This is a genomic window from Pseudobacteriovorax antillogorgiicola, assembly GCF_900177345.1.
Classification (GTDB): Bacteria; Bdellovibrionota_B; Oligoflexia; order Oligoflexales; family Oligoflexaceae; genus Pseudobacteriovorax; species Pseudobacteriovorax antillogorgiicola.
This window is the reverse complement of the sequence record NZ_FWZT01000019.1, coordinates 115,343-159,916: the sequence shown is the minus strand read 5'-3', so window position 1 is coordinate 159,916 and position 44,574 is coordinate 115,343. Positions and strand designations below refer to the sequence as shown.

Sequence of the window (44,574 nt, the reverse complement as noted above, 5' to 3'; positions counted from 1 at the left end):
AGGTTCGATACGAGGTGAAGATCGATAACTTTCTAGGAATGGTCTATCTTGCAACCATGTGCATTGGATTTAGGCATATATGAGATCCGCTCTAGTCAAGTTGAATTCTCGGCTAGGCAGCAGGCTTGGCTAAAAACTGCGATGAGATCGCACAAATCGTACAGTGACGAGTATTCTATAGGCGTTACGAAGTATCAAAGGTTTTGCTCCCCTTAATATCAGGAAAGTCTTCTAGAAGAATATTGGAATAACAGCAGTACTCTTCTCGAACTCACAGGATACATCGGATACAGGCTCATCTCTCAATAAATTGCTTTCTCGAATCACCAGCCGCACTTTGTATTTGCTAGAGTTTCTGCTACTGGTATCCACTTTCAAGCCCGCAAGCTGAGTGTAGATAAGATTCGACCATTCCTGGCTTAGAGTCCCATCGATAAAGAGCGATAGGTGAAATCGTTGTAAATCTAAATACGCAAAGTCCGAACTCGTCTGTAGATCTATATTCAACTCTAAGGAGCCATCATCATCCAAAAATTCTCCCTCACAAATCCCCGAACTAACCGTTGGCAATGTGATGTTTTGGAGGCTCATGACCTTGAAATCTTGATCGCTCGACTCCACGTATGCACCCTGAGTGGTCCCTAATTTACGGACAAAAAGCCTTTCGTTGGGCAACACTTTTACGCAACCTTTGGATGTTAGCAGGGAGTCTGATCGCTCCCAGATTTGGTCTTGCTCACGAAACACCAGCATGGAATCACTTTTACTTCTGCCGCCGTTCGCTTCCTCGAAGACTCCATAGTTTACGTCCTGCTCGGCTTCTTCACCGCACTCTATGGCCACTGTGTCGAAGTCGTTGGTAACCTCAGAGCCACACGATGTCATGAGAATGTACAATGCGAAGACTACGGATGTTTTCAAATAAGTAAAAGACATAAAGGACCTTTTCCAGCGGGTTCCAATCTTAAAATGTAGAGCCAAGGCTACTAAAAACTGCTGACTATTATCATACTCACCACCATAAAGTCAAGGTGGCATATTGGAAATGTAAAGAATATCCCGAACTTTCATCGAGTTTCAAGATAAAATTAAATATATCGGTGGATTACGAGGCCAGCAAGAAATAGTATTAGAATCTAGCTGTGAAATCGGCACTTCATAGCTTTCGAAGGAAAAAAGACCCCGACTAAGCCGGAGTCTTTCTTTGGTAATTACTTAGCTGTAACTGTTACGTTATCGACAGCCCAAAGCACAGGCTTGTCAATACTACTGCGGTAGCGGAAGCCAATTGTGATGCTCTTTCCCTTATAAGTGCTAAGGTCGATTTCACCTGAATTTGCGAAACCAGCAAACTTTTCAGGAATGTTGAAACCCTTTAGCTCAACCCAGTTAGCATTAGGCTTAGCTGGATCAAATTTATCGCTAACAAAAACGCCAATTTCATCATTGATGGTGTCTGGTCCGAAGCGACGTTCGTGATCGAAGCTTAATATGACGGCTTCGTTAGTGTATTTTGAAAGGTCAAGCTTCTTGCTGTAAAGCCAGGTTTCGTTTTCAACATTGGTGTTATAACCGTTTATCGATGCAGACGATGCACCATCTTTCTTGTAATTGCTCCAATCCTTAACACCTTTAGTGACTAAACTGGTGAAACCACCAAGGTCGCCACCTTCGAAATCAGCGAAAAGGATTGCCCCTTCTGGCTCTTTAGGTGATTCTGGTGTTTCTTTCTCAACATATGTACGCTCTGGAATCGTACCATCCACCTTGCTGTAGGTATAAGGCTCTTTGTCTTTCATTTCTTTTGTGGCTTTGTCAACCTGGCCCTTCAAGAACTTATCACCATCAACTTTAAAGTAAACTATCCACGCACCTTTAGTGGTGTCTACTTCTTGACTCTTACCTTTTGGATTATCAAAATCAAAGATAGTTTCAGACTCTTTCATTCCAGCAGCGCGGAAATAACCTTTGTCGTTGTAGCTAGAAATCTCGGTATCTTTATATACTCTTACGACTTTACTGGTCGATTCCTCACATTTTTCATCTTGGAAGATCTCTTTGGTCTCGCTAAAGTTCGGACCTTCCCACGAAATCCAGTATATAACATGACCGTTATTGTCAGGTGCTGGAACACAAGCCTGGCCCCAAAGTCCTTGAGCGCTGGTCACTGCCTGATCTACCAGAGCAGCCCCATTATCGTCGCCACCATTGTTACCATCAGTTCCTGGCTTCGGGGTCTGAGGAGCTGGTGTTTCAGTTTTCGGCGCAGGCGCTGGCTCGTCATCCGAAGATGAGTCACTACCGCAAGCTGCTGCTGTCAAGGCTAAAGTCAAGTATAACGATTTCTTTAAAAGCATTCTCGATCCTCCTTATTCATAGTGGAGGTTCTATTACATAATAATTTTATAATATCCATATAATTACTATATCCAAACACAATATTAATATTATCTTTACAAAAGAGCGCTACTTAATACACTTTGCTTAAAACACTGTATTTTCTTGCTCATTAGTTTAAACTCACGATTCTTTTGAATGAGTCACGGTGATTAATGCGTCATTGTGATATAATCAGGCTATGCCAAGCCAAGAGCAAAATATTATTGAGCAAATCCGAGAGCAGAATTACGCTCTTTCCTTCGACCGACGGAATCAAAGGGTAATCCTCCGCTTTCATGTGGATCTGTGTCTTAGCCACTGGCGTCCTATTCCAGAGATCGAGAAGAAGGTCAAAGCCAAGATCAAAGCCCTAAAACACGATCATAAGATTACCTACGCCACCACTCACTTTAAGAAGTTAAAAACTATCTGGAAGATGATTCGCCGAGAGGAATATTGGCCAGAAGACAATATCGTTCGCATTACGATGGCTCACTGTGGGCAAGACCTAGAGGAAATCCAGGTGGAAGTCTGTGAAGACTATGATTCCATTGCTAAGGTGATGATCGACTATAGCCCCAGATTGTATAGCTTGGGGTTCGCTCACTTTCGCTCCATCCTCTACGAGCGACTCAAGGCTAAGAAGATCAAGGATAAGCCAAGCGACGCATGCATTCGCTATATATTACTCAGCCTTCGCCAGAAAAAAGCCAGTGCTAGTTTTCTACTTTTCACAGCCATCCCCCAAGACCTCGATCACAATCATTATGTCGTTCGGAACTCGTATTATGGCTACTACTATCTCGTGATTGACGAGATCGATGATAATGAGCGCCTCCTGGCTCTGGTGATTGAAGAGATAAAGGAACGATTGCTACCCAAATTGCCCAGCCAAGCCATTCAAAACTTTACCGATGATTTTCACCATATTAAGCGCTACCTGCTCAACAAGAGCACAGCCTTTGGCTTAAATCTGCCGTTTGATTTTCTGCTAGCCTATCAATCCGACTCGAAAGACTCGCTCAAAGTGCTTTCGGCAAAAGAAGTCGGCGATAACGTGGTCAAAGCTCCTCATGAAAAGGTGATTGACTCTAAAGTTCCTACGGAGACAGAGCCTTTCTCCATTGACATAAGACTAGCAGCCGATGAGATGGTCGCGACAATCATATCAATTCGGGGGGCAAAGCCGACTCCGGATGAATTCTTAGAAGCGCTCGAAGAGCATGGCGTGACCCATGGCTACGAACCATATTTAGACGAAATCCTGTCGGATATGAACCAAGGCAATGGTGTCAATCAGCGTATTGTTGCCAAAGGCAAGCTTCCCGAGGGTGGTCACGATCCTTATCTTCACGTTCTCCATCAAGAGCTTGGCCAACGAGAGTACCGCCTCGGCGTCGACGAAGGTCAAAGAGTGGCCGAAATCCGATTCAAGGATGGGGTCGACGGATATACCGTTACTGGCCGCGATCTCCACGTCTTAGGTCATGTTAAGGATACGAATGTGGTGATTGGCGACGGCATTCGGCTAGGAGATGATGGTCGCCTCTACACCACTTATGGGGGGATGATTAAGGCTTCTAGCGACTCCATCTACTGTCAAAAAACGCTGATACACAAGGGCGACTACTCACCAAAATTTGGCACTTTCGAAGCGAAGAATCATGCAGTGATTGAGGGCGATGTAGAAAAAGGCTCCCACCTAAAGATCAAGGGCGATCTTACGATCAAAGGCGCTTTGTTTAGCGACCTAGTGAGTGTTCAGGGGAATCTAACTATTGAGGGTGGAATATTAGGCGACAGCCAGAACCCTATGTTTGTTGGTGGGAATATAAAGGCCAAGTACTTCGATCAGCTAAAAATAATTTGCCAGGGCACCATCGAACTCGATGAATATATTCTGCGGAGTCATGTGGTCTGTGCAGGACAACTCCTTTGCCAGGGAGTTGTTTCAAACAGCCGGGTATTCGTGAGTTCATCCATGAAAGCCTTGGACATCGGCGACGATAACAATAATCCTGCCAGCATTGCCATCGGCGTCAATTTTAAGGATATGCGCGGACTTACCATTCTGGAGTCGCGCCTCCACAATATCGAAGAACTCTGTAAACGGGAGCAAGAGCGATTAAAGCAAGCCCAGGAAACAAATCGCAAGTTAGAGGAAAAATCCAAGCGCAAGAAGATCAATCAAGGCATGTACACCACCATCGAAGACAAGCCTGTGGAAATCAAACCTATCGAGGCCTACCTGAGAAAAGCCGAGCAGGTTCTGGCCAAAATCAAGGCAATCTTAGCGGCCCGCAAGCGTCGACTCACATTTAACACCAACGCCATTTTAGTAGTAGATGGCTCTGTCTATCGTAATGTTAATATAGATATGGAAAAAAAATACTTCGCCCGCGAGATGGTCGCGGCTGTGTTTTTCTCCAACGCCGATGGTTCGGGCCAAACTCCGAAGTCACTAGCCGATATGGCAGAATTTAAAAGTAAGCACTCCGACATTATCATTCCTGGCGAAGAAGACAAAAAAGCTCCAAGCCAAAAGGAAGCATCCTAGGGCATGAGGATTTCGCAAACATGGCGTAACGCAGCCAACAATGATTTTTCGACTTCCATTCATATGCATCGCCACTGAATAGGCAACCAGAAAACGGGACTCAAAAAGCATTGGGGGCAAGGCTTGCCTGGTTTGCTAAACCGCAGCGTACATACGTACGTGAGGATTTCGCAAACATGGCGTAACGCAGCCAACAATGATTTTTCGACTTCCATTCATATTCATCACTACTGAATACGCAACCAGAAAACGGGACTCAAAAAGCATTGGGGGCAAGGCTTGCCTGGTTTGCTAAACCGCAGCGTACATACGTACGTGAGGATTTCGCAAACATGGCGTAACGCAGCCAACAATGATTTTTTGAGCCCCGTTCTTATTTGATGCTCACACTTTATAAGCAATATCTATTCTGATTTTTGAAAAAATCACCTAACATACATTTCTATTAGTCACACGTTGACGAGTCAATGTTCAATTATTTCAAGCGGAGCTGATATGAAATTATGGCTAAAGCCTTTTTTCAACATTTCACTAGCCTTTCTGACAGTCGCATCGGGAGCCTGCACCACTAGCAACGATGGCTATGAATCACCAGTGGATCTATCGTCAAAGCCCGAGGCTGTTAAACGGAAGTTTAAAACCCTTACCCTGAAAAACCAGCTCGACGTAATGTTGATCTCAGACCCGGATGTAAAGCAATCTGCCGCTGCACTCAATGTCGCAGTTGGCTTTGGCGAAGACCCCGATGGTCAAGCTGGTATGGCTCACTTCTTGGAACACATGCTCTTCCTTGGTACTAAGAAGTTTCCAGATGAAGGTGAATACAGTCGCTACATCGCCAGCCATCAAGGCTATAACAACGCATATACAACATTTGAAAATACTAACTACTTCTTTACCATCAACCACCGCGGCTTCGACGGTGCCCTCGATCGCTTCTCTCAATTCTTCATCGCTCCCTTATTCACTCCCAAGTTCGTAGAACGTGAAAAAAATGCGGTGAATAATGAATTTGAGAAGAATAAGCAAAATGACAGCTGGCGGGTCTATGAATTAGCCAAGCTGGACATCCGTAAAGATCATCCAGCATCCAAATTCGGCACTGGTAATAATGAAACCCTGAAGTCTATCACTCGTGATGACTTGATGGCCTGGCATAAAAAATACTACTCCGCAAATAATATGACTCTTGCACTCATCAGCAGCGCGAGCCTTGATGAAATGGAAGGCATGGCACGCAAGTACTTCAGCCTTGTCGAAAATCATAAAACGCCGGAGGTCAAGTACAGCGACAAAGTTTTGGATGAGTCCCGTAAGCTTTCCATATACCATGTCAAGCCAGTCAAGGACCACAAACAGCTGGCGATTAGCTTCAACCTCCCTCCACAGAGCCAAAACTATAAGAACAAAGCCCACGATCTGATGGCAAGCCTCATTGGTTCGGAGCATCCCGGCGGACTCGCACAAAAACTCAAGGCCAACGGTTGGGTTACCGATCTCTTTGGTGGTGCTTACGATCAATCCCACCAATTTGAGCTATCAGTCACTTTGCATCTAACGGACAAGGGTGCGCGCGACTATCAAAAAGTATTGGACGAAGTATTCGCCTACTTGAACTTCATCAAAGACCAAGGAATTCCTAAAGGGCTGTTCTACGAGAAGAAGGCCTTGGCAGAAACCTACTATGTCTACCCTCGCTTTGAGGAAGGTGGCAACTACGTCGCGCAGATGGCTGCTGCCATGCAGAAGTTCGGTAGCGATGACCTGCTCAAGAAGATGTACCTTTACGAAGAGTTTTCTCCTGCTGCATTCGAAGCACTCTTCCCTTTCCTCAAGCCAAAGTATGCGCAGATTTTCTTTAGCCAACAAGACTTCAAACCTGATAGCAAGGAGCCCATCTACGGTACCGAGTTCAAGGTAGAAAATCTCAGCAAGGATCGGGTTGCCAAGCTAGAGTCGATGAAATCAAGCAAGTTCACCTACCCCTCTGCAAACCCCTACATTCCTGAAAACCTAGAATTGATTTCCGATACTATGGCGAAGCCGGAGCAGGTTCTAAATAAGAACGGCGTCAATATCTGGTTTCAGGGAGACACAGCCATTGGCTTGCCACGAGGTCACATCCGTGGTCGCTTGATCTACGATCAACCAAGCCAGTCCGCAAGAAGTTACGTGACCAATCAGATCTATAGCAAGATTATCAGCCAAAATTTCGCGTCTTGGTCGGAGCAGTTACAACTTGCCGGTATCAACCTTGGCGTCTACCCAAGTTACGCTGGCATAAACTTTGAACTCGACGGTTTTTCAGACAAGCTTCCTCGTGCCATGGCAGACTTCCTTGAAAAACTTAAGGGACTGGAAATTCCAAGCCAGACTTTTAAAGATCAGAAGGACGCCTACGTCAAGGATCTGCGTAATGCAGCCTTCGAAAGCGCTTATCAGCAGGCTATCAAAAAACTCCGTTCTGAAATGAATCGTTACACACCATATGTTCCTGATCATCTGAACGAGGCCGAGAAGATCACTCTGGCTGATGTTAAAGCCTATCACCAGAAATTTGTCCAAAAGATTGCCGTTCAAGCAGTCGCCTATGGCAACTTGAGAAAAGACGATGTAGTGACAAGCTTCGCAAAGCTTGGCAGCAGCTCATCTGCGAATACTCAGTTCTTAGACAAGGCTTATATCAATCCTGCCCGTGCTAAGAAAAAGCCCGTCTCTATGAACACCAAAGACAACAACGATGCTTGGACAGCCGTTCGTTTCGTGGGTCAGCGAGATCCTAAGAACGAAGCCTTTTCAAGGATTCTTACAACTCTTATCTCGGACAAATACTTTAATGACCTCAGAACTCACCAGCAACTTGGCTACGTTGTTGCTGCGTTCCCATACCAAGACCCTATCAATGTTGGCGTGCAGTTTCTAATTCAATCTAGCAATTACCCTAGCAAAGAGCTATCCAAGCGCACGGAAACCTGGTTGAAGGGAGAGCGCAACCGCCTCGCAAAAATTTCTGACAAGGAATACACTCAGATTCAGCAAGGCCTTTTGGCTAGGCTCACAAAACCATTTAAAACCAGTGAAGAGTTTGCCGGCCAGATCTTCAGTGAAACTTTCATCATGGACCGGGTTGGTTACAGGCAGCAATTGATCGACGCAGTCGCCGCGCTGGATGCTAAGACCTTTAAGGCAATGGTCAAAGAGGCAATGGCCCCTAAGGCAACGGAAGTTTCAGTTTTTGTCAATAAACCGAAGTCTCGATCGTAAAATTTGTTAATTAACAAGATCCACCCCTCGGCGCCAAGGCCGAGGGTTTCTCCTCTGCCAATTCCAACTAGTTCTCGACAAAAGCTGTTTTTCATGCCGTACAGGACTCCACTCAGCTGAAGACTTTTAAATCACGAAGAAAAAAATTATTTCTCATTGCTGTTCCCTAAGATTTTCATTACAACAACCTGGTTGTGATAGAATAGAGATGTCATTTTGTCTCATTAGAAAAGATAAAGTACTTGGAGAATCAATGTCATTAAGCGACGAATTTAAGGCTGCTAAAAGACGCATGTTGGCCATGCAAGAGGCTGAGAAGAAGAAAGCTAAAGCTCCTGCGAAGCGAGGTTCCCGTCAAGCAACCGAATGGTCGAAGGAAAGTGAAATCGTAGCGTACTATCTGTACAAAGCCGATTCATCCAAGTTCCTCAAAGAAAACTACTCGAAAAAGAGGAATGTATCGGTCCGGGCCATGTCGATGAAAATCAATATGTTCCAAGAGTTGGAGCGCGGTGGTAAGCCAAAGTCTGTGAGCCCTCACGCGCAAACGATCATCTCTGAATATGGGCACTTTCCAGTTGATCAACTGCTGAAAGTCGTCGTCTCCATTCACCGCGGTGAATTCACTGGCCAACCGCCAAAATTAGAGTTGGAAGAAGAAGAGACGGCACCCGAACATGAAACAGTTATCAAGCGCTAGAAATTAGCGACAGTATGAGAGGCCTCGCCTCTCTTTTTTTGTCCTAAAAACGCAAAAAAACCTATAATTTCCACAAAAAGCGTTGGCCGACCGCCCAACCAACTGCAATAACTGCATTTTTTTATCATCCATAGATTGACTTTGGTAATTTTACCATTACATTCACAATGAATGTTAGCGAAGGAGCAAGCTATGGCATTAGTTATCATCCAAAAACCAATTCATAAAATCACTGCTGGAGTTGTTAACTTCATCAAAAGCAAGCGACCATTCTTCGACGGCAAAGAGCAGATGGAATATCTGGTCAACCATGACGAAATGAAGAGTAAGTGTAGACTTATGACGACCTTCTAGAAAGAAAGATCATCTTGTTAGAACAGAGTATGACTTTGTAGCTAGGGCTGCCGAGTGCTGTTCACCTGATCAGAAAGAATGGTCTTCATCAGAGGATGACGACCGAGAGGCGGGGCGATACGTACGCTCACATGAGGGTGTCTTGCCCGAGCTTCTTCTGTTAGTCGGGGAATGTCTTTTTGAATGTGTTTGCCGGGCATGAAAAAATAGGGAACGACGACTATCTCATCAGCCCCCTGCTCGACACACTGTTGAAATGCTGAAGCGATATCCGGTTGAGCTAGCTCCATGTGAGCCGACTCGACAATGTCATAAGGAGATTCATCCGCAAACTCCTCGATAAAGCTTTCAAATAGCCGATTACTTTCTTGAAGTTTAGAACCGTGGTCCACCACAATCACCGCAAGCTTTGTCATTTCCCAAACTCCTTGAGAGGGCGAAGTTCAAAGACTTCAACCCCCAAGTCACAAGTCATACGAACCTACAGTACCTCGCAGATATCGCACCACTAAAACACTTTTACTTCTTAACGCACACCTTTGCCTCGTCAAAGAACGCACCTGGTGCACACTGGTAGCCTGTACCGCAGTCCGCATCTGACTGACAAATGCAATCTCTACTCAGATTACAACCGGGGTAAGGCTTCTTCAAGGCACTATCTGAGGCAATCACGTTCCAAAATTCATTTTCAAACCGCCCCATAGGATCAAGTTCATTCTTTAAGTCCACAAAGTCTGCTGCTCGTCCGTAGCGGACCAAGGTATCTTTGAAGATCGGTGTCGAGTTTTTGGCCCAATGGGGTCGACCCTGGTATTTTTGATAGGTCATCTGCACGATCTCGTCGTAAACTTCGGTGCCTTGTTCGTAGCGATTTGGATCGGTCTCCTTTGGGATATGGATTTCAAACATCATACTATCTGCGCCATGAGATGACGATAGCCACGAGTCAGAGGCCTTGGCGAATCGCATATAGACACCGAGTACTGGAAAGCAGGCCTTGCGAGCTGCAATGATTCCCCGGACATCCTGCATCCAGTTTTGCAGTTCCGCAATAGGAATCGCTAGCTCTTGAGTTCTCGACACCGCACCAAAGTCCCAAGGACATCGGCCTTTGGCGCAGGTTGAGCCTAGCATTCGGTGAGCGAAACCAACTGGCTCCCGACCTGAAGAATTCACAGCCTTGATAGGCGCAGCCCAGGCATTTGCTCTTACACCTGCAGCACCACACTGTACGATCTGAGGCAACCGGTTCAGAGCATCATAAGGTAAAGAGCCGAAGATACTAGTTGGTCCAGCAGATGTTTCCCAGAGGTTGTGATAAGACTCACCAGCCTCTTCCACAGGAACTTGATCATAGTAGTCCACAATATATCGTCCGACTCCTACGAACCAAGATACCCGAGCGTAATCGTGAGAGCGTACTTCCTGCTCGATCAGCTGCTCTAAATCCCTGTCTGAACCAGCTTTGTATCCGTAGCGAAGCTTAAACATATCTTCCACTTTAAGGACAACCTCAACAATGGCTCCAAGATACCCAAGATGAACAGCCGCTTCGCGAGCTTCGGCACCCTCAAGAATTCTAATTGAACCCGTACCGTCAACAATCGTTAATTTTTCAACATAGTCATGGATCCCCGCATGGCGTTTCAAAGACGAATGGTGGGCCCCCGTCCCCATGCCACCAGCTACGGTAATTCCAGAGTAATCAGCTGTCGTGGGAAAGATCAGCTTATAGGCTTCCAGTTCACGACCAAGTTGATCGATAGTGATCCCAGGCTGAACTGTGACCATCTTATTTACAGCATCCACATTAAGAAGCTTGTTCATGGGTGCGACGTTGATAACAATGCCACCTTTTTCGGGGCACAAAACTTCACTGTAGCTATTTGGATTATCGATGGAAACAACTTTAAGAGCACGATCTCTGGCGACAGCCAAACGCACGGCATCTTGAACTTCAGCGATCGTACTCGCCGTAATTACATCGCTGGGGTTACAGCGAATTGATGATGAATAATTATAGAATAGGCGATTCGCGCTCTCTTGATCGTCGAGTCGGTTTGTGAGAAACCGTGCTGCTCGTCCGAGCAGGTCCTGAAAAACCGTGTTTTCATAGGTTTCTAGCTTATGACCTAAAGTCGTGGCAAAAACCATAGACTTTCCAACTGGGTGAAGCCATGCGAGTAGCTCTTTGCCATCGTCGGTGCTAAGCAACGGGATCACATCATCGGTACGGGTGATGTTGTAGTAAAGCTCATCCTTTGGTGCAACCCAGCCCTCTGGAACATTAGCTACGATTGGATGATCGGTTTCGATTCTCGTGGGTAGCTTTTTCTGGAACAAGGAATGTGAGGTGGAATCGACTCCGCTAAACCTCCACCAGATCGGAAACTCTTTGCCGGCTTGCTCATTTTCCCAAGCTTTTCGATCTGCATCAAGTTTACGGCGACCAAAAAACCCAAGGTCCGATGACGTTCCTCGAAAATTATGCATCGCGCAGTGTAACAAGATCATGGGCACACCAAGGTCTCGGGTTTGCCGAATGATGTTCTCAGCCCAAACGTACTCTCTGGTGTCGGCAAGACAGGCGTTGTAAACGATCAGGTCGTAGCCTTCCCCAAAGTTTTCCTTGCCTAAAAATTTTGTCAGCTCCTCATAGCTGCGTCCCACTATGGAAACATCGCTATCCAATTGCTGCTCTAGCAGCAGTTCGGTAGCTTTCCCTTGAGCTTGATAGTCGTGATAGCCGTTAGAATAATCGGTCAGGTAAAGAACTTTGGCCGGTGCTGACCAAGCCTTCAGGCCCCATAGCAGAGCGAGGGGTAAGACCCATAATAATTTAACCACTTTAACTCCCGTAATGATAAGATGGTTGTAGAAAGGCGGCAGTCTAGGGTTGTCCCTCAAAGCTGTCAATGCCCTGATACCGGGCGCCTTCAGGAATTGCAGCATTTCGTAATCACGGTGAGCTGGCTGACTCGTGAGACGGCAAACTCACTTGAACAAACATGTTATTATGGCTTATACTTACTGAATATGACACTCGAATTGATTCGTTTTTTCAACTCCTGAGTTTCGCGCCGCGGACTACATCGAGAGAGGGTTATCGTGATAGCTAAACCGTTTCCCATCGCCGTCATCGATGACGATGAAACCACCTGTCACCTGGTTCTTAAATCACTTGAAAGCCTCACAGAGTTGCAAGTGGAATCCTTTGTTGATCCAACCGCTGCGATGCCAGCACTCATGGAGAATCAGTTCGCAGCGGTGATCACCGATATCAACATGCCACAGATGAACGGCAAGGATATGATTCGAGAACTATCACAATCCATAGGGGGGATTCAGTTTTATGTGATCACCAGCATCAAAGATCGTGACCTCGCCCAAGAGTGCTATCGGCTTGGTGCTCGCGGCTTTCTTCTTAAACCATTTACCAATGAGCAGGTTCAAGAAATTGGCCAAGAGATTGCGAGCAACCTGAATCGCTGGAACGAGCTAAATATTGCCTTCAATCTTCTGGGCGGTACTGCATAACCCCAAGGCACGGAGGAGATCCCAATGCCGAAGGTACTGATTGCCGACGACGACCTCGACCTTCTTGAACTCATGACCATGGAGCTGAATGATGCTGGCTATGAGACCTTGTGCACGTCCACAGGGGAAGAAGCCCTCAAAAAATTCCAGGAAGACCCGGACGAGATTCAATGTATTATCACTGACTACCATATGCCCGGGCTCACAGGGCTAGAGCTTGCATCGGCAATAAAAGATCACCATCAGATTCCCATCGTGGTGATGAGCGGTCGGGATGATCTTGATCTTGAATCTCTTTATAATAAAGGTGTCTCAGGAGTTCTGCCGAAGCCAATTCGCTTTTCTACCTTAATCGAACTCCTTGAATCCAACCTCAAAACAACTTTGGATATGGTTGAAGGCAATAGCAAGCAACGACAGACACTGAGACGCTCTCTAATGGACCTAGAAGGTCTATCCTGTAAAATCTATGCAGATCACGGCACCTTCGATGCAAAACTTAAAAATATTAGCAATGGCGGTATCGGAGTCATTCTTGATCTAGACCTAAAAATCAAGTCCCTTGGTCAGATTCGCTTTGAAATCAGTACTCCTCAGGATAAAATTACTGGTCATGCAGTGATGCGATGGAAGTTCGTTGAAGGCGACTCCTTGCGAGCAGGATTCCAATTTGGGCGCGACACCCAGGAGGCTCTGGCAGGCAACAAGTTTCTCCACCTTCTCATGACCTTCAATGACGACGGAACTGGTTAGTTCACATGTCCCCTTCACTCCACCGTTAGAATCCAACTTAGTTAATTAATATCAACACCTTAGAAGATTTCCCAAGATACAAGAAAATTTAAAAACCTCAGTTTCGAGGCTTGAAATGCGCTCTTTAAAAAAGCGATACAGCCCTATTTCCAATAAATACTTAGAGTTATCATAATCCACCGGCTTCTGTCCTAGCCCGCTGGCTAAAAGTCAGAAATTGGCCTTCGCCATCGCACCCAATCTAGTTCAATATTATCAGCATATTAGAGAATTTACTGGCTCCGGTACGAGACTTGTAAGGAGTGTCGTGGAAATTGAAGTTGCGTTCTAAAGGAGTATGCTGTGTCACGTTTAGTAGTTGTTTCAAGTCTAGCTGCAATGTTTATGTTCTCAGCCTGTGGTGTGAAAGAATCAGAAGTCAGTAAATACCGTAAAAGTAAAGTATCTGAGCAGGGTGCTGATTCAGATGATACCGACCGATTTAATGGTAACAAAGACGAGTCTTCAAGTGATAATGACTCTAGCAATGGTAATGATAGCACTGGTGGCAAAGATCAAGATGGATCAAGTGCGGATAGCGGAGATTCAGGAAGCGGCAGTGGCGAAGTCACAGCTCTTCGCCAGGAAGTGATGGACGCTTGGACGACAGGGGTGGATGGTAACCTTCCTTGTAGCACCTGCCATGATGATTTTGATCTCCCCACTAGCCAGACCGTGGAAGCTTTCAAAATGAATATTGCTTCTGACCAAGGCAACATCAAATTTAATCATGAAAAAGCTGGTCTCCTCAGTGGCGACCAAGTTCAAGTATCTGATTCTTGGATCGAAGAGGCAATTTCGTATATCGCTGAAAGAAAAGAAAAAGCGAACCAATTCTAAATAATCGATCTATACTGGAAGCCCTAAACGTTCCATGTATATCTCCTCTTAAGCTTCCTAGTTCCCGGACTAGGAAGCATTTATAGCGTGAAGCCCATCTGTAGAAGAGGATAGATTCGATCTGCTGGAATACTACGATCCGTGAGATTCTTGCTAAAGGATTGACCAAGCCAGTTAATTCGCCAGCCAGTGCCCACGGCTAAGTTATAGCGAGCTAACCAAGAATTGGGTTCGGTGAACTCAACACCCCAGAGCAAGGTAATTTCGCTATAATCGTGGCTCGTGGCTGAGCCGTCGGGAACAAAGGTTCTATGATAGCTCGTCTGACCGTACTTAATGTCTGAGCTTAACACAACGGCTTTGCCGGCCCAAGTTTGGATCGGTTCGCGGACATACCAAACAATCCCGAGGTCTCTTGCCCCTTCCACTGCTTCCTGATTATCATCACTATACAATCGCACCCCATAGACCAATCCAAACTGTCCCCACCCTTCGAGTTCAGGCCCCAAAACATGAAAAGCGGTGGAACTAGCCTCCAATTGATAAGCCTGCATCTGCACTGTTAGCAGGCGGTCTTCGGCCATCAGCGAGCCATTGATTAACAAACACAGTAAAAAAGTTAAGAGCCGCACCATCATCGAGCCCTCTTGTATACATCAAGAGCAATTTCCCTTTGTTTCTTGTGATCAACAATAGGTTTAGGGTAAATCTTATGATCGTTGATGGGGCTATGGAGCTTTTTAGCAGGCAAATCCTCTAGCTCACCCACATATCTCTTTATATACTTGCCATCGGGATCAAACTTCTTGCCTTGTAGCCAGGGATTAAAAATCCGAAAGTATGGTTGAGGATCGCAACCAGTCGACGCTGCCCACTGCCAGCCGCCGTTATTAGGTGCTAAGTCACCGTCGAGAAGGGTTTCCATAAAATACTGCTCCCCCCAACGCCAATCGATAAGTAAGTCCTTCGTTAAGAAGCTTGCAACGATCATCCGCACCCGATTATGCATCCAGCCGGTTTGCTTTAACTCTCTCATCCCAGCATCGACAATAGGAAACCCCGTCTTACCTTCTTTCCAGGCGTCAAACCAAGTCTTTGAGTTAGACCACTCAAGATCTTTATATTGCTTTAGGAACGGCTCGTTCTCCACTCGGGGATGCCGCGCTAGGATATGGTAGTAGAACTCTCGCCAGATAAGTTCATTGAGAAACATATCCGATCCAGTTTCCTTCTTGCCAAAAGGCTCTAGACCTAACTCAGCCATAACCATCGGTGTTGTAATAGAGCCATTCTTCATATACATAGATAGCCGCGATGTGCCTTGGATAGACGGGATATCTCGTTTCTCGCCATAGTCGTCCATACGATCACGAAATGATCTTAGTTGCTCCAAGGCTGCCAAACTTCCTGAACGTGGGATGGTGACGCTTACTTTTCTACTGTTGCTCTCAACATACCGGTTTAAAACGTCCTCGGGGCCTGATTCCCCCTCCCATAACTTATCCCAGGTCAGCTTAAAGATTTTGTCAGCTTTGCCCGCAGCCAGCTGATCTAAGTAACGGAGACCTTTTTTATAGTATTCCACCCGGCTATTGAACTCTTCATCCATGACCAACTGATTCCACTTCCGTGCGAATGGGGAAAACACTTGATAGCCACCACCGCCGTCTTTTTCTAGTTCGTGTGGCTCAACGAGAAGGTGATCTCGTTCATGAAACGATGCCACACCGTAGCTTTTCATGAGATCTTCGGCTCCTTGATCCCGCTCAACTGCAAACGGCTCGTAGTCACGGTTCCAAGAGACTTGGTGAGGCAAGGAAATATCAGCGGCCTTCAGCTTCTTAAAAAGCTCCTTAAACCCATGCTGTGGGCCGATGTCTAGCACGAGCAGATCCGACCCTATGGTTTGCAGCTCTTTTTTTAGAGCAACGATAGCTTCTAAAAAGAATTGAAAGCGATTGATTGAAAAATCGTCCCGATCTAAGAACTTTTTATCAAAGCAAAACACTCCTAAAACCCGGCCCTCGCATTCGTGACACTGCTTAGCCAAGGCGCGGTTTCCAGCGACTCTTAAATCCCGTCGAAACCAATGAATTCCATATTTCAAATTGAGCCTCTTTCTACTTCACACATAACGAAACTTTCACATTATCTGAAGCCTTGAAAAAAAACACGGCCAGTCACCAAGCAAATCGTGGCGCTATACGAGAGTCAGCTAGAACATCAGATCAACCAACATTAGGTCCAGGTCAATCTCCCTCATGACAATATAGCTCCCCCTCGCCCTTGGTGTTGTGACTATTTTACCATGCCTATATGCCTTGCGATGCATCCAAAGCTGGGGTAAAACGAAGGCTAAAGGAGACATGATGACTGTATTAAAAAAAGCACGTTTTATCGAAGAATTCCCTCCAAAGAAGCTGACTGAAGCCATTCCTAGCCAATTAAATGAGCTAGCAGCACAATTTCCCCAGCATTTGTTTTCTTCTGACAAAGCCGAGATCATCGCCTGGAATCAAGATCTCGCTGCTGAACTACAGGCCGATCAGAAGCAGATCGAGGCTTTACTCTTAGGAACGAGCCCAGCCAAAGACAGCTTTGCGTATAACTACAGTGGCCACCAATTCGGGAATTGGGCTGGTCAGCTTGGTGATGGGCGCGCCCTCGTCATCGGCGAGCTGGAGGACACCCAGGGCTGTCGCCAAGAGCTACAGCTCAAGGGCGGCGGGCTCACGCCCTTTTCGAGGCGCGGCGATGGATTCGCAGTCTTACGCTCCTCGGTGCGTGAATATCTAGCTTCAGAAGCGATGCATCAGCTTGGAATTCCTACCACTCGTGCCTTAAGCTTGGGCCTTACAGGAGATCCCGTTCTTAGAGATCGCTTCTATGATGGCAATGCTGCCTATGAAACAGGAGCCATCATCTGCCGCACTGCCCCTAGCCTGCTCCGATTTGGCAACTTTGAACATCTGGCGGCTCAGAACGATGCGGAAGGCTTAGAAAAGTTACTTCGTTATTCCATTAAAACTTTTTTCCCACACCTAGAGCAGGAAGGCCAATCGACCAATGGCTTAGTGGTGGCCTTTGTTGGTGAGGTACTGGAGAAAACTGCGAAATTAATGGCTCAATGGCAATCCATTGGGTTTACCCACGGCGTTATGAACACAGATAATATGTCCATCTTAGGCCTAACGATTGACTACGGACCCTATGGTTTCATGGAACATTTTGATATTTCCTACACCCCTAATACCACCGACCTTCCAGGCCGTCGCTATAGCTACGGACGCCAGCCACAGGTCGCCGCATGGAACCTACATCGCCTCGCTAGCGCCTTGTTGCCACTAAGTGATGAAGAAAGCTTGTTGGCAGTTCTAAAAACATACGAAACAGAATACAACCGAGCCTGGAGCAAGATCTTAGGCGAGAAGTTCGGCCTTAAGCCAGATCATCAACAGTTTTCAAATTTGGTAGAGTCGTTCTTTAAGCTGCTAGCAGACCACAGGGTCGATATGAACTATGCTTTTAGGGAACTTTCACAAGCAATGCGAGACCAGGATCCTCATCACTTTCTTGCAGCACTGGAATCCTATGGCAGCCCATCTCTAGACGCCGATGCAAAAACCTGGCTTTCTAGCTATAAGGACGCACTAGGGGAAGACTCTGAGCTTGGCTCAAGAATGTGTCGCAGCAACCCAAGATTTGTATTAAAAAATCATGTCCTCCATCGCGTCGTTGAAGACTTAGATAAGAAAGACTATAGCAGCCTTCAAGAGGTTGAAAAAATCATTCGGCAACCCTATAACGATTGGCCCGATCACGGTGAACTTTACCAACCTGCACCGGCTTGGGCTCAAAGTCGGGATATCCAGATGAATAGCTGTTCATCATGAGATCTCTCGCTCCCTCTCCTTGACTGTAGTAAGATGTCAGTTGCGGTAAATCAAACTCTGGTCAAGGAACGCTAGTATGGCTGCTGTCTCGTATTTGCCTATCAAGCCTCTTATCATCTGGATGAGCATATCTGGAAGCTTATTTGCAGTTGATAAAGACAATAGTAGAATCCTGCTACCAGAAATCGAAGGTTGGGCAAGCCCCAAAGGCGAGGGGTTTGCCAGTGAACTTTTGGACGCCGTGGTAAAACTTCAATCTCTTCAAGTTTCCCTATCTTATTTCCCCTTGAAACGAGTCCTTCTCTACTTTAAACAAGACCCCCTGTCTTGTTTTTTCGGGGGCGATCTCAAGACTCTTGCAGCAATAGACGATTTTTTTAAAAAGACGCCTCTTCTTGAAAGCGATCCATTTCTGGTCACCCACTACTATGCCTATACCCTCGCTGCTCAGCCCAAAATATCATCCTTAGATCAGCTAGCCGGAAAAGCCATTGGCACATTGCGCGGTAATGACTTCATTGCGACTAAATCGGGGCCAAAAGCCAGGCGCATTACCTACTACAATTCTACGACGGCCTTAATCAACTCCCTAAAGAAAGGTCGCATTGAGGTGGTGATTCACCCTTTTCCTAACAAGAAGTCTCTCACTGGGGATTTGAACGTCGACCGATCATTCAGCTTATGGGCAATTCGGGAGAGACTGCTGTGTCGGGATACAGACAATAATAGAGCCTTAATTGAGAGCTTCAATGTAGGGTTGAAAAAAGTAAAAGCTCAGAAAATTTACCAAAGAGTCTACGATAAAAACTTCATGCAATAGCCCGATCAAAGACAGGCTGCATCCGTTAAGTCCTGACTCTTAACGGGAAGCGCTAGTTGAAACGAAGGTTCGAATGCCTGTTCACCCCATGCCTGGGCAATGGTTCGCCCCCAAATCACCAAATTGCTATGACGTCCCGACTGCATGGACTGGGGTAGAGTCATCTGTGACCCAATCACAACAACTTCATCATCAACGCTCAAAAAATGACCGTTGCTAATTGCTGCAGCTCGGTTTTCGCTACGAATTCCACCAATAGCAATCTCTGGCGCACCGTTTTTAAGAAAGGAAAACCATCTAACATCGAGCAACTTGTGATCGAGACCGACCGCAGCCTGCCTTAGCAGCGATTGAATGCCAAGGTGATTCGAATGGCCCGGATGCCCTTGAGATTTGCTATCACAGTAAAAACCTTGGCTTAGTAAAATCTCCAGAGCAACCCCTCGGCGCAGTGCCCGTGCCAGCGCAGAGATGATCAGCTCGTCTCCTAAAAGCGGAGTTCGCAAACGAATATTATCTTTCCCATGATGGATCAAGGCTAGCAGGCTTTTATGATGAGTACTCGCCTGTTCGCTTGATGGCCCGTCGCTCGGAATGAAAGCCATGGGAGCTTGATCAGGGCCCTGAAATCCTTGACTCAAAGCCTTTTGCCAACGTCGCGGTTTGAACTCCCTATGGTAAGGCACTCCAAACATATCGGCCAGCTCGGGATCGACAAGATACCGCCCTTGCTTGGCTCGGATGATGCCATTAATCGCATTCCGACGAAGTTCCTTGACTACATGTCCAGTCACCGTAAAGGCTAAGCTTGACCAACCCAGTCGCTGATCAAATTCTGGTCCCACAAAAGCATTGCCTAGAACAGCAATTTGGCCATCAACGATCAATCCATTGACATTCGACCGATCGCCAGCCTCCCCATGCCAAGGAACTATTTCGATATCCAGATCCTGAGGGTCAAGGTGCGCTTTCTTAAATTCAGATTCAAGTTTACTCTGCACACTTTCTGACAAATCACTGATCAATATTTTCACATTGATGGGTTTGCTACATGAGACGCAATTATTAATACTCTTAGCTCGGGAAGCAAAGCTTTTTACCAAAATGTTTGCAGCACTGGATGATTGCCAATGACTGACTTGAAGAATGACCTCCTCTTGGGCCTGAAGAATTAAGTTGCGATACAAAGCGTAGATGTCAGAACCTTGGGACCGCAGCTTGAGATCGACCCAATTTTGAACAGAAATGGATTGATCTTTTCTTGCCGGGCTCAGTCGGTACCATTGGTCATCTATTAGTCCACTCCGATTTCGAAACTCATCTCTAATGCAGTTTAGTGCGTGAGGGGGAGCCTTCGTAGAAAACGCCAAAGCTTCGACCCAAGCAAGAGAGTGATTATTTTCACAAGGAACAGCAGCGGATGAGACTCCTTGAGTCTTGAGTTTGTTACTTGAGGTTTTACAAGACATGGCTAAGATAAGACAAAGAACGAAACACCGAGGCAAAAGGCAGTGCAAAGGGGACTCCCGTTTCGAGTGCTGAGCTTCCTGTTTTTGAGGCATGAATCATCTTATCAAACCATTGCCCAGAATCATAGGCGAAGGCTCGTGCGCAAAGGAGCTTGCGACGTAGCGCGAGAGACGAGCCTAATGAGTGGTGCACTAGATTAAGCCTGTGGAACTTGGTTATGGTTAGTTGGATTTTAAGAACTGACGCCGAGAATGGAGCATCGTGCTCCATTCTCAGTTACAAACCATTTATGCTCCGACGATGCCTCCGTCATCCTTCTGGATCAAAATGGTTGAAGACCTCGGCGGGTTCTTTCCAGAACGATCTGGGAAGTGCAGTTTGGGATGCTGAACATTGATGAACATGGAGGTGCCATCTGGAGTTTTCGTTATACCTGTCACTTCGCAGCCTTTTGGGCCGACAAAGAATCGCCGAACTTCTTTGGTTTCCGGATCGGAAGCTAACATCTGATTCAATCCGAAATTGACATTGTTGTCTGATGAGTCTGAGTAATCGGTTTGAATCCAAAGACGACCGTCTTGATCGAAATAGAGTCCATCGGGGCTGGAAAAGATATCGCCTTTGATGTCACCCTTTAAGGTTTCATTCTCAGCGGAAGGATCACCAGCCATAAGGAATATATCCCACTCAAAGCTCACAGCATCAGCACGGTTGTTTGCCTCAGCTATCTTAACGATGTGGCCGTGAAGGTTAGCTTCCCGCGGGTTCGCAGCGTTTACAGTTTGGCGAGCATCACCATTGCCACGACGAGAGTTATTGGTAAGGGTTACATAAACATCCTTGCTTTCGGGATGAATCGCGACCCACTCCGGGCGATCCATTGGCGTCGCGCCTACATGGTCTGCTGCTGATCTAGCGTTGATCACAATATCTGCTTGATCGCGAAAGCCATTAAGAGCCGTCAGGCCGTTCTTGCCATGCTCTAAAGCGGCCCATTCACCGGTTCCATCCTCATAGAAGACCGCAACATAGAGGGTGCCCTCATCCAACAAAGCACCATTTTCCTTGCTAGACTTTTTGGGATCGTAGGTTCCTTTGGGGACAAACTTATAGATGTATTCGCCTCTAGAGTCATCACCCATGTAAAAGGCCATCTTGCCATCATCCATGACCGATGGTGTAGCGCACTCACGAACCAATCGACCCATCGCAGTTCGCTTGACAGGATCTGACTTCGGATCGAACGGATCGATTTCGACAACCCACCCAAAGCGATTAGGCTCGTTCACGTACCCCTGATGATCGAGATTTGCTTTTGGAGTCGCATCAAAGCGCTCCATCACAGTGTCCCAATCATAGCGATTCTTAGTTCCGATTCCGTAGCGCTTATGCTCCCGTCGAGATTCGAAATCCGTCTCATCTTTATTGCCAAAGTAACCTTGGAAGTTTTCTTCACAGGCGAGATAGGTTCCCCAAGGAGTATATCCCATCGCGCAGTTGTTGTAGGTACCATAAACAGTGCGACCCTCAGGATCCGCCACAGTCTTCAAGGCATCGGTACCTGCTGCGGGCCCCGTGATCATCATTTTGGTTTGGCCGTGGATTCGCCGGCCATACTTAGAATCGCTGACGATCGACCAGTCTTTGCCATTCTTTTTAACTTCAAGAACGCTGACTCCATGAGCAGCTAGCTCTTTTAGAACTTCTTCCTGTGGCCTCACCCCGTTGACTAACGTGTCACCGGCGGGGTGTAGACTCCACTGGTTGATATACTCATGGTTCATCACAAGAAGGCCATGCTCGCTGCTACCATCAATGGGGAAATAATGCATGCCATCGTGATTTTGACCAGCTTGCTTTTCTTGATCTGCCGCTGTGTGTTGGGTACTTTCAAGCATGCTCGGTGCTCCAGCAACGACCGGATCGCCCCAGCTGAAAAAAACCTGGGCATTATAGCCTTCTGGCACAGCCATCCAGTCGAACGTTTCATCAAGCACAGGATCGATCCTGTTGAAACCGAGCAGAGGTTCTTTAGGCGTTGGGTTCGGTCCGGTAGGATCAGGTTGCTCACCACCGCCTAAGCCAAGGTCTGGGTTGTCTTCGGGAGGATTTCGCTTATCATCGTCATCTTTCCCGCAGGAAGACATGACTCCACCGCCAAGAAAGCTCACTGCTGCTACAGTTGCACCACCACTCAAAAATCGGCGACGGGCAATGGGAGTATCCAAAAGATCTTTTACCTGTTTTGTCTCATTCATCCTAGGCTACCTCTTAGGGGTTATCTCTCATGTCGCTGGGTTTCTTAGCGGATTCATGTTTCGAGACAATAAAGATAGACTAAAGATATATCCAAGATCTTTTTATGTATTCTTTATTTTGGAAATTTGGCAAAACGAGTGCCTAGTCAAATTGAATTCTCGGCTAGGACAAGGAACGAGCGAGGAGACAAGTACTTGCTGGGTACGGTGACGAGCGTGTGACGAAGTCAACAACGCCAAGGCTTCAAATCGACTAGGTACTAAAAAGAAAAACCCAAGGACAGGCTTGGCTGGATATGGATCGGGGCCTTGCTAAACGTCTTGATGTCTTGGTACTCATCCTGTAGATCGGAGCTGGAAAGAGAGCCAATAGATAGATGGGTCCCACTGTTACCACCGATTTTTTGAATATACTCAAAGAACTCCACACCAAGATAGAAATTCCGGCCCAAAAAGTGATTAAATCCCACTGCAACGCTTACAAACTCCTTATCAATATTTAAATATGACTTCCCCTCGCTAATCGAGAGCGGAAAACCAAACCCGAGGGTTTGGCTATCTAAGTCCGTGTGAACTTCAAACTTACCGATAGAACCACGAATGTAGATCATGCGATATATCATGCGACGATAGGTCATATGAAGAAGGCGTTAGTCTATCTTTTGATTTTTAAAGGACGCACTGTCCGAGGAAAAGTCTAGTTTATCTTTGCCATAGGCAAGACCAAATCCCATTTGATTCACGTCGGCATCACCAAAGTAGACGGTCATGCTTGTATTCAAATCGTTTGATTTCGCTTCCAAAAAAATACTTTTTATCAGCCCAATGTCCTGACAGATGGTCTGTTCGTTACCATCAGATTGAAACGGAACCACTTCAGCACGTGCGACCGCCAGCATACTCCATATCACGGCTAAGACGAGAGCGTCCATAGACTTCAAGTTCGGCTCCTTCTGAATTGTATGTCACATTTTAATCATAGCAATATTAGCAGAAGACCACTATGTAGGAGCCTCAAAAAATATTCGGATATTCAGGCAATTCTAGACTGTAACTTAGTCTGGGAGATGTCTAGCTCGATCAGAAGGTAGGTTCCCTGGGGGGTGTTATCAAGAAATCGAATCCGCCCGTTATAACGATCTGCAATTTCCTTGACCACGGCTGTACCGGCGCCCCGACCACTGGTTTTAGACACACCCTGCGCGGTGGACACAGCATTTAGCAAAAGAACATCACGAATACTTCCACCTTCTTCAGGCTTGAAGCCTGTGCGATCGCATAGTTCCCTAACTCGCTGATCATCAATTCCTACCCCGTTGTCTCGCAGGCCTAGCAAGAGAGTTTCCCCTTTTTGTAGACACTCAAAACACAGATGAATCAATCGAGGTGCATCTTCACCTCGCTTCAAAGGCTCAACAAAGCCGTGGTCAATAGCATTGGCGAGTCCGTGTAAGAATACATTTTGAATATCGCGAACGAGCTGGGGGTTGGCGTGTTCTAGCTCACATTGAATATCTAATGCTCCAAGAGACAACTGCTTCTGCTCTAGATAAGAAAATTGGCTCAAGGTGAGATCTATGATATCCCGATAGACCTTGAACTGAGGAACAAAATTTCTTGAGTCTTTCTGTTTGAATAACACATGGTACTGCCGCTGATACTTCTTAACAATCACATCCAATCGTTCAATAATGTCATCTATCAAACTGGGTTCGAAACCTCCTAGGGACGCAATGATCGTTTCTTGGTCATGAATCAGATCCGCTATATCTGTGATACCCAAAACTCTAGCATTGCCCTTGACGGTATGCAGAGCTAGAATCACTTGAGATTTTCGATTCTCTTGCAGTCGCCACTGTCTCATTCCATCTATAAGTCTTTCGAACTGGGATAGAAAATCTTCAAGTCGCTCAGGACTAGTGATATAAGCGTTCGCTAAATTTAAGATAATCGACTGATTTTCAACTTCTTCCTTCACTTGCAGTTCCAGCATGACTTGATCTGTAACATCTTTGAAGACAATAACGATCTGCTTACAGGTGCCATCGCTTCCGGGTATAGGACTCCAGATAAAATCTAGTAGTTTTTTACCACCCTTATTGTAACAACGATTAAAAAGCTGATCACTGTTAAGTTGCCACTGAAAGTAGTCACCTCCCATAGCCATTTTAAAAACATTGATCACCGTACTCTTTCTGCCAGCACTCAAATCTATAGCATCGAGCACATCATATAGAGTTTTGATCGACTGGCCACATTCCAACCCCAAAAGATCCAAGGTAGTGGGGGAAAAATCATTGTCAATACTGAGATCAGATTTCACTAAGATAATCCCATGGACCATGTGAGTGATGATGTTTTCAATCTTGCGATTTTGGCTTTTGATCACCTTAGACCGACGCCTCAGCTGGTACCAAGATAACGACACGATCCCCAGGATTGAACCGATGGCATAGATTAAGATCGATTGTTTCTCATTCTCTTTCTCTAGAATTGTACGTTCAGCCCTTTCTCGATCTACGTCATAGGTGGTCCGATACTTGATTTCTTGTTCCTGCCGGTTGACGTCTGCATAGATCTCGTAACTTTTTCGATGCTTAAGCGATGCATCATAAGCAGCCTCAAACATACCCTGCTGGGCATAGGCTTCGTGCTTTAAGCGATAGATGTTCACTCGATCCAAAAGGTATTCATTTTCATCCTTAAAAAACTCTTCTGCCGTGGAGAGTGACTCTAGAACAGCATCGAATTCCCTAAGATTAAAAAGTGCTTCCGCAAGACTAATTGCCGTTCTGGCACTCATAACCCGATTGTCCAGCAACCTAAATAGCCTAATGGAGTCTCTGAGATTTTCTGTAGCAGCCTCATGCTCCTTAAGAGCGATCAAGGCTAAGCCCTTACCCTTTCGTACATAGGCCATATCTAGTTTGTCATCAATGGATTTGGCAGTTGCAAAAGCCTTGTCAAAGTACTTTAGAGATTTTTTGGGATCATTCCGTCGAATGGTATCAGCAATGTTATAAAGCAAAAGCCCCGTAAAGAACGTGCGATCACTACTCTCGAAGTATTCGAGGGCTTCAAACAATATTTTTTGCACGGTTTCCGTGTCTCCTGATCGAGAGTACGGCAATGCTGTATTGTTTAAGGTGTAGTAGTAAAGGTCCCCTCGATCGGATTCAAGCTGCTGGTAGGCCAGCTTTGAACTTCTTATGGACTCAGCAATTTTCCCAGTTTCATAATATAAGATTGCTAGTTGACTATATGCATAGCCCATGGATTTTGAATAGGGACCCAACTTGGCAAGCTCTACGGACCGCTCAAGCTGTTTCCTCGCTTCTTCTGCTTTTCCCCTTAGCTGAAAGCTCACGCCCAGAACTGCCGTAGCCCAAGCCAATTCTTCTGGATAGCGAAACAAATCATCATTTTCGATCAGTTCTTTTGCGAGGGTTTGCCCTTCAGCGCTTCGTCCCAGAAAAAGCAAGCAGCGAATTTTGATGATCTGGCCTCGAAACCATGCCTTGCGATCAGCTGTTTTAGCCTCCGATAGAAGTGGCTCAATTTTATAGATAAGCTTTCCGGGGTCGCCAAAGATTTCACCCTCCAAACCAATAACCTGTTCGAAGAGCTTCGAGTTGTCTCTCGCTGAAGCAATCTGAGCATGAATCAGCTTACCTACAACTATGAGTACAAGGAGATACCAGCGCAATAAATACCTCTAGGTATATTACCCAAGATTCAGCATGGGCCATTCGCTTAGATATCGGTGATATATGGCAGGCGTTTACCTATCAATTGAGTAAGGGTTCAGTACTTTTCTGAGAGGGACTAGGAGTAGGATCGCGCGCCTCCTAGTGCTCGCTCCTTAGCCGGCAATAACTGCGATCCGGCGGCATTAAACATACTAAATAGTAGGATAACTCTTCTCTTGATGAGCGATTTGCGCATCAAGTTTTTCCTTTAAATCCATCGATAAAAGAGCTAATTTCTGAAGCCCTTCAGCAATATTCTCGATTGCGGATACCAAGTGATCGTAATTTTCATCTGACATAAGACATTCCTTTCTCTCAAAACAATTAATTGTCACGTGTTCCAGATTAAGTAACCTTAACCCAACCCGCAATACGCAATTTTATTAGTTTTTAGACTGTTTTTTATGATTATTTTTACGGAAGGGTAATAAACTCAAGCATAAAAACCCCCATTTTATTGGTAATCTAACGCACTCTGGGGAGGACTGCCTCGAAAGCTTCAGGTAAATATTTCTTAATACAAAATATGTTACACTCATCATTTTTAGGGAGCTAGCACCATCCCTTTTGACCTATATCAATTTAAGCTAAATAAATTCAAAGATATTGCGAAAAGGCGTTAAGGATCGAAGGACCAAAGGAACTGAAAGTCGTAATAACAGGAGCCAGCCTCTCCTAGATCGAGGGAACGATCAACATATGGCAGCTGCCCGAAGCATTGCAGTATTGGTGATTCTGCTTTGCAGCTGGTCTCTATGGGGAGGAGACCAACCATTTATCGATTGGAAAGTATTCGTCAATGCTCATGAACGAAGTGATCTGTCATTCCAATTTTCTTGGCGCCAGCTCCCCCAGGAGTTTGTAGAGCCTGAGATAAGATACGTTGGAACATTTCGATTAGGAGAACGGACTAGCCAGGAAAACCAATACCTCGTGCTCCCCCCACATTGGCTAGACTACCAAGTAAAAATCAATTCTTATGTTCTCCACAGGGGGCGAACTGATCGATTTGTGGGCAATATTTATCGCTATCAAACTTTCGTGGTACCCAGCCCAGTTTTAGACGTTCAAAATACCATTACTATTACAGCCCGCGGCAGTCGACAGTTTGGAGGCTTTCGCGGAGAGAATCCACTGATCACAAACGACCCTGAAGATCTCTTCAAATATCGTGTGTACAACAGCTTGCTAAATGATGTCCACTACCCTATCGCCATATTTAGCTTTCTGCTAGGCTGCTTCTCCCTGATGCTTCTTCGTATAAGAGAATACCGAACAGTTGCCAACAGCCTTTTGGTATCCTATATATTTATGTCTATTCCCTATATCGCTCTCGCAACAGATATCTATACCGTCACCAACTGGGGAGCGACCTTTCCTTTCAAGTTCCAGCAAGCGTTCCAGGTAGCCATGTGGCACTCGGTTATCCTTTTCTTCTTGATAAAAACCGGTAAACAAAGTCAGCGCCTCCTTGCAGCTCTCCAACAAAAGCGATCGTTTATAGTCATCTACGGCATACCACTAGCCCTTCTGTCGATCGCCATCGGTTCTAGCGATGAACTTTTTTTCACTCTAACTAGCATCTACTTCCCCCTTCTAGTGATCGTCTCCATCGCAGTTCTCGGACTGATGAACACCCGAAGCCCACTGTTCTACTCCTATCTTGTCTGTGTCATAAGCTCTCTAGTTGGTATCTATGCCGAAGTTTTCCACTCAAATTTCTATCCATTCGCCTATGGCTTCTTGGTCATTAATATTAGTGGCTTCTTTGGAATGATCGATGATATTCATCGCAATGCTGTTCTCAATCGCATGGTCAACAAGCTCGTTAGTCGGTTTGTCCCTGGCACTGTTTACGATCAAATCTACGATCTTATGAAAGGCGGTGTTTCTTATAGGCAGGTTTTGAACGAGACCCGGGGAACGTCCTCCCTATCCACGGTTTTGATTGATATCTGTGACTGGGGTAAGTTGAATTCTCACATTTCTTCGACGATTCCGGTTGATCTGGTCAATCGAGCGAGAATCTTCGCATTTGCAGAAATTCAGCGAGTTATGGAGAATCACCACCTGGAGCTAATCAAGACTTCCGGGGACAATATGCGCTTCTGTGGTGGTCTATTCCTCATATGCAAGGAACGAGAAAAGGTCATTGCCACCCGCACCGTGTCTGCGATCAAACAACTGCTTCAAGAGCACAACCGCATCAATGCTGAGCTTCGTAAACAGGACCTGCCCGTATTGGAGATCAAAGTTTCGGCCACATTTGGTATCACGACATATGGTATCGAACAATACACCAACCGCAATCAATTCGACACTCAAGGTCATGCTGTGAACGCTGCTTATCGAATCGAAACAGGTATCGATAGCGGCTTCTATGATTCGTACGGACGGAATGTAGCTGCGGTGTCCCAGGATCTTGTCAACCTCATCGATGACATGAATCTACTGGATGCATTTTCAGGCAGTCACGAGATTGTTGATAAGCATGGGATTAAGTATCACTGCCACATCCTTCGAAAATCGGACGAAGAGGTTAGTCTCTCAGATTTTACTACAGCCATGGGAAATTTTTTCAAGAAAGCCGATCCCCAATCCACACCACCACCAAAACAGTCGCCGCACGCAGAATCCATAGAAGGTTCCGATAAGCGCGCCGTATCTCGGGAGCGAATCTACATTGGAGAAGACTTTCAGGTGACATGCCACGGACAGAATTTCGAAATTACCGGTCTAGTTCTCGACTACAGCAGCCAGGGGATCGCCATCCTCTTCGATAAAGATCAGAATGTGAGTAATGCATTGCTAAACTATCATGTACAACTGTCCTTTCAGCTAGCCGGCCAGACCTTCACGGGTGAAGGTGACATTCTACGCTACGAAGAAAAAGACATCCGAGGAACCAAATACGATCTCTTAGGCCTACGCATCAAGAGTAATGCAAGTGACTCCCGTGAATATCGCTATTCGATCCAGGATCACGGAGTTCACCCCACCATGACCTGTAAAAATCCCTTCTCTTTTAAAAACAATCTTAACTTTCTGGTGTCGGATCTGTCCTCACATGGCATCGGTGTGATCGCTCGGAACCAGGGTAGTTGCCTGCTTATGGGAATGAAGGTTAAGATCCACGTGGTGTTCCCCTTCACAGGAGCTATTGAGTGTGATGCCGAGGTCATCCATATTACAGTGGTGGCCCAGAACGAATTACGAGTCGGCCTTCGTATCGATAGCTCCATTGATGACTACCAGAGACAAGCAGCCCACTTCTTGATGTTTGATAGCGGTGATGAGATCACCCTTCGGGAGTTGCGTAGACATGGTTTTCATATTGATAGTGTGGCGGCTCACCTTAAATGTCGCTACCCACAAAACGAGGCCGACCTCGATCAGATCTTTCGATTTCGGCTAAAAGTGATGCATGGAATGGGTGAATGTCTCGATATCACAGACCCCAATAAGATGGCAGACAAATACGACGCCTTTTCGCGGCACATAATGATTTTTCACAAGGATAAGCTCGTCAGCACTGCACGAGTCGTGTTTAATGATGGCCAGCGATCCAGAGTGGAGCACCTCCACTATAAGGCTGAAATTCCAGACTATATCTTCGATGAAAAATTTGTAGAGTTTTCTCGTGGCTATGTTGATGAGCATTATCGGGGATCTGACGTTTATCTCACGATGGTCTATCACCTGGGCCGCATTGCACTTGAAAGCGGCAATGACTATGTGATTATTAGCTGCAACGAAGCTCTATTAAACAAATTTTATTCACACTTTGGCTTCAAAGTCGTCGGTACTTTCTCCAATAGCCCAGACAAGTGGCTCTTGTGTTATGCGAACATGCGCGCCATCGTTGAAGGCCGCATTGTGAACCCAACTGGATGGGCCTTAGGCTACGGAGAATTGCATGATTATCTTATGAAGCAGAATAAGTTAAACCGCAAACTGATTGGTACTATGAGCAAAGGGATGCAAAACAATCTGAAGCCTCTGATTCTTAACAAAATCAAAAAGAGTCGCGCCTCCTAGGGTAAACAGACGAGACCCAGATGATTCAATGGTTATGACAGATTCGGACTAAACGTAGCAACAAAGTAAATGTATCCCCCTTAACGGACGAGGGAAAGTGGATCTTCTTCAATTTCATTGAATCTCACAGCCAGTGAGCGATAGCCTTGGCCGATGGCTAGGCAGCACTTCATGGTGAATCGTTTCGCTAAGAAAGATCACAAAACGACCCATTTCTGGTTGAATGGTAGCAGCTTCCACCTCAGGATTATCTTCCCGATAGATGCGCAGCTGACCCCCATCAGATTCACCCCAGTCGTCGTTGAGGTAAACGATGAGAGAGAGTAGCCTAGCATTTCTGCCCTGAAAACTATCCACATGCTTCTTGTAGAACGCACCAGATTGATACATCGCAAAGTGCGACTCAAAGCCATTAATGGGTAGGAACATGGCTCGTTTCAAAACCATCATCAGGTCCCAGGACCGTTGCAAATAGATACTTTGCCAAGGACTTGCTTGTAGCGGGTCCAGCCAATGAATCTGATCCTGCCGAACCCGCGTATCCTTTAAGTTCTGAAAGCGATCACCGACCCGAGCCTGATAAAACCCATCCCCCTGGCTATTAGTGTAGATTGCCAGAGCTTCCTCTTTCAGACCACGGCATAAGTCGGCCTCGAAATAGCCGGCACCTGCATACCATCCGTAGGCCTGTAAGGCTTCGACGATTTCAGCACCAAATTCTTCAGGACGTTTCACTTTTGACAATAGTTTCTCCCTAGCAATTGCCCTATTTCCGGATGGCCGCTGTGTTGTAAATTGCTTCATATGTCCTAAAATGCATCATCGCGATGCACACTAGGTGCTTTGTCATAATGTTTATCTAATGAGCAACAGATTGCTCCGCACGATGGATTTGATAGGTGATGCAATGGAGGGCACCGCCGCCCTTGATCACTTCGCTTGCATCGATCCAATGAACCTTAAGACCCAGCTCTTCCAGCCGAACTTCAACCCCTGCTTCTATTTCGGTCATCAAGCCTCTCGTAAAGCCGAGCTGATCGAGATGATCGGGGAACTGGTATCGCGGCATAAGGATGTCATCTTGCAACAAGACACTATTGATGTAGCTGCTTAGTACCTCGCTGGTAAAAAGGGGTGTTACAATCCTAACTACCTGAAACTTATGCTCTAATTGCTCTGCAACCGCATCCATCTTGTGGGCCAAGTGCAAGATCCGCTCAGCTGTGACGGGATCGAGGGAGCTGGTTTTCTCTAGGATCAAGTCTGGGATCTCCGCTACCAGTACCACGTCCTTGCTTACGACTTTCAGATACATATCAACATGCTCGTGAGGAGGGTCTTGAAAGTAGTAGACTGTCTCGCAACCGACTTCACTTTTGAGTGCTTGAATAAGAACCTGATAGCCCCCCTCGTCGACAATCAAAGATGTACTATCAGCACCCATAAAGCAGTCTTGGCCATTGCTCAGAAAGTTACCCCCGTCTAACGAAAGAGGTATTTGAATCACCGATTGGGGACAGGTTAAAGCCAGCTGATGGCTACCTAAGTCCTCAACATGAAAGTCTTCTTTATAGCGAAAATCGATGATTTCGTTCACTGAATGCCCCATCATGGAGCGACTCGATTGAATGCCCAAGTAGTCCCTGACCCAGATCGATTCATGGGCAAATGGGATCAATTGCAGCCGTCCTTTTTCAATCTCTGCGGCAAAGTCCTTGAGCTTGTGATCGCTCCCCTCTTCCGGAATCTGGTTCATTAAGATTCCAACATCGTGCCCCAAAGTAAGAGCTTTCTTAATCAACGGCAGCCCTTCTGGATAGTCTAGTAAGAATTCACTCAGGATCAAAAGTGAGACTGGACTAAATTCAGCGATAGGCCGGCGAACCAGATTCTCAGTTGGCTCCATCATGCCCCGCACCGACCACGATAACGAAAGGCCTACCGATACACCTAAGGCTACTACCGCTGCGAACATCCATTTCATGAATGCCTGTCTCCTCGTAATTGGTCATCTCTTCCGTGAGCTGACCTGCACGATTTAGGCCATGGTGGTTGATCTTACCAACGGGCTTCACAAAGCTCCTTGAAACTCTGTGACAAACAGCCGCTATTATCAGCGTGCTAGAGTTTCTCATCATGACTGACTCATGGAATCCGATGGTAGGATAAAGCACAAGGAGGATTCATGCCCCTATTTTCGCTGAAGGCTCATCTGGCGATTCTATTACTTTTTTTAAGTGGTCTTTCCCCCATCGATTTTGGGCAAGCCATGACCCTCCACATCCAGACGAATCAGGATTCCCAAGGTGTGGATTACGAATATTTCAGATCCCAGGTCATCGAGCCCTTTAATCAAGCTACAAATGGTCGGGTTAAGATTGAGCTGCACGGTTCAGACAAGCCTAAGGTTGATATTTATGGTGCTTTTAATGCCGCCCGGTTCGGCGAGATTGATGGCTTTATGATGACTCCCCAGTACTGGAGCCACGATCCTGTTTTTTCTATGATGGGTTCATTGGTCGCTGCTTGGGATTCTCCCTTGAGCTATCTAAACTGGCTGGAACAGCACAATGGTATTCGCTATCTTGAAGACGCCTATCAGGAAAAAAATCTGCGTCTTGTAGGCTATACTGTAAACAATATCGAATCGATTGTATCCCGGGTGCCTTTACGCTCGGTAGACGATTTTAAAAATCTCACAATTCGTACCCCCCGAGGTATCGTCTCAGACTACTTTCAGAGTTTAGGTGCTAACACCAGGCCCATCGAACTTCCAGAGGTAGGAGAGATATTAAAACGGGGCGCGGTGGATGCCTGTGATGCATCCAATGTTTCAGTAAACCGGCGGCTCGACCTCTACAAACATGCAAAATATACCAATTACCCTGGCTTTCATTCTATGCCACTGATCGATTTTGTTTTGCGAGACAAAACGTGGCAAAGCTTGAACGAAAATGACAAAGCCATTCTCACCAAGCTTTTGAGGGCTTGGCGCTGGAACTATCCCAAGATGATCATAGCTCGCGCTAAATCCGATCTTGAAGAACTAAGAAAACAGGGAGTAGAAGTTATTTCATGGTCGGACGACTCTATCATTGAAGCCCGACGAAAAGCGTTTCCTATCTGGAAAAAGTATGGCGAGAAGAGTCCGAAAGCCCGCCAGTTACTCGACGCGATCACTCAATACCTCAAGTCCGAGAACAAACTCTAGTTGAGTCTGCAAACCAATCTGTCACATGATCAACAAACAACCGAGTCTTACGCGGCAGCTGCTTTCTTTCTGGGAAAACTGCCCAGATCGATGCGCGATCTGGAACCCACTCTTGCAAAACAGGTTCTAATAAACCATCGCGCAGGGCATCTTCCACGAAGAATCGGGAAGCATAGATTATCCCTGCACCTTTAATCGCACCTCGTACGAGAGACTTGACCGAGTTGCTGCGAATTTTCGCTGTGATACCAACATTGAACCGTTCCCCTGACTCAGGGCTAGCAAACTGCCATTGGATCGGTTTATTTGAATCTGGCTGTGAAAATGCCAGACCTAAGTGCTCGCTCAGTTCGGATGGATCTTGAGGCCTTCCCATCTTGGAAAAGTATTCAGGAGATGCCAGCAGATGATACTGGGTTTCAAGGACTTTTTTCGCAACCATTCCCCCATCCAGCCTCGACGAAAGACGTAGCGCTAAGTCAAATTTCTCCTCGATAAGATTGATCGTTCTCGTGGAAAAATCGAGGGTCAATTGAATATTTGGATACCGATTAGAAAACTCGGTGATGCTTTCCATCAATAAATCTTCACCCACTCCCAGAGGAGCACTGATTTTTAAGATGCCCCGCTCGCCATTCTGAAGCTCAGTAAAATAGCGATTTTGATCTTCTAAGGAGTTGACGAGGGGCTTCATTGTTGCATAGTATTGCTCACCAATCTCCGTTAAATTAAGCGATCGAGTCGACCGGGCTAGCAGCTTGATTCCCAGCCGCTCTTCTAGTCCTTGAATTCGCTTTGTCACATGGCTGGGAGAAACGCCCAAGTGTTTTGCTGCTTTAGATAGGGTTCCCTGATCAACTGCCGCCAATAGCTCTAAGACGCCGTTCCACTGTTCCACTGTTCCACTTTGGCTCCTGTACTAGAGTTCGATGAGGAGCGTATTTTAGTCATATTTTCTATTATTTCTATACAGAAATTATGTTTTTCCAGTTGGCTCTCAATGGACTTATTAAGGGCTTAGCTATTCTGCAAGTACTTGCATATAAGTCTATGATCGTCTATAAGTTGGAGAATTTTGGAAACCAAAATAACCGAACCTGTCTTGGAAAAGCTAGCTTTACGAAAATGCTTTCGGTTTTCGTTTCCGAACGGCTGGTGGACTATAAATCCATATTGATAGAGAGTAATGCTGTGCAAGAAGCTGTTATTGTCATTGTTGGTTTTTTAGGAGTTGGCAAAACAACTCTTTTGACACGACTTGTTCAAGAGTATCTCAAGGCAAATTGGCAACCATATATTATTTTGAACGACTACCAGAACGCAGTGCTAGACTCTCAAAGGTTCCTTGAGTTTCTGCAACCGGACCAAATTCAGGCCCTGAGCGGCAGCTGCATCTGTTGTAGCGGGGTGGTTGAACTGCGAAGGCAACTGAACTCTATTCCTGAGAGGAAGCATGGAGTCACCTTTATCGAGGCAAATGGCACCTCAGATGCTTGCTCGTTGATGGAGTTTCTTGGGGTTGGTCTAAAGGAGCAATTTTTGCCTCCCATCCAAATATCTGTCGTTGACGTCCAAAACTGGCAAAAACGAGGCTACCACAACGAGCTCGAAGCAAATCAAGTACAAGTTTCCTCCTTGGTAGTCCTCAATCATGCAGCCAATGTTTCACCTAATAGAGTCGAACGAGTCAAGGCAGATATTGCGAGCCTTAACTCCTCAGCTTCCTTCAAGACATGGAGTGAGTTAGATAGCCTGAGCCTGCCAAACCTGAAAGCATCCAATAACTCAGCTGACCAAATGGATCATAAGAAAGCCCATTGGGCCTCTTGCTCAGTTGACTTACCTGATCCTATTGACTCCAAAAAATTGATAGGAATACTAGAATCACTTCCAGATACCATATTGCGGGTGAAGGGCTGCACTAGGATGGATCAAGACGAACATTACTCTTATTTTGAGAAGATACCTTCTGGAGACATCGTTGTCAGACCGTACAGAGGAACATTGGCATCGGGAACAAAACTTCTGGTGGTCGGCCCCGGCAGCGACCCTGAGAAGCTTAGACAAATCATAGATGGTGCCTAAAACCCACGATCCTTCGCGTCAAACAACTCACCTGATTGGTGGGAGCAAGAATTTGAACCACGACCAATGCAGGAATCCTTCAACTTTTCCGAAACAGTCGTAAGAAATTGATCTGGATTCGACACATAAAAGTGAATTTCGTTAAAACTTCGCTCGATCCCATAAAGGCCTTTGATCGATCTATTCTCTTGAAATCTAATGCAGACGTTCGGCTTTTCCAGACCAATAGACAGCCGACCAAGCCCCTCTGGCACTTGCTCTTGTTTTTTGCGCCAATCTTGCTCCCATGAGGACTTAGGTTTAAAGTTAGATCTAGACACCGACTTGATGGCTGAGAAGGGAATAGATCCCTGCCATCGTGAAGATATATCTATATGAATTCCGTCGGCATACACATGATAGCCACCCTCCTTGATTCTCTGGTAATCTCCTAAGAACCAAATAATCCCGTAAAGGCTCATTGCAACAATCACGATCTGAACGGTCGACAACAAGGGGCTGGGTTCCCATAGATATTGTATAATAAAGTGAATCAAAGGGATTTCAACTAAGGTTGCGAACCCAACAAGGCTTATCAATACTTGGTACTGACTTCCTTCCAGAACGTCAAAGCGACTTAAATCATCAGAAAGGGGGCTCCTGCGCAGCAATCGCCACACCCCCTTGAGATTTTTAGCCTCTTCCATAAACATTTGCATGAAATCAATCCTCCCAAATACCAGCTCACAAAGCAACAATTGGATCTGAACAAGTCACCCCTTGTTCGTCAAGTTCCGCAAACCGATAGGAGAATAACATATTTAGGGGAGCAAACCTATGAGACAAGGCTTGGTTAAAAAAATGCGAGGAGATGGTACAAACCGTCGCATCACCCAGTCTTTGTCAGAGATTCGGGTCCATACAGCTCAAGGAGTTTTTCTTTAAGAACCTTGTGCTTTAGAGGTTTACCTAGAAAGTCATCCATTCCAGCATCAGCGCACTTCTCACGATCTTCCTTCATCGCACTAGCGGTTAAAGCTATAATAAAGGGAGCTGACTCTCCTAGGTTTTCCTTTATCCGACGGGTGGCTTCAAAACCATCCATCTCGGGCATGTGACAGTCCATCAAGATCAAGTCATAGTTTTTCTGCTTAACTTTGACGAGTGCTTCATGGCCGTTCTTAGCCTGATCTGCATCCAAACCAAGTTTCGCCAGGTATTTTGTGAAGATCTCTCGGTTCAACTCATTGTCGTCAACCACAAGAATTTCTAATTCGGAATAGACACCTACTCCACTGCGATCAATCAGCCTGCTTTGTGGCGGATCAATTTTGGGAGCAGGTAGATTTACAGTAAACGTGGTCCCTACCTTCAACACACTTTGAACATGGATGTAGCCGCCCCATTGCTTGACAATAGCTTGCGAAATGGCTAGACCAAGTCCCGTTCCACCAAAGGCTCGGGTTGAAAGCTCGTCTGACTGTGAAAAAGCAGCGAATATCTTAGGTAGCTTCTCTGGGGCAATGCCGATGCCGTTATCTGTGATTGCTAAGCAAACCCATCGTTGGTCGTTTCGAATCTCCTCGTGGTAGGACATCACAACCTGCCCTTCTTGGCAGAATTTGATGGCATTACCAACCAGATTAAAGAGAACTTGCTTGAGGCGATAGGGGTCGCCATTTGTCCAACCGAGGCTTTCGCCATTGGTGCTAAGTATCGTGCCGTTATTTGAGGCCTTGGGCCCTAATGCTTGCAGCACTTCTTCCAGCAAGACATCGATGCTAAAAGGAATATTTTCAAGGCTAAGCTTGCCGGCCTCGATTTTCGAAAGATCCAAAACGTCATTGATGATCGCTAGAAGTAGATCCCCAGAAGATTGAATCGAAGCTAACTGCTTTTGCAAGATCGGGTCTTTCACTTCACTGAAAATGATATCAGCCATTCCTATTATCGCATTGAGAGGCGTACGAATCTCATGGCTTATGTTAGCAAGAAATCGAGATTTTTCCTCGATGGCGACTTCAAGTTTTTTACCTCGAATCTCGCTTAACTGTAGCAAGTGCCTTGTTCTCATGGTTGATGCGTACGCTAGGGAGCTTAGGAAGCCTATAATAGCACCTAAAAATATGACAAGTTCGGGGTAATTAGTATCGATTTCAGCCATTAAAGCTGGTGACGCACTAAAGTAAAGCGACCAGCGAACCTCATCCCTTTGGTATTGCCTAAAGGTTGATAGGTACAGTGGGGATTGAGCGTTCTGTAATCGAGGTTCTTGATAAATGATGTGGTCCCGATGGTTCCTAACAGTCAATGCAAAATTTCGGTCTTCGGACCGGGATGATTTTGACAGATCTTGGAACAATTTTTCGGGATTAATTTTATATAACAGATGATACTTTCTACCCGATCTCTGATCAAATACAGTGGCTAGCGCTGCCACTGAGGTTTCATCAGCAGTAACAACTAGCCGAGCACCAGGACGGTTATAGGAATCAAACGATAGGCTCTTAGTGAACCCGCGACCTTTTGGAAATGATGCAAGGATCTCTCCTGTATCGTCTAGGAGATAGATAGCCTCCAGCTCTTGAAAATCTAATACGTAGTCTTTAGCATCAGCCATCCACGATTCAAGAGACTCTACCCCACGCCTACCTAATCTTTCCGACTGCCTTTGAAAGGCTAGAAGACTTTGCGCCATAGTCACGTCGAACTTTGAAAGTGAGGCATCTGCGGAGCGTTCTAAAAAAGCCCCTAACTTTTTTTGTTCTGATTCTGCAAACTGAAGCCCGAAAAGATAAAAGCTCAAAAACACTGCCCAACCAAGAGCAATAGCAACGCGACTCGATTGCCTAAGGTCGATCCGCCTTAAGTTTCCAATGGAATGAGCTAAGCTCAAAACAAGAAAACCACTGGATGTGTGGATTGCCATGTTCGTATATTTCTGCCAGCCAAACACCGGGTCCACAGACATCAAATAACCGAGAAATGGTGGAGCTGCAAGAAACATCACAATCGTCGACAAGGTGGATTTTAGAGGCACTCTTTTTTTTCTATTGGGATAGCACGACTGTACCAACAGAAGGACACTCATAATCGCAAAGCACATGGCCGTATTTGGAGCCATGCGCCCAGGGTAAGATGTCTTAGTAGTGATATAGTGGTTCATAAACATTTGATCGATGCCGAAATCTTGCGACCAAAGATACTGTGCAATGGTCATCAGAGCAAGTGCAGCGAGGCATAACCCAGTGAGAAGCCCAACCGTCCGGAACTTAGAATGGAGGACTAGCCCTATACTCAGTAGAGTGAATCCAAGGGCTGTGTTGTATTGCATGGGCACAAACTGCGAGCTCACTTGTATCAAGGACCTTGACTCCAAGTGCCAACCCAAGATCACAGCCCCACCCAGAATCAAAGTCAGAAATGCAGCTAGCTGCTCTAGTGGCAACCATCGCTTAATGACGTTGTCCCTGAACCTATTCATCTCACTGCCTTGCAAAGGCTAAAAACATACTAGCAAGTAATGATCTAGCCGTGATTTTGTGAATCGACCGTCACGTGCCACATCCTTACATCGGTAAAGGATCTATAAAACAGAGAAGAAATTTTCTAATAGTAATTAAATAAAGGCCCTAGCTCACCGACACAAGGGCAGCTAAACGAAGACCAGCAGAGCCTCTGACATGAGATTTTTGATTATCGATGACGACTACGAGGACATAACAATTCTAAGACGCTTACTCACGAGCCTTAGTCGTTCCAACGTTGTCGACTCATCCCTGGGGTATCAACCAGCTAAGGCGATGATCAAAAACAATCAGTACGATCTCATCTTTATTGACTTTTTCCTGACAGAAGAAACTGGCGATCACGTTGTCCAAATGATTAGGGAAAACGGATTTAGAATGCCAATCATCTGCATCTCCGACTCCTTCGAATCAAGTGTCGAGAAACTTTCTCGTTGCTCCGGAGCTACAAGCTTCGCCTTAAAAAGAACCATTGACGAGGAAACTTTACCCATATTTATTGCCAATGCAATGAAGGCAGCTCAGGAGGCGGCGTCATGGACGACCCAAAAAATCCAGAACGTCCCGTAGTTCTCGTTGTCGAAGACGACGATGCCCAGCGAGAACTACTGATAGGTCGGCTGGAAAAACAAGGCTATGAGGTAAAGGAGGCTGCCAAAATCGAACCGTCGCAACCAAATTATTTCTTAAAAAAAGACCCCCAGGAGCAAATGCTCTGGAGGTCCTCCAAGATCAGAAGATTATCAAATTAGAAGCGATTTCCGAAACCAGGTTCGCTGCCTATAGTTTTAACAAAACACGTAGCACTAACCTTTCTCCCACATCACCTTATCAATCGTGATTGTCAGAGCATCACTGGTGGTGATGAGAAAGGGAGTGTCAACTCGATTCCATTTAACACCATCAAACTCACTCAGGGGAACAGTCACCGTCTGCCAGCCTTTGCCAGCGATTTCATTCAATCTAGGTGTTAGATCGATGGAACCGATACAAGGGTAGACACAGTCAATGCGAAGTTGAACATCAGCTGCGGGAACCTCAGGCAACTTCGCTTGAAAACTCAGCTTGCCAGCCTCAGCGAAGGTCTCAAGATTCCTTCCAGCGCCATCAAGACTTTGGAAATAGACTTGGCCTAAGCCTTTAAACACTAACTGCCTCGCTGCCCACTGAATGCCCTCTTCGTTGTCCACGGGGGTCACAACGATAGATGGGGTTGAAACCTCATCAGCTCGCACTTGAATACCTAGCCAGTCATTGAGAGGGTCACCAATAAACATCCCCCAAGGCTCTTGGGTCTGACCTTCGTCGTGAACCCTCACCTCGTCCTGAACCGGGCTACTGCTGTCTTGGCCACAGCCAAAATCTCGGCTTGGCTCTGGTAGTTTAGCCAATGTCGATGACTTGCCGTATTCCAACCCAAAGCCATAGGGAAATAACGGGTCATAAGCTTTTTCACCTACATTCAAGGGTGTCTGACAAGGTTCCTGGGGCCAAGAAAAGCTCAACTTCCCAGTAAAGTCATAGTTGACACCACCTTCAGGCCCTTGAAAGATCACATCGGTGATCCCTTCAGCTTCACTTCCTGGTAACCAAGCAGCCACAAACGCATCCGAAAGATTGATTTCCTTGTTGGCGTAAAGTGGTCGGCCGCCAAGATAGATGGCAACAGCCGGAACTCCACTGGCTTTGACCCGTTTCAATACTTCAAGATCTTCAGGGTGAAGCTTGGCAAGCTCTAAAGTATCAGCAGCACCCAGATCCCCACGGCCTTCAGCATAGGGCGTTTCTCCAATCACGACGATAGCTACATCATGGGACTTGCGATTGATTTCGGAGCCATCTTGATCAAAAGTAACCGAAGTAGAGACGGATCGAATGGCATCCAGTACCGTGGTAACCCCAACGTAGTCGTCCTTGCTATTTTCCGTTCCCTGCCAACTAAGTGTCCAACCGCCAGTTTGATTGGCTTCGCTATCGGCACTTTTACCAGCCACCAAGACCCGAGCACTGCGTGGTATGGGTAGAAGATTGCGATTGTTTTTCAAAAGGACCAATGATTTTCGAACAGCTTCCCGTGCGACATTTTTATGTTCGGTGGCACCAACTGTCCCCGCGGTAACTTGAGCCGTGTCTGCCAAGCGTTGAGAGGGCTTGGGCCGATCGAACAATCCCGCCCGCATCTTGACTCGCAAGATTCGTCGCACAGCATCATCGATGCGGCTCATGGGAATCTTACCCCCCTGCACTTGAGCAATCGTATTTTCAATAAAGGGCCGCCATTCCGCTTTATAGGGAATCATAAACAGATCAATGCCAGCCAGCACAGCCTGAGCACAGTCACTATTACTACAGCCTTTTACCTGACCAATGCCATTCCAATCGGAAACCACCAGCCCATCAAAACCCATTCGATCTTTCAAAACGTCTTGAATAAGGTACTTGTAGCCATGGACTTTCTCACCATTCCAACTGTTAAAGGTGATCATCACGGACTGCACCCCGGCAGCCAAGGCTGGAAAGTAGCCACGCCCGTGAATGTCCCGAAGCTCCGCCTCGGAAACTTCAGTGTTCCCTTGATCCTTGCCCAGATTGGTGCCACCGTCGCCAATAAAGTGCTTAGCTGTGGCGATGACGCGCCCTAATTCCAGAGATCCTTGTAGCCCCTTAACCATTCTGCCGGCATAATCTTCAACAAGATCAGGAGACTCGGCATAACCCTCATAGCTACGGCCCCAACGGTCATCACGAACCACTGCCAACGTTGGTGCGAAGGTCCAATCGATTCCCGTCGCTGCAACCTCGCGCGCCGTGATCTCACCTATTTTTTCCATCAAATCTGGGTCGCGAGCAGCTCCTAAGCCAATGTTATGGGGAAACAAGGTGGCCCCACGCACATTGTTGTGACCATGGACCGCATCGGTACCCCAAAGAATGGGAATCCCCATATTGCCATCAGACTCATCCATCGATGCTGCCCAGTACTGATCCGCCAGCGCGAGCCAGTCACTCACCTGAGCTTGCTTATCGCCACCAGGAAATGAGCCGCCACCGTTGAGAACTGAACCAAGATGAAATGCTTTTACATCTTCAGCAGTGACATGCTGAATCTCTCCTTGGACCATCTGTCCCACTTTTTCTGCAAGACTCATGGACTTCATGATCTCGCTAATCCGTGCTTCCATCGCTGGGTCTTGAACTATTGCACTTTTAATCTTTGGCCAGGATTCAACTCCTGACTGTTTCGGGCTTGGCCCTGCCCCAGCCGAAAAGCTAAGGGCCAGTAGAAAACCAGTGGCTATCTTGCGTTTGATCATAGGTACTCCCTCTAGTTAGAAAATATCCCCAGTGCTCTCTGCCCAGAGCATACTTCTGGGGAACCGAACGACAGTTTCCCTGAAGATTGAAACCTCGTCCAATGTTTTGTCTTTGATAACTTTGCTATACCAGGAAACGCCGATTGTGCTAGCAGAGCCGAACCACAAAGTACTAGGTGGACGCAAAAAATAATTGAAAGGATTTCTCTTTATGGAAGATTTGTTTGCCAAGTTTTACTTGAAATAGAGCGTTTTTTCGTAAATAGCTCTCTCTTTAGCTACGGGTAGTCTTTCATCACAAAACTCCCTAGGCAGCTCAAAGTCCCTTGGGTATTAGATCTCGTACGACGATTTATTCCAACTGACTGGGTTATCGTGTAAACTAAACGGTTTTTATGAACTAGGAGCTGCTTCAGGCGTGGCCTGGATTGTGCTAAACAAAAGCAGCGCAGGGAAGAGTCCCTGTTTTGCGACACACATTTTTATAGAGGGGGCGGCATCGATGCTTCAATCATCCGATCATTTATCCATCAAATCGCCACTAGCCGGGCAAGTCTATCCGATCGAACAAGTTCCAGATCCTGTCTTCAGTCAACGTATGGCTGGCGATGGCATTTCTGTAGACCCGATCACCGACACGCTTTACGCTCCGGCCGATGGGACAGTGAGCTACATTCATCCGTCATTGCATGCTCTGACCTTAAAATCAGGGCCTTATGAACTGATGATGCACATTGGTATCGATACGGTCGGCTTAAAAGGCGACGGTTTTTCGCAGCTGGTTCAGCCAGGTGATCAGGTTCGCTGCGGTGATCCCCTGATTCGTTTCGACTTAGACAAAGTCGCCAGTAAAGCCAGGAGTCTGATGACGCAAATTTTGGTCACGGGAGATGCTCAGGTCACACCTCGGCTGCAAGGAGGGCGGATCAACGTTGGTGACGAGCTGTTCACCATCGATGGGGGAACAGCTGGCTCTGAGGGAAATCACGCAGTATCTCGGGAAAACGTTCAAAAAGCAGTTGTCAAAATCATCAACCCTACCGGCATCCATGCGCGACCAGCGGCATCGATGGTCACGGAGCTGAAAAAACTCAACGTCGATGTGACACTTCGATCGGGTGGTAAGGAGGCCAACGGCAAAAGCATTATTGCCGTGATGGCCCTGGAACTAGCCTTGGATCAAAAGTGCGAGATTGAAGCCTCTGGACCTGATGCTGAGGAAGCTGTGGCTAGGGTGCAAAACATCTTGGGAGCCTTGCACGATGACGGTAGCGAGCATGGCACCAACCAGGCGAACGCCTCAGCCACCACACCTCAAACCCCCGCGGAAAACCTTGACCCCAATACCTATCAAGGAGCAGGGATTTCAGCGGGTCTAGCGGCTGGAAAGATCTTCTGTCTTTCATCCGAAGAGCGGGAGGTTCCCCAGCATAGCAACGACCCACAAGCTGAGCAGCTTCGTCTGGATCAGGGAATCGAACAAGCGCGGCAAGATATCCAAACCCTCCACCAAAATCTGCAACGCAAGGGCCAGACCAATCGCGCCGCAATCTTTGCTGCCCATCTGGAAATCTTAGACGATCCTGAAATCCTTCACGATACCATCAGAGGCATCAAAAACGGCCAAACCGCAGCCTTTGCCTGGCGAGAGGCATATCGCAGTCGCGAGCAGGCCTTGCAAAAACTGAAGAATGAACTGCTGGCAGCCCGGGCTAATGATCTACGGGACGTGGGTCAGCGAGTTCTAAAACTCCTGCTCGATGAGGAAGGCAGCGGCTGGGACATCCCCGCAGATACCATCATTGTT

At 46.4% G+C, this 44,574-nt stretch carries 33 protein-coding genes (1 of these 33 running past the window's edge); 15 read left to right on the top strand and 18 right to left on the bottom strand.

Annotation, left to right across the window (positions count from 1 at the left end; translation table 11 throughout):
* Positions 1 to 231: 231 nt before the first annotated feature.
* Positions 232 to 936, bottom strand: coding sequence for a hypothetical protein (locus tag B9N89_RS22115; RefSeq protein WP_132322741.1), 705 nt, complete (start codon positions 934 to 936; stop codon positions 232 to 234).
* A gap of 275 nt (positions 937 to 1,211) precedes the next feature.
* Complete coding sequence (locus B9N89_RS22110; protein WP_132322739.1) at positions 1,212 to 2,357, bottom strand: choice-of-anchor J domain-containing protein; 1,146 nt, start codon at positions 2,355 to 2,357, stop codon at positions 1,212 to 1,214.
* A gap of 221 nt (positions 2,358 to 2,578) precedes the next feature.
* Between B9N89_RS22110 and B9N89_RS22105 the strand changes: the two genes are divergently transcribed.
* The 4 genes from B9N89_RS22105 to B9N89_RS31490 all read left to right on the top strand — a co-directional run bounded on the left by B9N89_RS22105 (position 2,579) and on the right by B9N89_RS31490 (position 9,254).
* The gene (locus B9N89_RS22105) at positions 2,579 to 4,936 is read left to right on the top strand and encodes a FapA family protein (RefSeq protein ID WP_132322737.1); all 2,358 of its coding nucleotides are present in this window, start codon (positions 2,579 to 2,581) and stop codon (positions 4,934 to 4,936) included.
* Between the two features lie 495 nt (positions 4,937 to 5,431).
* A complete protein-coding gene (locus B9N89_RS22100; protein WP_132322735.1) occupies positions 5,432 to 8,200 on the top strand; it encodes an insulinase family protein in 2,769 nt (922 codons plus the stop codon).
* 253 nt (positions 8,201 to 8,453) lie between these two features.
* The gene (locus B9N89_RS22095) at positions 8,454 to 8,900 is read left to right on the top strand and encodes a hypothetical protein (RefSeq protein WP_132322733.1); all 447 of its coding nucleotides are present in this window, start codon (positions 8,454 to 8,456) and stop codon (positions 8,898 to 8,900) included.
* A gap of 192 nt (positions 8,901 to 9,092) precedes the next feature.
* A complete protein-coding gene (locus tag B9N89_RS31490) occupies positions 9,093 to 9,254 on the top strand; it encodes a hypothetical protein (protein ID WP_159455558.1) in 162 nt (53 codons plus the stop codon).
* 41 nt (positions 9,255 to 9,295) lie between these two features.
* Here B9N89_RS31490 and B9N89_RS22090 read toward each other — a convergent pair whose 3' ends face one another.
* Positions 9,296 to 9,670 carry a CbiX/SirB N-terminal domain-containing protein gene (locus tag B9N89_RS22090; RefSeq protein ID WP_132322731.1) on the bottom strand — a complete coding sequence of 125 codons (375 nt, stop codon included), beginning with the start codon at positions 9,668 to 9,670 and terminating at the stop codon, positions 9,296 to 9,298.
* A gap of 103 nt (positions 9,671 to 9,773) precedes the next feature.
* Positions 9,774 to 12,101 carry a D-arabinono-1,4-lactone oxidase gene (locus B9N89_RS22085; RefSeq protein ID WP_159455557.1) on the bottom strand — a complete coding sequence of 776 codons (2,328 nt, stop codon included), beginning with the start codon at positions 12,099 to 12,101 and terminating at the stop codon, positions 9,774 to 9,776.
* A 261-nt stretch (positions 12,102 to 12,362) separates the two neighbouring features.
* Here B9N89_RS22085 and B9N89_RS22080 point away from each other — a divergent pair, with 261 nt between their 5' ends.
* The 3 genes from B9N89_RS22080 to B9N89_RS22070 all read left to right on the top strand — a co-directional run bounded on the left by B9N89_RS22080 (position 12,363) and on the right by B9N89_RS22070 (position 14,423).
* Positions 12,363 to 12,791 (top strand): response regulator, encoded by a 429-nt coding sequence (locus B9N89_RS22080; protein ID WP_159455556.1) that lies wholly within the window; start codon positions 12,363 to 12,365, stop codon positions 12,789 to 12,791.
* Between the two features lie 24 nt (positions 12,792 to 12,815).
* Positions 12,816 to 13,544, top strand: coding sequence for a response regulator (locus B9N89_RS22075; protein WP_132322725.1), 729 nt, complete (start codon positions 12,816 to 12,818; stop codon positions 13,542 to 13,544).
* A 342-nt stretch (positions 13,545 to 13,886) separates the two neighbouring features.
* Complete coding sequence (locus B9N89_RS22070; RefSeq protein WP_132322723.1) at positions 13,887 to 14,423, top strand: hypothetical protein; 537 nt, start codon at positions 13,887 to 13,889, stop codon at positions 14,421 to 14,423.
* Between the two features lie 80 nt (positions 14,424 to 14,503).
* On the opposite strand, the gene B9N89_RS22065 is transcribed toward B9N89_RS22070, so the two are convergent.
* A complete protein-coding gene (locus B9N89_RS22065; RefSeq protein ID WP_143478240.1) occupies positions 14,504 to 15,061 on the bottom strand; it encodes a hypothetical protein in 558 nt (185 codons plus the stop codon).
* The gene (locus B9N89_RS22060; protein ID WP_132322719.1) at positions 15,058 to 16,530 is read right to left on the bottom strand and encodes a cryptochrome/photolyase family protein; all 1,473 of its coding nucleotides are present in this window, start codon (positions 16,528 to 16,530) and stop codon (positions 15,058 to 15,060) included. The genes B9N89_RS22065 and B9N89_RS22060 overlap by 4 nt, the downstream gene beginning before the upstream one ends.
* A 262-nt stretch (positions 16,531 to 16,792) precedes the next feature.
* Between B9N89_RS22060 and B9N89_RS22055 the strand changes: the two genes are divergently transcribed.
* Positions 16,793 to 18,316: a protein adenylyltransferase SelO gene (locus B9N89_RS22055; RefSeq protein ID WP_200820764.1), complete on the top strand. Its 1,524-nt coding sequence runs from the start codon at positions 16,793 to 16,795 to the stop codon at positions 18,314 to 18,316.
* A gap of 76 nt (positions 18,317 to 18,392) precedes the next feature.
* Positions 18,393 to 19,136 (top strand): substrate-binding periplasmic protein, encoded by a 744-nt coding sequence (locus tag B9N89_RS22050; RefSeq protein ID WP_132322715.1) that lies wholly within the window; start codon positions 18,393 to 18,395, stop codon positions 19,134 to 19,136.
* A 5-nt stretch (positions 19,137 to 19,141) separates the two neighbouring features.
* Here B9N89_RS22050 and B9N89_RS22045 read toward each other — a convergent pair whose 3' ends face one another.
* The 6 genes from B9N89_RS22045 to B9N89_RS31485 all read right to left on the bottom strand — a co-directional run bounded on the left by B9N89_RS22045 (position 19,142) and on the right by B9N89_RS31485 (position 26,912).
* On the bottom strand, positions 19,142 to 20,698 hold the full coding sequence (locus B9N89_RS22045; protein ID WP_143478239.1) for a phospholipase D-like domain-containing protein: 1,557 nt from the start codon (positions 20,696 to 20,698) through the stop codon (positions 19,142 to 19,144).
* 195 nt (positions 20,699 to 20,893) lie between these two features.
* Positions 20,894 to 22,864, bottom strand: a complete 1,971-nt coding sequence (locus tag B9N89_RS22040) for a PhoX family protein (protein WP_132322709.1) — start codon at positions 22,862 to 22,864, stop codon at positions 20,894 to 20,896.
* Positions 22,865 to 23,124: 260 nt separating this feature from the next.
* The gene (locus tag B9N89_RS22035; protein ID WP_132322707.1) at positions 23,125 to 23,502 is read right to left on the bottom strand and encodes a hypothetical protein; all 378 of its coding nucleotides are present in this window, start codon (positions 23,500 to 23,502) and stop codon (positions 23,125 to 23,127) included.
* A gap of 12 nt (positions 23,503 to 23,514) precedes the next feature.
* Positions 23,515 to 23,805, bottom strand: a complete 291-nt coding sequence (locus B9N89_RS22030; protein WP_132322705.1) for a hypothetical protein — start codon at positions 23,803 to 23,805, stop codon at positions 23,515 to 23,517.
* A gap of 92 nt (positions 23,806 to 23,897) precedes the next feature.
* Positions 23,898 to 26,570 carry an ATP-binding protein gene (locus tag B9N89_RS22025; protein ID WP_132322703.1) on the bottom strand — a complete coding sequence of 891 codons (2,673 nt, stop codon included), beginning with the start codon at positions 26,568 to 26,570 and terminating at the stop codon, positions 23,898 to 23,900.
* A gap of 195 nt (positions 26,571 to 26,765) precedes the next feature.
* Entirely contained in the window at positions 26,766 to 26,912 is a 147-nt protein-coding gene (locus B9N89_RS31485; protein ID WP_159455555.1) for a hypothetical protein, read from the bottom strand.
* 400 nt (positions 26,913 to 27,312) lie between these two features.
* Between B9N89_RS31485 and B9N89_RS22020 the strand changes: the two genes are divergently transcribed.
* Positions 27,313 to 30,651 (top strand): PilZ domain-containing protein, encoded by a 3,339-nt coding sequence (locus tag B9N89_RS22020; RefSeq protein WP_132322701.1) that lies wholly within the window; start codon positions 27,313 to 27,315, stop codon positions 30,649 to 30,651.
* Positions 30,652 to 30,765: 114 nt separating this feature from the next.
* Here B9N89_RS22020 and B9N89_RS22015 read toward each other — a convergent pair whose 3' ends face one another.
* Together B9N89_RS22015 and B9N89_RS22010 are read right to left on the bottom strand one after the other, a co-directional pair.
* Positions 30,766 to 31,386 carry a 2OG-Fe(II) oxygenase gene (locus tag B9N89_RS22015; protein WP_234996146.1) on the bottom strand — a complete coding sequence of 207 codons (621 nt, stop codon included), beginning with the start codon at positions 31,384 to 31,386 and terminating at the stop codon, positions 30,766 to 30,768.
* A gap of 124 nt (positions 31,387 to 31,510) precedes the next feature.
* Positions 31,511 to 32,635 (bottom strand): agmatine deiminase family protein, encoded by a 1,125-nt coding sequence (locus B9N89_RS22010; RefSeq protein ID WP_132322697.1) that lies wholly within the window; start codon positions 32,633 to 32,635, stop codon positions 31,511 to 31,513.
* Positions 32,636 to 32,836: 201 nt separating this feature from the next.
* On the opposite strand from B9N89_RS22010, the gene dctP reads away from it, so the two are divergent.
* Positions 32,837 to 33,862, top strand: a complete 1,026-nt coding sequence (gene dctP / locus B9N89_RS22005; protein ID WP_132322695.1) for a TRAP transporter substrate-binding protein DctP — start codon at positions 32,837 to 32,839, stop codon at positions 33,860 to 33,862.
* Here dctP and B9N89_RS22000 read toward each other — a convergent pair.
* Positions 33,840 to 34,760, bottom strand: a complete 921-nt coding sequence (locus tag B9N89_RS22000; protein WP_132322693.1) for a LysR family transcriptional regulator — start codon at positions 34,758 to 34,760, stop codon at positions 33,840 to 33,842. The two genes, dctP and B9N89_RS22000, sit on opposite strands and share 23 nt — an antisense overlap.
* 80 nt (positions 34,761 to 34,840) lie before the next feature.
* On the opposite strand from B9N89_RS22000, the gene B9N89_RS21995 reads away from it, so the two are divergent.
* The gene (locus B9N89_RS21995; protein ID WP_200820763.1) at positions 34,841 to 35,947 is read left to right on the top strand and encodes a GTP-binding protein; all 1,107 of its coding nucleotides are present in this window, start codon (positions 34,841 to 34,843) and stop codon (positions 35,945 to 35,947) included.
* Here the strand turns inward: B9N89_RS21995 and B9N89_RS21990 are convergent.
* Together B9N89_RS21990 and B9N89_RS21985 are read right to left on the bottom strand one after the other, a co-directional pair.
* A complete protein-coding gene (locus tag B9N89_RS21990) occupies positions 35,944 to 36,645 on the bottom strand; it encodes a hypothetical protein (RefSeq protein WP_132322691.1) in 702 nt (233 codons plus the stop codon). The two genes, B9N89_RS21995 and B9N89_RS21990, sit on opposite strands and share 4 nt — an antisense overlap.
* Before the next feature lie 170 nt (positions 36,646 to 36,815).
* On the bottom strand, positions 36,816 to 39,410 hold the full coding sequence (locus B9N89_RS21985) for a hybrid sensor histidine kinase/response regulator (protein WP_132322689.1): 2,595 nt from the start codon (positions 39,408 to 39,410) through the stop codon (positions 36,816 to 36,818).
* Positions 39,411 to 39,609: 199 nt separating this feature from the next.
* Between B9N89_RS21985 and B9N89_RS21980 the strand changes: the two genes are divergently transcribed.
* Together B9N89_RS21980 and B9N89_RS21975 are read left to right on the top strand one after the other, a co-directional pair.
* Complete coding sequence (locus B9N89_RS21980) at positions 39,610 to 40,023, top strand: response regulator (protein WP_132322687.1); 414 nt, start codon at positions 39,610 to 39,612, stop codon at positions 40,021 to 40,023.
* Entirely contained in the window at positions 39,990 to 40,205 is a 216-nt protein-coding gene (locus B9N89_RS21975; protein WP_132322685.1) for a response regulator, read from the top strand. The genes B9N89_RS21980 and B9N89_RS21975 overlap by 34 nt, the downstream gene beginning before the upstream one ends.
* 54 nt (positions 40,206 to 40,259) lie before the next feature.
* Here B9N89_RS21975 and B9N89_RS21970 read toward each other — a convergent pair whose 3' ends face one another.
* Complete coding sequence (locus tag B9N89_RS21970; RefSeq protein WP_132322683.1) at positions 40,260 to 42,767, bottom strand: glycoside hydrolase family 3 protein; 2,508 nt, start codon at positions 42,765 to 42,767, stop codon at positions 40,260 to 40,262.
* Between the two features lie 502 nt (positions 42,768 to 43,269).
* Here B9N89_RS21970 and ptsP point away from each other — a divergent pair.
* Positions 43,270 to 44,574, top strand: partial view of a phosphoenolpyruvate--protein phosphotransferase gene (gene ptsP, locus B9N89_RS21965; RefSeq protein WP_132322681.1) — the 5' portion only. Its footprint extends 1,218 nt past the window's final position; 1,305 of the gene's 2,523 nt are visible here — the first part of the coding sequence; it begins with the start codon at positions 43,270 to 43,272; the stop codon falls past the right edge of the window.

What these genes read in the sequence shown, in the direction of transcription:
- B9N89_RS22050 (WP_132322715.1), top strand. Translation starts at nt 18,393, where the DNA reads ATGGCTGCTGTCTCGTATTTGCCTATCAAGCCTCTTATCATCTGGATG.
- B9N89_RS22115 (WP_132322741.1), bottom strand. Translation starts at nt 936, where the DNA reads ATGTCTTTTACTTATTTGAAAACATCCGTAGTCTTCGCATTGTACATT.
- B9N89_RS21975 (WP_132322685.1), top strand. Translation starts at nt 39,990, where the DNA reads ATGGACGACCCAAAAAATCCAGAACGTCCCGTAGTTCTCGTTGTCGAA.
- B9N89_RS22075 (WP_132322725.1), top strand. Translation starts at nt 12,816, where the DNA reads ATGCCGAAGGTACTGATTGCCGACGACGACCTCGACCTTCTTGAACTC.
- B9N89_RS22055 (WP_200820764.1), top strand. Translation starts at nt 16,793, where the DNA reads ATGACTGTATTAAAAAAAGCACGTTTTATCGAAGAATTCCCTCCAAAG.
- B9N89_RS22105 (WP_132322737.1), top strand. Translation starts at nt 2,579, where the DNA reads ATGCCAAGCCAAGAGCAAAATATTATTGAGCAAATCCGAGAGCAGAAT.
- B9N89_RS22110 (WP_132322739.1), bottom strand. Translation starts at nt 2,357, where the DNA reads ATGCTTTTAAAGAAATCGTTATACTTGACTTTAGCCTTGACAGCAGCA.
- B9N89_RS22020 (WP_132322701.1), top strand. Translation starts at nt 27,313, where the DNA reads ATGGCAGCTGCCCGAAGCATTGCAGTATTGGTGATTCTGCTTTGCAGC.
- B9N89_RS21985 (WP_132322689.1), bottom strand. Translation starts at nt 39,410, where the DNA reads ATGAATAGGTTCAGGGACAACGTCATTAAGCGATGGTTGCCACTAGAG.
- B9N89_RS22090 (WP_132322731.1), bottom strand. Translation starts at nt 9,670, where the DNA reads ATGACAAAGCTTGCGGTGATTGTGGTGGACCACGGTTCTAAACTTCAA.
- dctP (WP_132322695.1), top strand. Translation starts at nt 32,837, where the DNA reads ATGCCCCTATTTTCGCTGAAGGCTCATCTGGCGATTCTATTACTTTTT.
- B9N89_RS22100 (WP_132322735.1), top strand. Translation starts at nt 5,432, where the DNA reads ATGAAATTATGGCTAAAGCCTTTTTTCAACATTTCACTAGCCTTTCTG.
- B9N89_RS22095 (WP_132322733.1), top strand. Translation starts at nt 8,454, where the DNA reads ATGTCATTAAGCGACGAATTTAAGGCTGCTAAAAGACGCATGTTGGCC.
- B9N89_RS31485 (WP_159455555.1), bottom strand. Translation starts at nt 26,912, where the DNA reads ATGTCAGATGAAAATTACGATCACTTGGTATCCGCAATCGAGAATATT.
- B9N89_RS22065 (WP_143478240.1), bottom strand. Translation starts at nt 15,061, where the DNA reads ATGATGGTGCGGCTCTTAACTTTTTTACTGTGTTTGTTAATCAATGGC.
- B9N89_RS22040 (WP_132322709.1), bottom strand. Translation starts at nt 22,864, where the DNA reads ATGAATGAGACAAAACAGGTAAAAGATCTTTTGGATACTCCCATTGCC.
- B9N89_RS21995 (WP_200820763.1), top strand. Translation starts at nt 34,841, where the DNA reads ATGTTTTTCCAGTTGGCTCTCAATGGACTTATTAAGGGCTTAGCTATT.
- B9N89_RS22045 (WP_143478239.1), bottom strand. Translation starts at nt 20,698, where the DNA reads ATGCCTCAAAAACAGGAAGCTCAGCACTCGAAACGGGAGTCCCCTTTG.
- B9N89_RS21970 (WP_132322683.1), bottom strand. Translation starts at nt 42,767, where the DNA reads ATGATCAAACGCAAGATAGCCACTGGTTTTCTACTGGCCCTTAGCTTT.
- B9N89_RS31490 (WP_159455558.1), top strand. Translation starts at nt 9,093, where the DNA reads ATGGCATTAGTTATCATCCAAAAACCAATTCATAAAATCACTGCTGGA.
- B9N89_RS21980 (WP_132322687.1), top strand. Translation starts at nt 39,610, where the DNA reads ATGAGATTTTTGATTATCGATGACGACTACGAGGACATAACAATTCTA.
- B9N89_RS21990 (WP_132322691.1), bottom strand. Translation starts at nt 36,645, where the DNA reads ATGCAAATGTTTATGGAAGAGGCTAAAAATCTCAAGGGGGTGTGGCGA.
- B9N89_RS22035 (WP_132322707.1), bottom strand. Translation starts at nt 23,502, where the DNA reads ATGACCTATCGTCGCATGATATATCGCATGATCTACATTCGTGGTTCT.
- B9N89_RS22010 (WP_132322697.1), bottom strand. Translation starts at nt 32,635, where the DNA reads ATGAAATGGATGTTCGCAGCGGTAGTAGCCTTAGGTGTATCGGTAGGC.